Raw genomic sequence first — 57,671 nt, forward strand, 5'->3', positions numbered from 1 at the left:
TATTCAAACTTTATAGAACGAAGGGCCATCCGTCAATATCCTTGGAAAAGAGTTACATAAATTTAATAATCGGAACGAATCTAAAAAGCCTCCTGGCCCAATTCGGGGCCAGGAGGCTTCTTTATTAACTATTAATGCTTCGCATCAGCGTTCGCAGGCAATCAAATCTTTGTCGCGGTCGCTTTTCTTGTTTGCATCATATAAAGCTTGGGAAACAAATGGTTTGTACTTTGTTTTTCCGCCTTTGTTCTTCACTTTTGAAGAGCGGGCAATGCCTCCTGCATAGACCTTGTTGATCTCTGTGCAGTTTTTGTACGTCTTCGCTTTTGTTCCTGCAGCATCTGCTGGCATTGGCGCTGCGCTGAACGTGAAACTGAGCGCCACCATCAATGACATGACTGCAAAACTAAGTTTTTTCATGAATTCTGCCCCTTTTCTTCGACTAGTTCTCCTTGCATCCCTTGCCAACAATTTAAGTTTTGCACTTTGCAAATATCCATATATTGTTAGCTAATCCAGTATAGCAGGTATTTATTTCAGCGCATATAGGATGTAAAAATAATATCCTTCTTGGTGCCAGCTGCCCCGTAATCCCAGCCAGGTTGTAACTGGGGAGCTATTGGTTGCAACTCAGCATGGATTGGTTGTAACTCGCGCACACATGGTCGCAACTCATCTCCTATTGGCCGGAATGCACTCTTTTTCGGCAGCACTCGCTCCACTAAAAAAGAGGTTGCCCTCTGATCAGGGCAACCTCTTGAATTCTATTGCAGGTCGGCTTCAGAGCCTACCAGGTAGTCAATGAAGATGTCGAACATTTTGGCTGCTTCTTCACGCGATGCAAGTTTCTTTGGCATGAAGTTGTTGTTGTAGCCCGTTGCGATTTCCAATTCATATAGAACCGTAATCGCTTCTTTTTCTTCTTTTGTCAGTTTGCTGATGTCTTTATACGGTGCGTATTTGTCGACTGGGTATTCGTCGATGGACAATTCGATCAGACGGTGCACAAGCAATGCGAAATGCGCACGTGTAATCGGTTCATTCGGTTTGAATTCAGTCGGGCTGTATCCTTTGATCAATCCGGCTGCAAAAGCGGCATTGATTTCCGCTTGGCGTTCTTTCGGCAATCTGCCGATGTCTTTGAACGGCGCCTTCGTTGTCGGCTCCAGGTCATAGATGCGCGACAGGATCGTAACGGCCTGCCAGCGCGTCAAGTTCTGTTTCGGCGAGAACGTTGTCGCTGTTGTTCCGTTGATGATTTGATCGCGGTACAAATTGTAGATATGGCTGTATGACCAGTCGCTTTCAAATACATCCGTGAATGGCATTTCCGGAAGTTCCGGTTCTTCTTCTGTTGCTTGGAAATCGATTTGTGCGAGAACCGGATCGTGGTCCGACGCATGTCCATGGTATTCCATGAACATCGAGTTGATGTGAAGCATGTCGATATCCGTGCTGTCCGCCAAATTGTTCGTTACCAAAATGTGGTCCAGCACTTGCGAGTTGCCTTGGTAGTAATAAGAGAAACGGTCTTCAAGCGGCACATCTTCAACTTTGTTCGTCAAGTAGTCGCCTTTTAATGCTTTTAGTGCCGGTGTGAATTCGAAATCGTTCATGTCGCCTGTGACAACGACGTTCAAATCTGGATCTTGTTTCTGCCCTTCGGCAATAAAGCCGTTGATTGCTTTTGCAAGCTCAATGCGCTCCGGTACGGAACCAAGAACCGGCGGCTGGTTTTTGCCGAAGAGTGATTGGTCTCCGCCTTTCGAGTTCAAGTGGGCTGTAATGACAACCACTTTTTCGCCCTGGAACTCAAATTGTGCAGCTAACGGTTTGCGTGTGCCTGGCATTGGAATCGGCTGGATACGCCCAGGATTCAAGACAAGCTCCCCGTCTTTCCATGAATTCGTTTCAGTCGATGAACCTTTTGTTCCTTCAACAAGGGAAACGCGTTCCGGGTTGTAAAGGAAGCCGACGCGGATGTTTCCGCCCGGCTCGCCGCCGTCTTTATTGTATTCAGGGGCAATGTCCGTAAATTTGTATTCCGGTCCGCCTGCTGCTTTGATCGCTGCGATTAAGCGCTCGAAGCTTTGAGTTGCATCGCTGTTGCCGGATGCAACCGGGCCGTCGTTGTCCTGCACTTCAATCAAGGAAATGATATCCGGCGAGTTCAAGTTTTTCACAAACGATTCGCCGAGGCGCGCCGCTTTTTCGTTGCTCGTATGGTTTGGATCAGCTGAGAAGTTTTCAACATTGTAGCTCGCTACAGTCAACTTGTCTTCAGCGTTCTCAATCCATGTTGTTTCCGGTTTGACCTTACCGTCCACTAGAGGCGGAAGATCTTTTTCGTTCGTCCATAATTTGTAGTTCCCGAAGCCGAAGCCCATGACGCCGATGACGTCGCCATCAAATGAATCTCCCGCTTTCGCGATGAAACTTTCATTGTTAAAGTCAACAGTGATTCGTTCCGGGTTGTAGTCGTTCTCTGAAAGCAGGATTCCGCCTTGCTTATGGAACTTCGTATTTGGTGAATTTTCCGCCACTACGACAACTTCGCCGTAGCCCTGCGGCCCAAGGATTTTTGCGTTTGGCACTGCCAAGCGCATCAATTCAAGCGATTCCCAGAAATCGATGCCGTCTTCTTCCGGGTCAAACGAAGTCAATCCGTCGTTGTCGATGATTTCAGACGGCGGCTGCACATCCTCGCCGATGACAACCGGTTCAGGAAGCGGTGCCGTTCCAGTTGCCGCAGCTTCTGTTGCGCGAATGCGCGTAATCGGAAGGTCGACGTCTTTCATATCGGAATAGCCTTCCTGGAAATGCTCTTCCACAGTTCCGTTGACTTTCACTAAGTCACCGACAACTAAGCCGTTCGATGCTTTATTGACCATGATGGCTTCCGAAGTGGTCAAATCATTGTCTGGGTTCGTGTCCTGGATGACAAAGTTCGCCGAGTTGTAAAGGTGCGTCACCACTCCGACGATGTCATTCACTACGACGCCTTGGTAATCCGAATAATGGCCATCGCCTTGGATTTCACGGATTTTCAGGTCCGCTGTTTTCAGGACCGTGTAGTCGAATGAAAACACTTCCGATGTTTTATCGCCAATTGCGATTGCTTTGATCGTTGTGTCTTTTGCCAATTTGAATGGTGCTGTGTAAAGTGTGCTGTTGGCTGATGGAGCTGAGCCGTCGAGCGTGTAATAGATTTTCGCGTTGTCCCAGCCTGATTGAAGGACGATTTCCGTTCCATCAGAAATGATGCCCGGGAAGTGGTTTGTGTAAACGGCTGGTTTGTTGACGAGGTCAAAGCTTTCTGACCCTAAAGTTTTTACTTGGTATGAAGTATTGAATTTCGAAGCGATGCCCGATACGCGGATCAGGTCGCCTTCTTTGTATTGTTTGGTAAATTGGTCGAACAGATAGCCGTTGCGGTTGTCATTGCGGACAACGACAGTTTCACCGTTTTCGGCTTTTGCTGTAAACTCGAACGTACCGTAAGCGTTCACAGATGTCAGACCTGTAATGATAGCGTTTTCAATTAAGATGTGTTCGCCTTGTGTTTCTTCATTTACGCCAGCTGGTGTAACGGTTTGCGTTTCCGGCAATGCGTTGTTTTTCGAAACGACTTCGATGCTTGCAGGCTGCAATTGCAGTTCCCCTGAATACTCGGAAGTTTTTCCTGTGAGGCGCACTTTGTCGCCAGGCGCAACATTTGCGCTGCTTGTGTAAACGTACATTCCTGCAGTATTATCCTGGATGTAAAATGCGTTGCCGCCCCAGAAGCCTGTTCCCGTTGTGACGATGCCTTCAACTTGGATCAGTTCGCCGCCAGATGTGCGGGCTTTTGCGATGGAATCGACGATTGTTGCAGGTGGTGCTGGCGGTGGTGTAGTGCCTTCACCGATGATTGTATGTGCTGTTGGAGATTTTAAACCAGACACTGAAAAATATTTTTCCAGGTTCCCCGTAATGGTAACCTGAGCTTTAAAGTTTTCTGGGTGGTCCACTAAGTTCAATGCTGCGCGTACTGATGAACCCGTTGTCAATGCTACCGGCATGATTTTAGCCGGATCTGTTTCATCAGGAGAGTCCGCTAAAGCTAAGTTAGAAGCTACGGTAAACGGCCCTTCCTGTTTGTAACTTGGTCCGCTAATAACTGTTCCAACGATATATCCTTTCACTGTAGCTGTACCGCTGTTATTGGCGATCGCTTCCGCTACTGTAATCGGTTCTGCGGCATTTGCTGTTGCCATGGTTGGCAAGACAGCGGACAAAGCCAGAAGAAGGCTTAAGAAAATCTTGGTGAATACGTTTTTCGACACTCGTTTTCCACTCCTCAGGAGATTTACTATGGTACCGGAATAGTATACTCTATGATTGCCAAAATTTATATTTATTTTTTCGGAATAAGAGAAATAAATACAATTTTCATTCATCGCAGCTATACAGAAGCAGAAACATGATATTTCCAAACACCCCAAGCCCTAATTGGATGCTTTTCGCTTCCGCGAAAAGCGAAAACCTTCTCTTCTATAAAATTTTCCGGCTCTGGCCAGGGATTGGTGGGAATTCAAGGTGAATTAGTGGGAACTCGCCTCCAAGAGGTAGGAACTCACTTTAAAATGGTAATAACTCCCCCCCATTGGTGGGAACTCACCTTCACCCCACTTTTTCTGCACACAAAAAGGCATTTGCGCACAAATGCCTTCTTCTGCTTCTTATTGAATTTTCTTCAGCGCTTTTCCGATGAGGTAATAGGCTTCCGCACCGGTTATTGGCCGGTCTTCTTTCAGCCGTTTTGCAATGGTATTGTCAATGAATCCTTCTTTAACCGCCAGGTCCCACGGACTCTCCGTTTCGGCGGTGATCCCGTTGAATGCAAGAATCAGCTCAGCGGCTTTATCGCGGCTCAATTCCTGGTCTGCCGCTACCAGCCCTTGCATCGCATCTAAATTGATGCGCATTTTTTCAGCTTCGGGCGTTGAGATGCGGTTGGCGCCGTGCATCAGTATGTTTACAAATGCCTGTTCCACCATCGGCTTTTCCACTGGCAATTTATTTTCATATGCCCCTTTGACCAAGCCTAAGTTAAGCAGGGTGCGGACTTCCGGATAAAACCATTCCCCTTCGTAAGAGTAGCCGATGTCGAATGAATAAAGATTGGCGCCTTGCTCTTTCAGTGTACGCTGCAGTTTTTTGATGGCCGCTTTGTCTTTGCTCATTTCCCGCAAGCTCATGTCTTCGTTGATTGAAATGGCCGCTGCTGCACCTGCCGCTTCGCCGGCCGTCATGCCCGTGGGCAATACCCGCGCACTGCCGGCAGCGAGCGAGCTGTAGCCGGCGGCTTTGCTTGCGACGAGCAATCCGTCTACGTTTTGCGGCACAAGCGAGCGGAACGGGATGGCATATTGTACCGGATCGCTGTAGATGGCGCCGTAGTCTTCAATGGACGTGGCTTGTTCATCGACCGGGTAAGCACCGAATCCGATTGAATCCCAATGGTCTTTGTTTTCCCAGACATCGCTCAATGGCAATTGGTACTCCGCTTTTATGTGGCGGGTTTCTCTTATATAAAGTTCTTCCGGGTAACTTGCCACTTCCGCTTTTTCAAATCCCGGGAAGTTGTTGCGCAGAAACTCTACTATATAACGGGTTTCTTCTTTCCCCATTTCGATGGCTGCTTTTTTCGACGCCGGGTCCAGTCCGTCCACGCCGAAAATTTGCAGTGCATTGATGACAATTGTCCCGTCGCTCTGGCGGACAATGTTCAAACCGCGAAGGCGGGTGTCTTTTGCGTAGTGCGCTTTATAATCAAAATGCAGATCGCCGTATCCCCAGGCGACATTGCCGCTTACCTCGCCGCCGCCAAAAACGCCTTCTTTCGATGCTTTTTGGAGCCCTTCCCAGTCGACGCCTTTCAAGTGGATCATCAGCGTCACGGCCATTTTCCGGTCTTCAAGGTTCATGTCTCCGCCGCCAGTAAAATAAGGAGCCCCTGCTTTTACTGCCAAATCCCCGTCTTTTGTGCTGTCGATAAAGCGTTTCGCCGTAACCGTCCGGCTTTCTCCCGACGCTTCCGTCACCCCAATGGCCGAAAGACGTTTGCCTTCTTTCACCGTTTCAGTGATTTGCGTTTCCTTCATTAAGGTCAGGTTATCTTCTTCATCCACCAATTGGTGGAACGCTTTTTCCGCTGTTTCAATGTCAAAGCCTACTTGGCCGCCGACTATCTCATGCCATTCGGCAAAAATGCCGGCATTGGCCGGATTGCCGTTTTTGTCCGAGCTGACATCGAGAAAATTCAGCATGCCGTCTGTCATTAAACCGCCTAAGCTGTCATCCTCGGAGATCAATAGCGTCTTGCTGCCGTTCCGCGCAGCCGAAACAGCCGCCGCCACGCCCTCCGGTTCACCGCCGAAGACCACAACATCGAAGTCGGTTTCAGAAGCTTGTTCCTTAAAGCCCATCCATCCCGCAATCAACAAAATTGCGAGCAGAAGCAATGCAATAAATCCTATATGTGTCTTTTTCATTATGTCCTCCATTTTTCTTATTCCAACTATGCCTCCTGTAATGGTAGCAGACCCCTTGCCTTCTTTCAAACCTCTCCTCGTATACAATTCTTCAGTCACTTGACTTCTTCCGTTCTTTCACGAACAATAAAGATTGGACAAAAAAAGGATCTAAATTAGGTGGTTAATTTATGAAAAAAGAATCGGTTTATCAATTCTTCAAAAGTCATTTGTTTATTATTTCTCTTTTATTATTATTAAAAGTGGTACTGCTGCGCTTCTTATTATTCCAGGAAGTCAGCTTGTTGAAAGCAGTTGTCCTGGAGTTTAGCTATATTGTGCTCTTTGCTGCCATCATTGAATTGATTGCCGTGAAATGGAAGCCAGGGGCGTTTCTCCTGTTCAGCGTACTGTTTTCCACATTGTTTTTAGCGGTCATTATGTACCATTCCTTCTTCGGCCGCATTGTGACGTACTTTGCGCTGTTCCAGGTTGGCCAAGTCGGCACCATTTCAGAAAGCATTACGGCGTTGCTGAATCCGGTCTATATTCTGTTCTTCGCAGACATTCTCATTTTGCTCGTCTTGCTGGCGTTCCGGAAATACCCGCTCAGCACAAAGCCTTTGAATGCGAAATACTTCGTTGTGCCGATTTTATTGGCGTCGATTGTTGTGACGCTCGTCAACTTCACCTCCCATAAAGATGAACTGATTGCGAACAATGTTATTGCCGCAGAAGAAAAAGGGATCCTGAACTACGAAGCGCTCGAAATCGTTTTTGGCCCTGACAGCCAAGTGAACGCACAGACCAATGTATCAGTCGAAAACGCGGCAGAATTGCAAAAAGAAGTTCAGGAGTTGAAAGGCTTAGAGGACATTCCGGTTGAGGATCGCAAATTTTTCGGCGATGCCGAGGGACGCAATTTGATCGTCATCCAAGTTGAGTCGATGCAGAACTTCCCGCTCCGCCTGAATGTCGGCGGCAATGAAGTGACGCCGAACTTGAACAAACTGCTTGATGAAAGTTTTTATTTCCCGAACACAGCCCAGCAGACCGGGCCTGGAAATACATCGGATGCGGAATTCATCTTGAACACCTCGCTTTACCCGGTGGCGTTCAATCCGACTTCCCAAACCTATGGCAATAAACAATTCCCGAGCCTGCCGCGTTTGTTGAACGAGCGGAACTACACGACCATGACGTTCCACGCGGATGACATTTCGTTCTGGAACCGCGATGAACTGTATCCGGCACTTGGGTTCAATAATTTCTACTACGGCGAATTCTTCGGCAATGAAGACGTTATCGGCATCGGCCCGTCCGATGAAGTCATGTTCAACAAAGCCTTGCCGGTATTGAAAGAACAGCACGCCAAAGACAAGCCGTTCTTTGCCCATCTAATCGGGCTGACCAGCCACCATCCGTTTACGTTGCCGGCAGAAGAACGGCAATATGCGCTGCCGGATCAATTCAAAGATTCTTTGACCGGCGATTATTTAGTATCCATGCATTATATGGACCGCGTCATCAACGGTTTTATTGAGCAATTAAAAGCGGAAGGCATGTACGAAAACAGCGTCATTGCCATTTACGGCGACCATTTCGGCCTGCAGCAAAGCGCCATCAGCGAACGCGATGTCGATTTGGTTAGCGAACTGCTTGGCCGCGAGTACCAGACGCTCGACCGTTTGAATGTCCCGTTCATCGTCCATGCACCGGGGATCACGGATCAAGGGCAAACATTTGAGAAAATGAGCGGCCAGCTGGATATGATGCCGACGCTTGCCAATCTGCTTGGTTTGCCGCTCGACGAACAAGTGGTCTTCGGGCAGGATTTGTTGAACCACGATTCCAACCTGCTCGGTGCCCGCTATTACTTGCCAGTCGGTTCGTTCTGGAACGACGACATCCTGTTCATGCCGGAAAAAGGCTATGAAGACGGCACCGCTTTCGATCTGGAAACGGAAACGCCGCTGGATGATTTCAGCCAGTACAAAACGGATTACGACCGCATCCTGCAGCTGGAAAGCTTATCGGATGCTTATCTGGAAAGCTTGCCTGAGCGATAAAAAATGCCCTGCTTCCTTTATATTTTGGAAGCGGGGCATTTTTGTGCAGTTTTGGGTGAGTTGCGACCTTTTGGGGGTGAGTTGCTACGAATCCGGTATGAGTTACAACCTTTTCATGCTGAGTTACTACCAATTCCATCTGAGTTACACCTTTCTGCTTTAGTTAGGTTTTTCTTCTAAATTGTGAGCAAGTCTCTGTGAGTTAGCCCCCTTCCTGTTTGAGTTGCAAGCAATCCTATCTGAGTTACACCCTTTCCTGTTTGAGTTGCAACCAATTTCATCTGAGTTACACCCTTTCCTGCTTGAGTTGCAACCAATTCCATCTGAGTTACACCCTTTCCTGTTTGAGTTGCAACCAATCCTATCTGAGTTACACCCTTTCCTGCTTAAGTTACGACCTCTGCGCTCCATTTACATTCTTAATCAAAAAACCCGATACACTGGCGAACCGGTGTATCGGGTTTTGCTGTTTTATTTGCTTGGTGTTTGCTTGATCAGCAATGAGAACATTTTTGCTGTTTCTTCACGTGTTGTGAATTTAGCCGGCATGTAGTTGCCATTCCAACCGTCTGAGATTTTAAAATCATAAAGCATGCTTACTGCTTTTTGCGACTCTGCATTCAATTTGCTGATGTCCTTGAATGGAGCTACTTTATCCATTGTGTAATCTTTTTCGCTCGCATGGTCGTATAAACGGTTCATGATCAAAGCGAAGTGCTCGCGTGAAATTTTATCGTTCGGGTTAAATTTCGTGCTAGTAACCCCTTTGATCAATCCTGCTTTGACAGCAGCATTAATTTCCGCTTGGCGCTCTGCCGGAAGTTTTGAAATATCCGTGAACTTGGATGCAGGTGCATCCGCTACTGGCAAGCCCAGTGTACGAACCATAAGCGTTACGGCCTGCCAGCGCGGCAAGTCTTGTTTTGGTGAGAATGTGGTTCCTGTTGTACCATTCATGATCTTTTTCGCGTACAAGTCTTGAATGTATGGGTAAGCCCATCCTTTTTCATCAAGATCGGTAAACGGCATTTCCACTTCGCCTGGCTCTTCCGTTACAGGAGCAGGTACGATTCCATATGGGTTTCCTTCTTGCAATGATGCTACGTAATCGATGAACATTTCATAATCGATGTTGCCAGGCTCGCTTACGCGGCCATCTGCATACGCTTCACCAAATGAAGTGTAGCCGTCTCCGCCTTTTGCAGTGAACGTATTCGTCGCAACTTTGTAGTTTTTGTTCAAATCAAGTGCCGTACTTGTTCCATTTTCCACTACTGTCACTTCTGTAACACGTGACCCTGCTGGCTGTGTATTATCAAATTTGAAATCCAGTCCAGCTGTATGCAAGAAACCGCCGGATTCATTCGGATGATCTTTCACACTGTTTTCAAGAGCTGCTTTAATTTCTGTTCCTTTTAGATCCATAATTGCCAGTGCATTACCGAAAGGCATAACCGTCAAAACATCACCGACTGTGATCACGCCTTCTGTAATAGAAGCACGGATACCGCCGCCGTTTTGTACAGCGATGACTGTTGCAGGGTCAATCTTTTTCGCAGTTGAAAGCATGCCTTCTGTAATCAGGCTTCCGAGATTTGTTTCAGAAGCACGGACACCTGTTCCGTCGCCATTTGTTTTGCTGCGGCCGCCGTCAAGAAAAACTGTCGCTTCCGCTCCGATTGATTCGTTCTTAAGTGCGTCAACTTCCACAGAGTATTCTTTCAGCTTTTCAGCAACTGCTGCGTCCGGAGTAAGAGTCGATTTCGCCACTTCGTGAAGAGTTCCAGTGTGAGCCGTGATAACGCCTTCTTCATTGAACGTAACATCCAATTGACCGACGAATTTGCCGTATTCGTTTGCTTGAACGATGACAACCGGGTCCACATTTTCCACTACTTTAGGTGGAGACACTTTCGTATGTGTATGTCCGCCGACAATGACGTCAATTCCTTCCACTTCTTTTGCAAGCGTTAAATCGTTGTCGAATTTAATAGAGTCATCAAAACCGATATGTGTCAACGCCACAATTTTATCTACGCCAGCTTCTTCAAAAGCTGCTACCGCTTCTTCAGCTGCTTCCAGGTAATTGGTGAATTCAACATCGGCCGGACTGGAAATAGAAGCTGTTTCTTCAGTCGTCAAACCGAAAATCCCAATTTCTTCTCCGTTCACTTCTTTAATGATGCCGTTGTAAATTTCGCCGTCCCCGTAATCGGCTGTGTACTCTTTATTTTGCCATTCGCCAAGGAATTCATTTGCTGCAAAGTCCACGTTCGCTGAGACGAATGGGAAATCAGCTTCGGCAACAAATTCATCCAATGCCTGATGGTTGTCCACTGAACCAAGGTCAAATTCATGGTTCCCGAAAGTCATGGCATCGTATTTCATCATATTCATGAATGTCATATCTGCCTGTCCTTGGAAAGTATTAAAGTAAAGCGTTCCAGAAAAAACGTCACCCGCGTCAAGCAACAAATTATTTGGTTTCTTCCCGCGAATATCATTCACAATTGCTGCACGCGTCGCTACATTATCCAAATTCGCATGCGTGTCGTTCGTGTGCATAATCGTCAGTTCAAAATCCCCTTCAGCTGCTTGTACATCAGCCGGCGCTTGAACTCCAATCACACTTGCCGTCAATGCAGCAGCGATTGTGGCCTTAAACACTTTTCCTTTCATTCTGACACCATCCTTAATAGTTTTTTGAGCAATTGCTGTCTACCCAGCTGCCTGTATCGGATCAATGCCTATGTCTGTTTGAACACAGCAAGCAAGCGCAATCATTCGCTTTTAGTGTAGCACGCCCCCTTTTTTAGAACAATAAGATTTTTAAATGAATTGCCATTTAACTAAATCTTTATACCCTCTTTACAATTCCGTAAATAGCACTAGCATTTGCCGTGTTAAAATGATGGAGGTGTGTTTAATTTATCAGGCAATGAAGAAAGTATGGTGATTAAATGGCTTTAAAACGAAAATATTTGGATGAAGTTCAATACGCCCGGGCGCTCGCTTTGTTCGCGGTATTTGCGGTCCATGCAACTTCACACGGCGTAGCAAACACCGATACGGGCTCTTTTATGTTTGGTGTCTATAATTTTTTAAATATCGCTGGAAAGATCGGAACACCGGCATTCATTTTTCTTAGCAGTTTTATTTTGTTTTATACGTATTACCACCGCGACCTAACGGCCAAGTTGTTCCAGCAATTTTATAAGAAACGGCTGCTGTTTATTCTTGTTCCTTATGTCGTTTTTTCGGTGTTCTATTTCCTTATTTATCAGCGCCTATATGGAAGTTTTGACGACATCCCTGCGATGGCGGAAAATTTTCTTTATAAAGTTGCAACCGGCAATGCGCATTTCCATTTGTATTTTGTGTTTGTCAGCGTACAGTTTTACTTGATGTTCCCGGTTCTGCTGTACCTCTTCAAGAAATTCAAGTGGATCCGGAAGTATTCCTTTTTTATCGGCATTGCCATCCAATGGGCATGGGTGCTGTTGAATGCTGAATACGGCTTTGTCCCATCGAAATCGGTTGTGTCGCTTTCTTATATGATGTTTTATTTCTTCGGGGCGTTCCTCGGTGTGTATTATGAATCGGTTGCCGCTTGGATTCGGGACTGGCGAAAGAATTTTGCAGGAATCGTATTCATCTTTGCCGGATTTGCAGCCATGATTTATTTTTATGTCGATATTTATTACAACATCCGCACCGGCCAGCCGACATTCAGCAACCGCGTCGTGGAATTTGCGTGGAGCACACATGCTTTATTTGCATGCGCTGCTATTTTTATCACGGTCCACTTCCTCGCTTCGCTGAAACTGGTTTTCCTAAAAAAACTGCTGACGGAACTCGGCACCGTATCATTCGGCATGTACTTGATCCACCCGTTTTTCCTAATGGTGTTAAGGCCTGTACTGCCCAATAACGGCGAGCCGCTGGAATTCCATTCCTTGCAATTGGCCGTTTTGCTCATTATGTTTTTCGGCAGCTGGTTCACAGTCCGGTTCTTTTATGAATTCGTTCCGCATAGCTGGATTGTTTTCGGAAAAGGAAACCGGCTGCGCGATCTGCCAAAAATCAAAAAAGGAGTTGCCCCTAAACCACTTTAGGGCAACTCCTTTTTGCTTATCGGTTTCGCACTTTTGAATAAGAAATCATTTGCCTTGAACCGGCGGAAGGCTCAAGCAGCAAATCAATCACTTGTTTCGCTGTGTCCCCTGCCCGTTTTTGCAAAGGGGCCACCCGTTCTTCCAATTTTTTCAGTTCGTTCGGGTAATCCGCAAAGATTTTTTCTATAGCGGCCACTATATCTTCAGCCGTCCAGTTGTTCTCGCTGACATTGCCAATGACCGGCTGATTGACAATCGATGCAAATGAATCGATTTTCGGGTCGTACGATAAGGCGGCAAACGGCGTCATTCCGGTGCTTGCAAAAATCAAGGCATGCAGGCGCATCCCGAGCAGCACATCCGAGGCTTTGATCGCCGCCATTTTTTCTTCAATCGAACGATCATGCGGAAGCGTATGGACTTCTTCCTTCATCATATCCGTTACGCGTTTTGATGTTTTCCAATCGTGCTTGCCGTGCATCGGAACCATCACAATGTTATGGCCCTTTTCCGACAAAACATCCAAGGCTGCCGCCACATTTTTCAAGTACGACAAATCGTCTGTCCAGTCCCGTACCGAAACGGAAATGATGCGCCCGGTAAACTGCTTGTGGTCCATCCAGGCGCTTTCAAATCCGGCGGCATCAATGCCCATGACAGGATCCGGCACAATCTGGACCGGCTGCTTGATGCCGATGTCCTTCAGCAACTGCCGGGATGATTCATCCCGCACCGTCAAAAGCTCCGCTGCCTGCAGCGTATTTTTCATGATCATCCGGTTGATCCGGCTTGCCACCGGCCCCATGCCTTGTGCATACACAAAGACCGGCTTTTTCAGGAATTGGGCGATTTTCATGACGCCTGCATAATACGGAATGCTTTTGCGCCCTGTTTCGTCCTGCAGCAGGCTGCCGCCGCCGCTGATCAACCCGTCCGCCGCTTTGATCGCTTTCGCCACTTCTGCGACATTCCAGCGGTTTACCGCTTCTACGCCGTAAGTCCTGGCCGTTTTTTCCGGTTTATTGGACAGCACCACGATGCCGATCTCTGGATAATACTCTTTCAATGATTGGATAATGGCATAAAGAATAGCTTCATCCCCTACATTATCAAAGCCATAATATCCAGACAAAACTATTCTCAAAATTGCCACCTCGCCTTTATCTGATCAACTATCCGTGTGCCGATCCATTTGTACAATAAAATAAGTGCCCCGCCAATGATAAATCCAAAAATGATGCTATATACGCTTCTCAGCAATGAAATTGACAATGGAATATGAAGATGGGTAAACGTATTGACCATCGACAAAAAGCCGATGACTGCCGGAACCAAAAGGAAGTAGCTGGCTTTTACGTTTCGTTTTGCCACATAAAGCGCCACAACAAAAAGCGGGAAGCCGATCAAAAATTCTTTTGTCCGCGGCCGTACGTATAAGATTTGTTCAAGCGCTTGGCGCACCTGCAATTCGATTGCACTGACAGAACCGGTATTTCCCGTTCTGCTGATATAGTACAATCCTAACACAGCAATCAACGCGAAAATCAACATATGCCAATATTTCACGTTCATATTCAACAGGAACTTGAAGTTGCCCCAAATGGCATATAAGGCAATAAAGGCCATCGGCAAAATATAAACAAGTTTAACTCCTCTAAACGAGTCTATACCTAACAGGAACTGATTTCCATTGAGCAATACGACTATAAACCAAATACCTACTAAAGTAACAGCGACCGCCTTGGCATATTCAATCAGCAAATACCCTTTGGCGTCCGTCTTTTTGTTGAGCAGTACTGCTAAAACAGGGGCTGAGACGGCAACGGCAAGCGCAATTGCCTTCAAAATAATGCTTAGTCCAAATAGCATATAAATCAATGCAAGCAGCGCAGTTCCTGCCAGAGTTAGGAATGTCAGCTTGCGATTTTTAACAATGACATCCACTGCAAGCCCCAAAAAGGCGATGGCGCCGATTAAGCCGGCAGCCGTTTGCCAAAGAGGCACTTCATACGAGTCAAATGCAGCGGCTTTTCCACGAGAATTTGATGACAGTCCGGCATCGACATCTGCGCGGATCGTTTTCAAGCCGTCCATTTCTTCATCGTATTCTTCTCCTTTTGTATTCAGGAAAATCGAGCGGATGTTGCGTTCTTTGACCGCCCGGACAATTCGCTCCGAAAATACGGATAACTCTGCAGGATTGACCGGCACACTATGGAGCCGGACGACATCCAAGTCCATTGCATATGCGGCTTGACCGAATCCAACCTGTTCGGGGCCTTCGATTTGAATCAGTGTGTAGCCCGTTTCTTTCATCTCTTCTGAAAATTCTTTCAGTAAATCCGGTTCTCGATAGAAGGGTGAATATGCACCAAGAAATAGCACTTTTTCAATGCCTTCACGCTTTAACGCCAACAGATTATCGGCCATTCGGCGCATTTGGTCTTCTCCATAATCTGCGATGCGGGGAATAACAGTGAATCCGGCATCAATCGCCGCATCGGCCACTTCTTCATCGTAGCCCACCGGAGAAGACAGAATGGTGTCCTGGAAGCCCGGGATGAACACATAATCCACCCCGTTGACTTTGATGGCATGGGTTTCTTCAAACATCTCATCGGTTGTTTCTTTCAACGGAAAATCGGGTGACGAAGCCACAAACAGGCCTTCTTTATTATAAAACTCATCCAGCGGCTCCTGGCGGTTAAGAAGCAGGTGCTCCCGCATACGGGCAGAGTTTACGGCTGTAATAATTCCTTTGCGCTCCAATGTCCGCAAAGTATCCGGCTCTAACGAAATGGATTGGACACCCGCTTCTTTCAAATCGGCAAATATCTGGTCTCTCGTAAGGACCGAATCACTTCCCAGCCATTGGTGAACGAGCTTATACGGCACCACCGTTTCAACTGTATCACTAGATTTTTCTACTTGAACGCGCTGGACGATGGAAGGAATCGTTAAAATCAATGCGGCTAGGACGACGGCGATCAACACTTTTTGCACAAATTACACACCCTTAACTTTTTCATGGTTTGACCCTTTATTTTTCGAACTTCGGAAATCCGCTTCAGGCAGGCGCTTTTTGCAAGGTTTGCTGCCTTTTATCTCATTTGCCCAAGAACTATCAGATGATTTTTCTTAAACTAGCTTCTAATCTATTTCATTATTTTATTCAAGACCGGAATCCGGCTCATATTTTCTTTATCCAATACTTTCAATGCCAGCAGCAGGCCGAAATAGATGATGGCTCCTATTGCTATGGCAATGGCGGTGTAAAGCAAGGCCATGATGCGTGACATGCTTTCGAAATCCACCAGCAAACTTGGCAGCCAGATCACTGCTCCCATCACGAGGGAAGCGATGGCAATGGCCGTGATTTTTTTCGAAAAATACGCGAACGCTGTATATTTCCGGATGAAATATGTATTGATTCCAAACAAAATCAAGTAGACCAAAGCCGTGGAAATGGCGGCGCCGGTCAATCCGTACGTGTTCACGAGGACCAAATTGAGAATCAGTTTAACCATGACGCCGACGATGATGATCCATGCGCCGAGCCTTGCTTTGTTGATGCCTTGCAGCACACCTGTGCCTAGGACCGTCAACGAAGTAAAGAGTGAACTGAAGGAAATAATGGCGACCACCTGGCTCCCTTCCAGATCCGTGAACAGCCCCAGGTTGATTGGCAGCGTCAAAGCCATCAAGCCGACTGCCGCTGGAATCGAAATCAGGTATGTAAGGAAAAACGTGTTTTCAATCAGCTGTTTTGAACCGGTTAAGTCACGCTCGGACAATTTCTTGGAAATCGACGGAATGAGCGGCAATACGACGGAGCTTGCAAACACTGTGACGATTTGCACCAAGGCCAATCCTCTTCCGTAAATGCCGTACAAGTAATTGATTTCATCGCCTGAATTTCCGTAGTTTTTCAATCCGGTCGGAATGGTAATGGAATCCACCAGATTCAGCAGGGCCATCGTGATGGCGCCGATGCAAATCGGAATGGAGATTTTAAGGATGGTTTTTCCGGTTTTCCAGAACGAGCCGTCTTTGATCCGTTTCACTTTCCGGATCGGAGTCCGTTCATACAGCAAGCGCAAATAGACGAAGGATGCAAGCGCTCCGACAATGGAGCCGATCATGATGCCTCCGCCGATTGCTTCGTCGCTGTACAGGTTTTGCACCATGATGACCGCGACCAGCAGAATCAGGCCGACGCGGATAAACTGTTCGATTACTTGGGAAACCGCAGTCGGCGCCATGTTCTCGTAGCCTTGGAAAAAGCCTCTATAAACGGCCATATACGGTGCCACCAGCAATGTGCACGAGACGACGATCAGCGCCGGACGGGTTGCAGGCCCACCGAGCACATCGGCAATCGGATGGGAAAACGCGTAAATCAACAGGAAACTGGCGACGCCAAAGACGGCGGCAAGCACACCGGATACGGAAAAGATCGTTTTGATTTGCTGGTCGTCGCCTTTTGCACGTGCTTCCGCAATCAATTTGGAGATGGCAATCGGGATTCCGGCGACCGACAAAGTCAAAGCCACCATGTAAACCGGATACACAAGAGTGAAAATCCCAAGCACTTCATCTCCTGCAATGTTTTGCAGCGGAATGCGGAACAAGCTTCCGAGAATTTTAGATAATAATGCGGCAATCGATAAGATTAACGTGCTTTTGACTAAGGTATTTTTCATCCTTTGCTAAAAACCTTCCGCTGGACCACCACTAAAGCGAACTTCGGCAAGACGAGCATCCGCTTCCAGCGCGACGGCTGCTTCACTAAGCGGTAAAACCATTCCAGGTTCAGTTTCTGCCAGGCTTCAGGCGCCCGCTTGACGTTTCCGCTGAAGACATCAAAACTGCCGCCTATGCCGATGAAGACACCTTTATCAAATCCGTCGATGTGCCGGCCGATCCATTGTTCCTGCCGTGGAAAGCCAAGTGCTACAAAGACCAGGTCCGGCTGGGAGTCTTTGATGCTTTGCGGCAAAGCCGGATCCGACCAGTCAAAAAATCCGTTTTGGTGTCCAGCTATTTGTATGCCGGGATATTTTTCTTCCACAAGACGGACCGTTTCCCCCAACACCTTCTCTGATGCTCCAAGGAAAAAGATGCGCTGGCGCTTTTCATTGGCCAGTTCCAGCAAGTCCATCATCATATCGTAGCCGCTGACCCTTTCAGGCAGCGATTCGCCGATAATAGCGGCTGCTTTGACGATGCCGATGCCATCCGCTGTAATGTAATCAGCTTTTGTCAAAATCTGCTTATACTCGGAATCTTGCAGCGTATGCATGACAATTTCCGGGTTGGCTGTCACGACAAACGTCTTCTCCTGTTTTTCAATGCGGCCTTGCAATTTTTTGATAAAATCTTTGCGGGTCGTGTCGATAAACGGCACACCCAATATATGTACAAATTTGGTTGTCATGGTTAAAACTCCTCTATTAAGGGCAAAATATTCTATGACAGTATAACATAAACAAAGAAACCCGTGTTCAAGCAGAAAGCACTTGAACACGGGTTTCTCGTGTAAAAATTGTTAAGAATTTATTGAGCCTGTTTTAAGGATTGAGTTGAAAAGATCTTATTTAGCCAGCGGCAGCAGTTTGATATAGGCTCCGTGGACATATGCTTCTGCATATTTGCTGTCCTCGGATTGTACGCGATACCAAGTCGCACCTGCGGCAGTTGCAGTGCCGTTGATGACGACCGGGACATCTGCAGGTTTAATTGTATACAAAGCGGTAGTTGCTGTTGAAGTACCGCTTCTGAAATTCAATCCGTCCGTTGTGGTAATCCCTAAGTTTTTCTTGTTCAGGTCTTTGTTGCCAAGCTTCAAATCCGCCCGGTACATATGGCCGGCGATTTTTTCTCCCCAGAATGCATCCGATGCGTAGCGGACGTTCATGCCGCCGCCTTTATTGCCCAAATAAGCTCCATTATAAAAGCCGCCTGTAGTCGTCAGATAATTAGCGCTGACTTTTTGGGCTGCGTATTCAATGGATTCTCTGAATGTCGCATAAGCGAATGCTGCTTTGTAAGGATCTGCATCCACTGCGCCGTATCCGTAAAGGTTGAATTTATCCTGTGCAATCTTGCTTGTTCCCCAGCCGCTTTCATGGATGGCGTGGGCCATCAAGTAAAGCGCATTGACTTTGTATGTGCTTTCCATTTCCTTAAAAAATTTACCGGTTCCGACAAGCGGACTCGCTGTCCACATTTTGCCGTTTTGGGTTTTTCCTTTATACGGGAAAGCGTCATTCAGGTATTTGTCCAATTCTGCAGCGGTGTAGTTGGATGCTGTACGAAGCGGCAATTTGTTGAAATACTGATGCGCTTCTGTAACGAGCGCACCGGATGCATTAGTGAATGTTGCCCCGTCCCAGCTGTAATACTTCATCCCCGCTACAAATTCTTTCGGCGCTTTGCCGATTTCCCCGGCAGAGGCAAGGCTGCCATTTGAATGGTTGTAAATTTTATGGACCAGGTTGCCAGCCGTTGAAACTTCATAATACGACTGCCCTTTCTTCTGCTGTTCCGGAATCAGCCGGAGCACGCTATGGCTGATATAGCCGATTTTTCCGGCTAATTCCACTTTAACTGTTTTATCCGTAGCATCAAGAAACTTCAATTCGGTGCTCGCCGGTACGTAAGGGCGAAACGTTCCGGCAGAAGCTTTTAATGCTTCTGTCGGATAAATTTCAGTGAATGCGTTAGTAAACGCAATGCCTTGTTTCATCCAAAGAACTTTGTTGCTGCGTTCAACTGCCTGCGTGTTTGAATTGCCTTGAACGTATTTTTTCGCTTCTGAGAAAGCATCAAAATGTTTTACTACGGTTGTTTTATCTGCTGTGACTGTAACCGCCTGGAATTCTTTGGCTACAGGCACTTCAGGTACATCCGTGTGCTCTTTTGCTCTCAGCATAACAAGCGCCACCATCCATCTTTTTGAACTGTCTTTCGGTTTGAAGGTGCCGTCCGAATTCCCTTGTAAAATTCCTAAATGCGAAAGAATGCGGACATCCGTTACATGGTCTTTCAATATAGTAGATAAATCTTTAAATTCCAAGGCCGCAGTCGTTGCCACATCCACTTTCACACCTTTGGCCGTCAATGCGCGGGATACCATCGTCGCCATTTGTTCACGTGTGATGGAGGCATCCGGTTTGAATGTTTTGTCCGGATATCCTTGGACGATTCCCGCTTGTACCGCATCCATTACCGGCTGGTAAAACCACTGGCCAGCTTGGACATCTTTGAAATTTACAGCTGCAGCCGTTACTTCGGGGCTTGCCAATCCAGCACTTTTGAATTGGGCACTTTCTATATCTGTGCCAAGCCCAAAGGTTTTAATGACCATCTTCGCAAATTCTGCCCGCGTCACTTCGCGTTCCGGTTGAATCGATCCGCCTGGATAGCCGGATATTACGCCGAGCGCCATCAATTCCCTCATCTCTTTTTCGTATCGATGCCCGCTCAGGTCATCTGCCGCTTGCACCAGCGACGGGCTGAATAATGATAATGCCAGTACCGCCGTGATTGCCATCAATAATAGTTTCTTCATTCTTTATTGAATCCCCCTTATTGGAAATAAAATCCTTTATCTCAGAAAAACCAAACTCGTTCTTTTGACCTTCCCTGTAGTAAATACCTTATATGAAAAGCAGAACAATAAATATCATACTTTTTATCTAATTTATGCATATATTTAACATTAAGTCGCATTTAGTTCATTCTCAATATAATTCAGCTTATTACCAAATGGTATAGATACTTTCATTATTTTTACAATATTTTGTCATTTATAAAATAATTAGAAATAAATTATAATTTTAAAGGTATTTTTTACTACGAACAAAGGTGCTACCCCGAAATTCTTTTTTTAAACCTGCCTTTATTCTCATTTATCAAAAAAAGGGATATTTTAGAACTAAAGTCTGCTAAACTAACTACATGAAATACTAAAAACCTATTAGGGGGAAATACTCAAATTATGAAAAACCTATTAACAAAAGCTAGCCTCTTCTTCGTTGCGATGATTTTAGTGATTACTTCTCTGGGCTCACACAGCGCTTCTGCAGCTGGAGTTCCATTTAAAGATATAAAGACAACCGATAAAGAAATTATCTATTTGTGGCAGAAAGGCTTAATCAACGGAACATCCAGAACGACTTTCGGCCCTACTGAATCTGTAACGCGTGAACAAGCAGCAACAATGATCGGCCGCGCCATCAATTTGAAGGGCACTCCGAGAAAAACTTCCTTTAAAGATGTGGATTCAAAAAGCTACGCTTCCGGCTACATCCAGTCAGCTGTTGACAAAGGAATCATTACCGGCGATTCAAATGGCAATTTCCGTCCAAAGGATACAATGACCCGCGGTGAGATGGCTTACCTGATCAGCCGTGCTTTTAACCTGACAAAGTCCGGACATGTTTATTTCATGGATATTAAAACCGATGCTAGTTCGACCAGCCTTTACACAGCAGTCAACCGAATTGCAACAGCCGGCATCACGAACGGCACTGGCTCCGGAAATTACGAACCAAACAAAAACTTGAACAGAAGAGAGTTTGCAGCTTTTGTCGCACGCGGACTCAATACGGATTTCCGAGTGGTTTTCAAAAACGTCATGATTTCCGAAATGAATGTGACTGTAGACAACTTGAACGTCCGTAAAGGCCCTGACGTCAGCTATAGTTCAGTAGGCAAAATCAACAAAGGCGCTAAATTCCAGGTATATGGCTATAACGGCAGTTGGGCTTACGGCAAAAGCGGTACTTTGACCGGCTATGTCAGCACGGCTTACCTTTCAAAAACAGTTGTTCCTGTCGTAAACGCAAAAAGATTTGTCGTTCTTGATCCAGGCCACGGCGGTACCGACCCAGGTGCAGTTGCAAATGGCCTTCAAGAAAAAGCAATCAACCTTGATGTTGCAAAACGTGCCCAAGCCATTCTTAAAAATAAAGGCATTTCCGTATACATGACTCGTACGACAGACGTTTTCATTCCACTTGCAAGCCGGGTAGACTTGGCAGTCAAGAGCGGCGGAAACGCATTTGTCAGCATCCATACGAATGCGGCAACTCCAGCAGCAAGCGGTTCCGAAACCTTCTACTCTGCAGCGTTGGACCAACGGGCCCAAGACAGCAAACAATTGGCGACCTTTATCCAAAACCGTCTATATAAAGCAATGAACAACACAAACCGCGGCGTCAAAGAAGCGGGCTACTTGGTTATCGGCTCGAACCCTCTTCCTGCTGCATTAGTGGAATTAGGATTTATTACAAACAGCACAGACGCTTCCAAATTGGCTTCTGCCACTTACAAACAGCGTTCTGCTGAAGCAATTGCAGGCGGCATCGAAGATTATTACAAATGGAAAGAGAATAATTAATTATTAAAAAAACGGGCTTTTTAGCCCGCTTTTTTTTGTATTGCGCTATACTACAAGAAAACAGTTTGGACACGGAGGGAATCTATTGAAAAAAATGTATATTCTTGCAGCTTTCGCCATTGCTCTTGGCTCATTTAATCTTCACCAAACAGAAGTCTCCGCTTCTGAAAGTGAAACCGACAAAGTGATTATTTCATTTAAGGATGAAATTGATTTTGAAGTATTGGAAGAAATGGGCGCAGTAGTGCAGGAGGAATTGAATAGCATTCATGCAGTTGTTGCCACTGTGCCGGACCAGCCATCTGTACAGGCCGCCGCTGCAGATTCTTCTATTGAATATATCGAAGAAGACCAGACCGTAAAAGCTGCTGTCCAAGTGCAGACATGGGGCTACAAACACATCAAAGCCAATACGGCCACAAAACTCGGCTATACCGGCAAAGGCGTCAAGATTGCAGTCGTAGATTCCGGAATCAACAAGAACCATCCTGACTTGAAAATTGCCGGCGGCGTTTCTAAAATTGCTGATCTCAATACGTTCAGCGATAAATTCGGGCACGGCACACATGTTGCGGGCATCATCGGGGCGCAGAACAACTCAATCGGCACAGTCGGCGTAGCGCCTGATGCTTCCATTTACTCGGTGCGCGTCCTTTCCGATTTTGGCATGGGCGATGTCTCTGACGTTATTGCCGGCATCCAATGGGCCATTGATCAGAAGATGGATATTATTAATCTCAGTTTAACAACGGAAACAAACAGCCAAGCGCTTCAGGAAGTTGTTAAAAAAGCTTATGACAAAGGCATCGTCATTATTGCAGCTTCCGGAAACGACCGGGCAAATACAAAAATCAAAGATGTATTGTTCCCGGCCCGCCTATCTTCAGTAATTGCTGTAGGCTCCGTATCACCATTAAATAAACTGTCCTATTTTTCCAATTACGGCCCTAACCAAGAGCTCGTAGCGCCTGGAGAAAATATTAAAAGTACATTTGTCGACCTCAAAACCTCAACTCAGGACGATTATTTCGTTTCCGAGGGAACATCCATGGCAGCGCCGTTCGTTGCCGGCACTTTTGCTCAATACAAGGAAGCCTACCCGCATTTGTCGAACGGACAGCTGCGCGCAACCGTCAATAGAGCAGCGGTGGACCTTGGCGCTAAAGGGCGGGACAATCTGTACGGGCACGGCCTCGTTCAATCCTTGTCTTCCAAAGCGGCCTTGTTCCCGGATCTGAAACTCAATTATTGGTACACTCCAGCTATCCAGAAAGTGTTCGACTTGAAAATCACCAATGGATTCCCGGATGGCACGTTCCGTCCGAACAGCTCCATCACACGCGGAGAAGCAGTTACCATGCTTGGGCGGGCACTGAATTGGAATAAGAACAACACCAACCATAAATTTACTGACGTGCCGAAAACGTCATACGCCGCGGGCTATATCAACAGCGCTTATGAACTCGGCTATATCAGCGGCACTTCGGCAACCAAGTTTTCGCCGGATACGCCAATCAAGCGCGGAGATATGGCGGTCATTATGCAACGCATTTATAAACTAAAGAGCACACAGCAAGCCCCATTCACCGATGTATCTGCTTCCGCATATTATTATGACGCTGTTCAAGCAGTGTTCGAAAACAAGATTGTAACTGGATATGACGACAACACATTCCGTCCGGAAAACCCGATCACGCGTGCAGAAAATGCCCAGATCCTGAGCAACGCATTAAAATAAATTGCAAAAGACAGTCCCGAGTTGCATCACTGGACTGTCTTTTTTTATTGCTGATCCGATTATAATGACTGTTCTTTCAATGATAAAAAGAGCTTTCCTCAGAAAGCTCCTTTTTTAATGTTCTATTTACTTAGTGATTGCTCTGTGGATGAACGTAGCCATTTCAGCACGTGTAGCGTTGCTGTCTGGCTTGAATGTGCCATCGTTGTAGCCTGTAGCCAACTTATTTGAAGCAACTTTGATAACGGAAGCTTCAGCCCAGTGGCCTTTCATGTCTTTGAAAGACACTGAAGTTGAAGATGCTTTCATCGTGAACGCTCTTGTCAGCATTGCACTGATTTCAGCACGTGTAACTTTTGCTGTTGGTGCATATTTGCCATTGCCGCGTCCGTCGATGATGCCTGCTCTTTTCGCAGCATTAATGTAGCCTGCTGCCCAATAAGTTGAAGATACATCGCTGAAGGCACTGCCGCTGATTGGCTTAAGCCCGATTGCTTTGGAAATCATGGTAGCCGCTTCTGCGCGGTTTACCGCATTCTGCGGTTTAAAGACACTGACGTCATATCCGGTAATGATGCCTTTTGCACTCAAATCTTTGATGGCGCCGTATGCCCAAAACCCGGTTGATACATCATAGTATTGGCCAACTGGAAGCTGTTTTTTCGGTGCCGACACTGTAATCGGCGCTTCTTTTACACTGCTGTAACGCTTTGCTCCGATGTAACGCGGTGCCCAGTATGGATTGGTATTAATATTTTCCGTGGCAATCCCTTTGCTTGATGTCGCAGAGATAAACCCGCCATTTCCTACATAAATGCCTGCATGTGTGACTTTGGTTGAACCGGAGCTTGCGCCAAAGAACACCATATCCCCTTTTTTCAAGTTGCTTTTTGATACCCATGTACCCGTTTTATATTGATCCGCAGAAACACGCGGAATGGAAATTCCGAAATGATTGAATACATATTGAAGGTAACCCGAGCAGTCAAAACCTGAAGGTGTTGTTCCGCCCCATTTATATGGCACTCCTGTAAATGTCTTTGCGTATGCGACTAAGTCATCTGGTGTTACTGTTCCACTGGCTGCTTCGGTTTCATTTGACATGAACGGACTAGCTGTAAAAATCAATACAGCAATCATCATAACTATTAAACGTTTTTTCAATTGGACACCTCTGTTAGTTTGTGGATTCTAGATGTTGATCAGACATCGAATCATTTATTTTTCCAAGTAGTACTTAATACACTATTGAGTGTATCAGATAAATGTACTACCTTTCATTACATTTATATTACAAATGCATTTTTGTGCTCATTTTAATGTTTATCTCTAGGAAGTTAGGGAATAACAAGTACTTTTAATAATTTAAAGTAAAATATTTACTTATAAGAAGAGACTTGAAAAATAACAATAAAAACGATGCCGAATTGATTCCGGCACCGTCTTTATTGCTTTGCATATTCATGTTCATGTTTTTCCACTTTCTTCTTTCGTCTATGCCAAAGGGTCCAAACGCTTAAAAACAGCAGCGCTCCGAAAGCATCGAGCAGGACATCGTGCGTCGTAGGTGTACGGCCGCCGGTTAACGATTGATGGTATTCATCCATCAACGCAATCGCTACTGTAATCACAAAAGCAAGCCAAACACGCGGCTTTGGCAATAAGTTCAGCACCGCCAGCGCAATAAGGCCAAACATCCCGACATGGGCGCCTTTGCGAAGCAGAAACTCGACAAATTGGTAATAACCCCTTTCTTCAACGGATACGTAAGTGCCCCAATAAGGAATTTGCAAATGGCTAAGCGTCTCTTTGAACGGCTCGGAAGGCAAATACTTTTCCAATGCCGGAATCAAGGTCTGTTCTTCGTATGTCTGGCCGGAAGATACAAACAATACAATAAATAAGATAACAAAAACGATTAATTTTTTCATACATGGATTGTACCACGATTCTGCCTGTTCCAAGGCAGAAAAAAACACATCCGCCCTAGGGCAAATGTGTTTTTAGGTTAATCTCTGCTATGTTCGCCCCAGCATTCCGTATTTTTCAACCCCGGAATATTTTTGGCATAGAATTCCGGATTCTTGCCGGCTTTACGCTGATCAGTGTAATCCTTCAGCACTTTGAAAGCGATCTTGCCGAGCATCGCAATCACCACCAAGTTCAAGACTGCCATGATTCCCATGAACAAGTCGGCCATATTCCAAACCAGCGCCACTTGCGCCAAGGAACCGAACATGACCATTGCCAATACGCCGAAACGGTAAACCGTCAACCACGTCATATGGGCATTGATAAATTCAATGTTGGTTTCCCCGTAATAATAGTTCCCGATGATTGAACTGAACGCGAAGAACATAATGGCTGCGGCCAGGAAGTAAGGCGCCCAGTCTCCGACGTGAACGTTCAATGAAGCTTGTGTCAGCAAAATCCCTTCTTGTTCGCCTGTTTTGTAGACGCCAGCCAAAATAATGATAAAAGCAGTAGCTGAACAAATGATAATGGTGTCAAAGAAGACGCCCAAGCTTTGAACAAGCCCTTGCTTGGCAGGGTGCGATACGTTCGCAGCAGCTGCTGCGTTCGGAACCGATCCCATGCCTGCTTCGTTGGAGAACAAGCCGCGGCGCACACCTTGCATGATGGCTGCGCCGATTGCGCCTCCCGCTGCTTCTTCAAGGCCAAATGCACTTTTCACGATCAATGCGAATACGGCCGGAATTTCGCTGATGTTCATGATGACCACATAGAATGCGACCAATATGTATAAGACAGCCATAACTGGCACCAATACTTGGGTTACGTGTGCAATACGTTTAACCCCGCCGAAAATGATCAATGCCGTCAAAATAACCAGCCCGACGCCAACCGTCCATTCCGGAATACTGAAGACATCCCCAAATGACTGGGCGATTGTATTGGATTGTACCGAGTTAAATATAAATCCGAAAACCAATGTTAAAAGAATGGCGAAGGTAATTCCCAATTTGCGGTTGCCGAGCGCTTTTTCCATGTAATAAGCCGGCCCGCCGCGGAATTGGTCTCCGTCTTTCACTTTATACACTTGCGCCAATGTACTTTCGATAAACGCGGTGGACATTCCGATCAACGCGACCATCCACATCCAAAAAACCGCTCCCGGCCCGCCGATCGCAATGGCAAGCGCCACACCGGTGATATTCCCTGTACCTACGCGCGATGCTGTGGAAATCGTAAACGCCTGAAATGCCGAAACGCCGTCATCTCCGTCTTTTTTCTCCGTGATGACGCGGAACATTTCGCCGAACAGTCGAATCTGCACGAATCGCGTGCGCACAGTGAAATAAACGCCAAGCCCCAAGAGCAGCGCAATTAAAATATACGTCCATAATAGATTGTTTCCTTCGTCGACGATCCACGTCAACCCGTCCAAAATAGTGTCCATAAAGTTTCTCCTCGTAGCTGTAGTTTTGCTTACTTGCCACGTTTGCACGGCAATCTTGTGAGTCCAAGAAAATGTATTGCCCTGAAGCGTGAACGGATCATTCATATATTAATGCGTATGTGATTAATTACTTTTTGATCCATAAGTTTTAATCTTAGATGCACTTCAACTTTTGTACAATACCCTGAACATACTAGCGAAAAACTTATTAACTTTTCTGTAAAGTTTCAGCCAGGACACGCGCCCCGATATCGAGCGCATCTTTATTGAATGCCATCTCCGGATGGTGAAGCCCCGGTGCAAGGTCGGCTCCGATGCCAAGCATCGCCGCTTTCAGTTCCGGTTTTTTAATCGTGTAGAAATGGAAATCATCGGCTCCGGTCGTTTCGAGCGGCGCCGCAGTCCTTTCCTCTCCCAATAGGGACCGGATGGCGCTGTCGGCAATTTGCATTGCTTCGTCTGACACTTCAGCGGCTGGTGTGTAGTCATCCCACTCCCAGGTGATGTCCACTTCGTGCAGGGCAGCAATTGATTGGAGCCCTGCATCGATGCGCTGCCGCAGTTCCGCCATCAGGCTATTGGACTGAGACCGCACATCAAGGGCGAAAGCCGCGCTTCCCGGGATGATATTCAGCGATTCGCCGCCCGCCTGGATATTCGTCAATTTCGCTGAATACGATTCGAACGGCGAAAAGTAAATCGATTTTACAAATTGATGAATGGCCGCAATCACATCAATGGCGTTTTTTCCTTGATGCGGTCGCGCACCGTGCGCATCCACGCCGGTGATTTTGCCTTTCAGGAAAATCCCCGACCCGTGATGGATGGCAGGCGCAACTTCGCCAAACGGCAATTCCTCGATTGGCCGCAAATGCACACCGTATAAATGCGTCACTTCTTCCAGTGCACCACGTTCAATCATGGCAAGCGAACCGTTGCCTTTTTCTTCTGCCGGCTGGAAAATGAACCGGATCCGTTTTGCCAGTGGTTCGTCTTTCAAATAAAGCAGCGCTCCCAAAACCATGGCCATATTCGCATCATGGCCGCACGAATGGTTCGCTTGGACTTTCCCGCGCACTTCCTGCCACAAAGCATCGATGTCGGCGCGGACCGCGACCACTCGTTGCCCTTCGCCGATTTCCGCAATCAATCCGGTCACGTCATCGAATGTATGATAATTGACTTGGAGGTCTTCCATGATTTCCGCCAGCTTTTTCGTCGTTTCGACTTCTTGCCAACTGGCTTCCGGATGGGCATGGAAATGATCAAAGTATTCCAAGATTTTCGTTTTATTGTCCATCTGTCTGTTCCTCCCCTTCCACCATGCAAGAAGCTACTGTCAGTTTTTGAAGCTGGCTTTCGTCTACCCGGATGCCGAGTCCGGGTTCACCCGAAAGCTTGACGTATGGCAATTGGTAGTCCAGGTTGCCGATTTCTTCTGAGAACAGAAGCGGCCCTGTCAGTTCCGCGGATTGGATGTTGCGGCGCGCCATGACGGCATGGTAGCCGGCAGCAGAACCGACAGACGACTCCACCATCGAACCGATTTGCGCAACGATGCCGGCTGCTTCCGCCGCTTTTGCCATTTGGATTGCCGGGAAGATGCCGCCGCATTTCATCAATTTGATGTTGATGTAATCGGCTGCTTCCAGACGGATGATTTCGAGCACGTCTTCCATCGTTTGGACGCTTTCGTCCGCCATGATCGGTGTCGAGGTTTTTCGGCGGACATCGGCAAGCCCGCGGATATCGCCCATGCGAATCGGCTGTTCGATCCAAGTAAGATGGGCATCCGCTAATTGGTTGATCGTCTGTACCGCATGCCCGACTGTTTTCCACCCTTGATTGACATCGATGCGGATCGGCATAGACGGCCCGACCGCTTCCCGAACAGCATAAATGCGTGCAATATCGGTTGCCGAGTCGCTGCCGCCCACTTTCAGCTTCAAACTGCTGAATCCTTGGTCCATTGCCCGTTTTGCTTTTTCCGCCATGATTTCCGGCGCTTCGATGCTGAGCACTTTCGGATACTGCAAACCTTCGTGCGCCTGTCCGCCGATCAAGTTATAGACCGGCTGGCCTGCCGCTTTTCCCATCAAGTCGTAGCATGCAATGTCGATCGCGGCTTTTGCGGCTGGGTTGCGGGCGATGGCCGCATTCATGAGATGGTGAATCCCTTCGATATCGAACGGGCTTTGGCCAAGAATTTCGGGAACGAGGACGTTCTTTAAGATTTCATATGTCCCGCTGACCTGCTCTCCGGTAACATGTTCATCCGGAACCGCTTCGCCGTATCCGAAGATTCCGGTATCCGTTTCCAGCTTCAAAATGACCGCCGGCATATTCGGATACGTCGCGTAGGAAATGATAAACGGTTCTTTCAACGGAAATTCCACTCTGTAAATTTCAGCCTTTACAATCTTCATCTCGATCTCCTCCTACTATGTATAGCTTAAATTGTACATGAATGTACGGTGGTGTTGTAGGACAGGAAGGATTATTTTCGGCTTCTGAAGACCAGAAAGGTGAAGAAATGCAAAGGGTTTGTCTACGTTTTGGGCGCTTTTTATCATTGTTTTTTTGTTTCTAAAGGAGTTTTCCGGATTTCTATCAATGTTTTTCGAGTTCTTATGGATGTTTCGAAAGTTTCTATCGATGTTCTGGTACACACCACCTGCTCAAAAGCCAAGTTCAAGTAAACTGAATGGAAAAGACCTTCGCTTCACGCGAAGGTCTCCTCAAAGACTAAAGATTCATTTCGCTGTTGGCGAAATGCGGGGCAGGTTCTATCTGTGCATTTTCGATTTCTATCAGAGTTTTTAGGTTTTCTATCAAAGTTTTCACCGTTTCTAACGCTGTTCTTGTTTTTGCCTGTAGAATCGTTGTCTTCTTCCACCGACTTCTTCCAGGTTATTTCTCCGCAAAGCATGTTTTGCTGTGTCTATCGTCTGCACACCTAGAAATATTTTGCATTCATTTGTAGTGATGGTTGGTTTGATGAGCATAAACCATTCGTCGATAGCTTCTAAGTGCGCATCTTTGCTAAATAAATTGCATGGTGCACATTCCCATTTGCGTACAATACGGTTCATTTTTCTCAATCGGCATCGAGGGCAATATACACCTGGCTGGATGTCTCGTGGGTTGATTCTCAAGTTAGGGGCTAAGGGAAACGGCTGGTATTTTTGATCCATGGTTAGCAGTTGTGCACCGAGCGCATACAATTGTTCTTCAGTTAGAAGCTGATTGCCGATTTCCATGCGATGAAGCTGAAAAAACAATTCATCTGCAATCCATACCGTTGCGTCCGGCGGCACGTTTTCAATGACTTGCGAAGGATAGGCCATGATGACGGCCGTTTGAACTGGCAAGATGTATCCAATTTTCCCAAGGATCTTTTCCATTTTTATCTTTGCCGTTTCAGCTTGAACTACGGGGCTTTTGAAATAGCGCTGGTTTCCATTTTGATAAGTTTGATGCAGTACACTGGGGTTTGTTTGGAGCCTCAACTTTCCTCCCATATTTTTAATTTCCAATATCAATAGGCGGTCTTGAGTAATGATGATCGTATCGATCTGGCTGCGGTCTGGCAGCGACAAATCTTGGATCACAACAAAGGGATAGTTCGGTTCAAAGAATGAAAGAAGTTCGTCCACCCTCTCTTCTCCTCCTGCACCTGCTCTTTCGTAGTTCAACATTTCAAGGACAGTTCCAGTTTTTTCATGGCCAACCGGCAGCCTTTTTAATAAGGCTTCATAAGCGGCAATTTTCTCTGTGCGTTCTCGGTATTTAATGATTATTTTTCTCACCTCCTTGCTCTATTGTATCAAGCAGTGCATAGATATTCCATAAATATCCAAATCTCGTTTTTGAAGCGTTATTTCGTAGAGAAAATGAGATTTGAAGGTCATAGTTTTTCAATCGGGGAGATTCCTTTTCGAAGTTTTTAACAGGTTTTATCTATGCTTTTTTTATTTCTATCGAAGTTTTCCGTTTTTCTATCGGAGTTTTTCACGTTTCTTTCGAAGTTATGAAGCTTCTTATCGATGTTCTTATAAAAATCTGCTTGCCGCTACCCAAAACCTTGAACGGAAAAGACCTTTGCAAACTGCAAAGGTCTCCTTTTTAAAAAACGATGCATTTCGCTTGCCGCGAAATGCCGTAAAATTCTTACCAGCGTCTTCTGCTGTTTCTATCGTTGTTTATTTGATTGCTATCAAAGTTTTTCACGTCCCTACCGGAGTTTTCGAATTTTCAATCAGTGTTTCCCCGCTTTCTATCGAAGTTCTTCCAAACGCCTTCCACAAAAAAGACCTCCGCTCTCCGCGAAGGCCTTCTTTTATTCACTGATTGGGCTTTTCACCGCTATCGATAAGATCATTTCTTCCAGCAAAATGGGCATTTCTTCAAAGGTGTTTTTGATGTGCAGCCGTTCGGTGCGTTTATGGGCGTCTTTTCCGAATGGCCCGACATTGAATACGGGCGCTTTCAAATGCTTCATCGCCTGGAACGGAATGCTGTATTGGTCGCCGTAAACCGGCGTGTTTTTTTCGTATGTCATCCAGCCGCCGTTTTGGTCGGTGTAGTTCACATAGCTTAAATCAGAGATGCCGTTGAAGTAATGGATCTGCTGCAGTTTCAGGCCGAATTTCTCCTCCGCATTTGCCGACACTTGCTGCAGGCAGCGCTTGACGAGTTCGTCCTCCGATGAATTCACAGCCGGATAATATGGCGGTGCGTACAACAGAACCGTTGCCGGCGTCAGTTCCTGGCAATTGATCAACAGGATATCGACAATGCGCATTGATTTATCGCGGACGTCCCATTCCGGATGCATCATCGTGTCGTAAAGCGCCGCGTTGACGTAGTCGATGCCGAATTTATTGATGGCGTATTTCATCAGTTCCTCAAAGCGAAGAACCCGGATTTCTCCTAGCGGTTCGATTTTTTCTCGCTCACACATTGCCAAATAATCGCGCGTGCAATGTTCCATCGCTTCAATAGCCACTTTCTCGAATTGATCAAACACTTCTTCTGCGGTTTTCTCCATTAAAAAGACGTTGTACATCGCGCTGGTCCGGTACGGCGTCTGCGCCGAATACTCGAGCTTCATATCGCGCTGCATCAGCGTCACCGGAAGCGGCGTGGTTTCTCCGTAGACGGTTTCCCGGAAAGAGGTGTTCCATTCCATGCGGTGCGTCAAATACGTCGAGATGTAGCTGGATGTAATGCCTGACAGCGGCTCGCCGACATGCGTTTCTTTGCCGTAAAAGAGCGCTGATGGCATGATTTTCCCAATCGAACCGGTGTAGATGTAATGGGCCATATCACCCGGATATTGGGCAAAGACGGGTTCGCCGTTTAGGAACAGAATATACTCAAGGCCGAATTCCCGCTCGAGATCCAGCAGTTTCGAAACGCCGTAGCGCATGCCGGCGGAATTCACTTCTTCGTCCGCTACCGTCACCAACAGCAGATTGATCGGCCACTCTTCAGCTGCCGCTTTTTCAATCAATGCCATATGAAGCGCAAGGCCCGCCTTCATGTCCATCGTGCCACGGCCAAACAGGTATTCACCCGACTGCAGATCCGCTTGCGCTTCCGGGTCCAATTCATCCTGCACTTTCTTGAACGCTTCCGCCAATTCCAGCGGGCTGCAGGCCAGTGGCTCCAAATCGCCGTATTCGGAAGTGTGCACGGTATCGTAATGGCTGATCAGCACAATCGTTTCCGCTGCTTCCGGATGCTTATAAAGCGCCGTCAGGTTTTCGCGCCCCCAGTTTACTTCACTGAGCGACAAGCGCTCAGGATGCTCCTGGAAATACGGCAGCATCTCCATCTTTTCTTTTAATTTATAAGCGAATTGGACTTCGCCATCTGTCAGCGTCATGCTTTTCCAACTCACCAGCTCAATCAATAATTCCTGCAACTTTTCGGGAGTCCCCCAGTATGCCGTCATCTCTATGCCCTCCTCTTGATGCTGTTCCGCTTGCTTTATGTTACTTGCTTTTGCTTTCCAGCATTTTCAGCCAGTCGCCCATTCGCTTCATTGCCTCTTCAAGCGTCTCCATGGAATAGGCGTAGGAAATCCGCAGGAAGCCTTCTCCGGTTTTCGTAAATGCCGAACCCGGGACAGCTGCGACTCCCCCTTCTTTCAATAAAGCCGTCGCAAATTCAAACGACGTCATGCCGTATTTGGCAATGGAAGGAAATATATAGAAGGCGCCTTTCGGTTTGACAACTTCCAAGCCCATTTCAACCAGCTTGCCGTAAACAAAATCGCAGCGCTCGCGGTACGCGCGGTTCATCACTTCCGGTGCATCGCGGTTGTTTTTTAGCGCTTCGATCGCTGCGTACTGGCTCGGCACCGAGGCACATACCGTATTGTACATATGTACTTTCAGCACTTGCTGCACATACTGTTCCGGCCCCAATAAAAAGCCCATGCGCCATCCCGTCATCGAATGGGACTTGGACAAGCCGTGGACCAGAAACGTCCGGTCTTGGATCGACTCAAAGCAGGCGAAAGAGGTATGGGTGCCTGCAAATGTATTTTCGCTGTAGATTTCATCGGTCACGACAAAAATCTCGTGTTTGCTGAGCTCTTCCACGAGCGGTTCCATTTGGGCTTTCGTTAACGTGACGCCTGTCGGGTTGGACGGGAAATTAAACAGGATCGCTTTCGTTTTCTCGGTGACGAGCGCCCGGATGGCTTCCGCTGTCGGCACCAGCCCCGTTTCTGATGTATCGAGCAAGACCGGCTTGCCGCCGTTCAATTCCACAATCGGCTCATAGCCCGCAAAGCACGGTGCGGGAATGATCACTTCATCGCCTTCCAAAAGAATCGTCCGGAAAACCGCATCCAATGCTTCACTGGCGCCGTTTGTCGCAATAATCTCGGTTTGCGGATTGTATGTAAGTCCATAAGTATCCTGGAAAAACGCCGCTATTTCCTGGCGCAGCTCCAAGAGCCCTGCATTATGGGTGTATCCGGTCAAATTGGCTGAAATGGCAGCTTTGCCGGCTTCTTTGACCGGTTCCGGCGTCGGAAAATCCGGCTGGCCGATGGTTAAATTGATGGCATCCGGGTAATTCACCAACTGATTGAAAAACTGGCGGATCCCTGACACACGAAGCGCTTCTGCGCGCGGATTTAATGTAAGTGGCATGAACAAAAACTCCATTTCGTATTTTGGCTTTCCTCTATTATATTGCAAATTGCCGGAAAATAAAGAGAGACCGTTCCCATATAGAAAAAAGCGGCTCATAAGCTGAGCCGCTGGGCTTGTAGACAAAAGAATTTTTACGCATGAGAGGGGAATGCACAGACAACAGGAAAACCCGGATCCTCCATTTCAGCCGGACGCGTTCCGCGGGCTCGCACCGAACTAACTCGGAACTGACGTCCCGAGTGGATTTCGGCACTTCGTCGCTACGCTGCCCCGCTGGAGTCGCCGGCTTTCACTCCGGACCCCTAACATGATGGCTATTAAGAGGCGTCGCTTTTCCTCATAAAGATGTTTGTTTAAACTTAAAATTGGATTCAATTCATATTCACTAATGAATCAAAGAGAAGCTCCAACCGGTTCGGCCACGAAGACTCCTGTGGGACAGCGAAAGCTGAAGACCCCGCAGGCAAGACATTGGCCGAAGGCAGTGAGGCCAAGTCTTTGCGACGAAGCTAGCGAAGCGATGCAGGAGCAGCGGGTTTTCGAAGCGACGAGGAGGCTGAAGCTGAGCCCACGGAAAGCGAAGTGGCCGAACCGGTTGGGTTTATACATCTCTATTCATTAAAGTTACACTTCGTCTACAGTCTGATGTGGCTCATAAGCTGAGCCGCTTTCTCCGTTTTTTCAACAAGTCTTCTGCTGCACCGGATCCGAACAGGACGCCGACGATTATCAGCACCAAACCGAAAAGGTGATTGGTTGTGATTACTTCGCCCAAAATGACAGCCGCTCCTACAAGTGAGAAAAAAGTATTCAGGTTCATGAAAATAGCGGCTTTGGTTGGCCCCGCCTGCCCGATGGAATAATTGTAAAGCAAATGTCCGACAGCCGTCCCGAGTACAGCCGAAAAGAAAAACGCTACCCAGAAAGTTGAAGGAACATCTGCGAAAGCGGCAATTTCCCCCGGTTCTTGGATCAGTGAAATGATGAACAAGACGCCGGCGCCGATGATGAACATATACGCAGTCAATAGACGCGGGTCCATAGAGCCGGCAGCTTTCGAAATGACAATATAGCTAAGCACTTGGACCAAAATGGACAGGAAGACAAAAACATCCCCGATGTTCATGCCCGCCGTCTCGCCGCCGCCAACCAGGACAGTCGCAGATACACCGGCAAGACCGATCACCACGCCAATCCACTGCAGTTTAGACGGATAGCTGCGCAGAATCAACGAAACCAGCACAGCTGTCAGCATCGGGCCTGTCCCCAGAATCAATCCAGCATTCGTTCCTGAAGTAAGTGCAAGTCCGCTCGACAGGAAATAATGGTGGCCAACTACATTGAGCAGTGCCCCCAGCAAGATGAATTTCCATTCGTTTTTTCGCGGCAGCCGCAACAGTTTCATACCGGCGAGAATCACAAAAATCGTCGCTGCGGCTGTGAGAATGCGAAAAGCAGTTAAGGTGATCGGGTCCACAAATTCAACCAGGTATTTTACAGAAGGTAAATTAAACCCCCATATCAGCATGACAAATATTAAAATGGCATAGATTTTCCATTGATTCAATCCAGCTCAGCCTTCTTTCGAGTTCCGAATTATCCACTCATTTTACGCTGAATCAACGGCAAAGTAAACGGCTCTTCCTTATTTAATCGTTTTCACATTATAGTCATATGCTTTCCGGCCGATCAGCAGGCTAAACACGATAAAAGCGATGAAGGATAAAACAACCGGAAACGTGACGGTATGCACGCCGAACAATTCCCCGTTGGCATTGTTGTAAAAGTGCAGCGCCACGTAGCTTGTGATGCCGACAATCATTGAGGCGATGGCACCGTATTTATTGCCCCATTTCCAGTAAAGCCCAAGCACGACCGGCCAAATAAACGCCGCTTCCAAACCGCCAAAGGCGAACAGGTTCAGGAAAATCAACAGTTCCGGCGGATCAAGCGCCAGCAGGAACACAACGACGCCAAGGGCCCCCGTGATGCCGAACGAAATACGCTTGATGGCTTTTAAATCCGCATCCGGTTTGATGTAATTCAAATACACGTCTTTTACGATGGTAGAAGAAACAAGAATCAATAAGGAATCGACAGTCGACATGATAGCGGCCATCGGAGCGGCAAGGACAATCCCTGCGGCCCAGGCCGGCAGGGTTTCCAGCGCAATTAGCGGAATGACTTTGTCGCCGATTTCAATTCCCGGCAAGATCGGCCGGGCAAAAATGCCGATCATGTGCATGTTCAGCATGATAAAGCCGGTCACAACCGTGCCGATGATCAATGCCCGGTGCATCGATTTGGAATTTTTATAAGACATGGCCCGGACCGTAATCTGCGGCAAGCCGACGACTCCAACACCAACCAGAATCCAGAAAGACGACACATACGCCATGCTTAAATTGCCGTCCGTGCCAAAAGGCGTCACGAGATTCGGGTTTTCATTGATCAAGTCGTTCATGATGTTCGGAATGCCGCCGCCCGCAATGATGACCGCAATCAATAGGATCAATGTGCCGATAAACATGACCGCTCCCTGAACCGCATCGGTCACCGCAACCGCCCGGAAACCGCCAATGGTCACGTAGACAAGTACAGAAACGGCAAAAATGAACAAAGCCGTGTTATAAGACAAGCCGGTCAGCGATTCAACAAGGCGCGCCCCGCCAATCCACTGGGCTGCCATCGCTGAAAACAAAAAGATGATGATGCTGAGGGCAGACAGGATGACCACCCAATTGCTTTGGTAACGCGCTTTTAAAAAGTCGATCATCGTAATCGCATCATAGCGGCGCGCCATGATGGCGAATTTCTTTCCTAAAATCATCAAGACAAAATAGCCGGTAACCACTTGCGTCATGGCAAGCAGCACCCAGCCGAAGCCCATCGTATAAGCGGTGCCTGGTCCCCCAAGAAAACTCGAGGCGCTGCCGTAAGTGGCGACCATCGTCATCGCCAGCACAAAGCCGCCGAGCTCGCGGCTGCCAAGGAAATAATCATTGATAAAGCTGGATCCGGCCGTCAATTTGGTGCTCGACCAGTACCCTATTGCAAATATGATAGCCAGAAATACAATCATGGGAATGATTACTGCAATGTTCATCGTTCGTCTTCCTCCTCATCAAATGGCACTTCTACAAAGAAAAACTTCACAATGACAATGACAAGCACCACAATCAACAGAAAGCCGACGACGCAACTGTAGAAAAACCAATCCGGCAAACCGAAAATGTAGGTGTATTCTTCGACGGGGCGCGACCCCATTCCATATGCAAAGCCAAACCACCAAATAAAATTAAAAATCGCTAAGCCCAATCCAATCCGTGCTTCGCGGTTGGCGATTTTAAACCGCCAATCTGTTTCCTTCATCTCAAACACTCCGTTTCGTTATCAGTTTTCACGGCAATACTGCCTCTTATTTGCTGCTGCTATCTTTTCATCCTATTATCGTATCAATTGCACCGGTGCCTGTCACCCACACATTTTCATGACTGGTTTTTAGGCAATAGAAAAACCCCGGAAGCTGCTGCTTTCGGGGTTTATTGTTTAAGCATTTACTGCGCCAACAAGAACTCAACATATTTTCGCCAATTGGTGCTTTTGGCAAATTCGTAGTCGGGCCGTTCACTTGGAAACGGCATAAAGACTTTCGGCGCTGTTTTAAAGTTCCTTAATGTGTCGTCCTTCAGCACAAGTGCGCCTGCTGCAACGCCGTCAGCCAGGACTGCTTTGCCGTCCACATCAAAATTGATGGTGACCGGAACTGCAGCTCCAAGGCCCGCTTCATTCAGCACATAAGTTGAACCGCTCATGTCGTATCGGTCAAAAACCCACGGCTGCGGAATCGCTATGGCATCCGCTGCTTCGATAACGGTAATTTCTGCATTGGCAGTGCTGCCAAACGGCACGCCTTCCGTAATTGGCTCGTCCGTCAGAATCTGCATTTCGTAAAAAGCGATCGGATTGGCTTGTTCTTTCGGATCCAAGGCGCGGTATGCCTTCAGCCACCTGGAATCATCTGCTGGAACTTCAGATACACTCAAGACGGTTCCGGAAACCGCTTCGTTCAAGCCCGCTGCCTGAACGAGCACCCGGTCCTGGGCCGTTACGTCTTGCCATTCATCTTCCAGCGCGTACGTAACAAATATTTTTTCGGCCGAATAAATTTCCACGCTTAACGGGTTGGAATCCCGATTGACTTTAGAGACAATGCCTTCAACCGGGCTGACAAGAGCCGGATTGGACAGGCTTTGGATCAATTGGGCATCAATAACCGCTAATTGTGATTCAATTGACGCCAAACGCTGGTTAGCCTGCGCAATGCCGGTTGCATAAGAGCCGTCCTGCGGCACTTCGACACCGACTGACAAATCCACATTAAATTCTATCGTATCGCCGTCTTCATTTGTGATGGTAGAGCGGTCCGTAGCACTTTCGGATTCGGAGCCGCCTTGTGCGGAAAGCGCAGATTCCAATGCTCTTAATGAGTTTTGCACTTCGCTTTTTTCCGTTTCCAACGCCCGCTTCTCAGATTCCCAAAGCGAACGCTGCTCCTCTGACTCTGCTTCGTTCAGCAATGCCAGTTCTGAACCTGCCTGAACCGTGTCGCCTTCATTCACCACCCATTGTTCGATGGCTTCTCTGTCCTGCACGTAAATTTGCGTCGTCTCCCGAGGCGCCGCAATGGCCTCTTTCGGCAATTTTTCTGCATATGTATTCGGGTAGGCCCGTTCGTATTCGCTGACGTAGACATTTTTTGAAATGATGCTTTTCTCCCCAAACATCAGCAAAGCATTAGCGGCAATAAAAGCAGTGATCGCGATGGAAAGTCCGATGAAAAAGAATCTATTCAATGGAAGCTCCCCCTCTCGTGAAATCGTTCAGCATTTCTTCGAGCGGTACGTATGCGCTGAATGCCCCAATGGCCAGTGCCACTGCCGTATGCAGTAAAATCAGCAGCAAAAGGATCAGTTTAGGCGAGAATTCGGTAAAACTGCGGACAAAGCGGTATTGGATCGCGATGATCAATGCCGTAAAAATCGTCAATTGGTTAAAGAAAAACATGATAAACGTATAGTTGAAAATTGTATTGTCCAAAAACGTTGCGGCCAGTGGCCCAAACGAAAACAAGGAAACCGGCATCGTAAATCCGGCTACAGCAAACAGGAAAAATAGCAGCGCTTTTTCAATTAGCAGGATGGCCAATACATAAGACTGCATCACCAAAGCTGCCCGAAACGTCATCTTGGTGAATTTGCTGAATAAAAAAGCCACTCCGTACGTATGGAAAGCCATATAAAAGCCGGCCCACAGCAAGGTTCCAAGAAGCGAAGTCCAGCGAGCCAGTGTATAGGCATCCCAGGATGCTTCCGCCAAATAAGGCGTCAACGATTTGGTGTTCATCCCCCAAATTTCGCTCAATGCAAAAAGAAGCAGCCCCAAAGCAAAAATTCCAAAAAGCCGCTGATTGAATTTCCGTATCTCGTTTTCCTGCAAATTATGTATCAAATCTCCATGGCGAGCAAAATAATGCCAGAATTTAAAGTCAAATGTCATTCGATGTGATTCCTTTCGGCGCAAATGATGGTTCTGCTCTTTTACTTTACCAAAAATAACAGCGCTTTGAAACGTTTAAGTTACCACATTTTTCAATATTCAGGTCTTTAGACAGAAAGGCGCAGGGAATATCCATGAAAGCTTTATAGGCACTAAAAAACCTCTGCATTTCTGCAGAGGTTTTTCATACTTAAACGATTTTGTATTTCTTATGTGAAATTACGGTCATGTTGGATGCTGCACCAATTTCTTTTGCATCTTCAGGTGAAATTTCAACAATCACCGAGTTGTCCATAATTTTATAGATAGTTCCGTTGACTTCCACGCCATTGCGGGTGAAAGAGATCCATTCACCAATTCTGCGAGCTGCTACGAATTCGGATACTTCTTTTTCATGCGGTTGAAATGCCATATTTATCCTCGCCTCTCTTTAGTAGAAACAATATCTATTCATTATAGCACAAATCAGGCAATATTTCATCTGTTAAGCTGACAGCTTTCAAAGAAAAATAGCAGCTTAACTGCTTTTCTTGCTTATAGCTGCTTCCTCTTTCGTTCACTCGACGCCCGGCAAGATTGTCAGTGTCTTGGCATCAGCGTCAAGCCGCGCCGGGACTCCGAGCGGGACAGAGAAATGCGGTTCACAGTGGCCGATTTTAAATCCTTTGACGACCGGCACTTTCAAGTCTTTAAAATAATCATCGAGCACTTCGTCCAATGTGAGCGAGCGCTCCTTGTTCTTCGCTTCGGCATTTTTGAAATCGCCGATTACAATGCCGGCCGCTTCATCAAATTTCCGCGCCATCTTTAAGTGATTCAGCAGCTCGTCCACTTGATACGGTTCTTCGTCAATATCTTCAATCAATAAAATTTTGCCTTTTACATCCAGCTCGAATTTCGTGCCGATGCCGCTCCGGATCAGCGACAGATTTCCGCCGACCAGCTCGCCCTGAGCTACTCCGCCGGCCAGCGCCGTAAGCGGCGAAATTTCCTCGGAATAAAACAATTCGAACGGTCCGAACAATTGCCCAAACATCCGGGCGCTGCGCTCGTGGAACGTTTCTTTGCCGACGTCTGAAGCGAGCATCGGCCCGTGGAACGTTGTCAGCTCTGCATATTCTCCGATTGCTGTATGTAAAAAGGTGATATCCGAATAGCCCCAGAATACTTTCGGATTTTCTTTGATCATCTGGAAATCGATTCGGTCTGTATAGCGCGCAGCCCCATATCCCCCGCCAGCACAGATGATGCCTGCAACTTCAGGGTCTTCGAACATAGCATGCAGATCAGCCAGCCGTTCGTCGTCTGTACCTGCCAAATGGCCGTTCTTCGCTTCCACCGATTTGCCCATTTTTATGTTTAAGCCGAGGCTTTCCAAAAACGGCAATGCTTTTTTCAAGTTCTCCAAATTCGGCGGGCTTGAAGGTGAAATGATTCCTACTGTATCGCCTTTTTTCAATCGTTTTGGTAATGTCCGCATATCCATCCACTCCTATTTCCGTCAATGTCTTTAAAGCTGCAATCCGCGTCCCGGTTCTTCCCTGCGGATTGGAACACTTTCTTTATCCAAGCATACCGTTTATCGCGAAAAAGTAAAACTTCAGCGGAACAGCCGCCTGCCTTCCAGCGGCCTTATGCCGTGGATAAGATTGGTTCTCGAAACAAAACTATAAATTTAGAATTTTTAGTCATTTTGGTTCATGATAATCTTTTGATATCTCTCTATAATAAAAAACAAGTTATAAATCGGTTAACTTAACCTCTGTAACTTACCGGGCGAGATCTTCTTTTATCCCCATATAAAAACCTAGAGGAGTGGATCAAGATGAATTTTGATAAAGTGCTAGAACTAGAGTGGGAAGATCTTGCAATTGGCATGGCCGGTTCAACCATCTTAATGGTAGCCCTGAATTTCTTCACATTAATGTAAGAGGTGACTTATGCATATCGGCGTATATTAAAAGCCCTTTTCCGGCAAACTGGAGAAGGGCTTTTATTCATTTTTTGGGCATACAAAAACGCCTGCTCATAAATGATTCGGGCAGACGTTTTATCCTAGGGCTGGTTTCACGTTACAAACCTCCATTAAGTTGTTGTTTTTGTTGTCTCAGCAAGTCGTTGAACATCGCTTCATCATGCAAAGTCAAAGCATGATCGATCATCCGGTTGAAGTTTTCCTGTTCCAGGAATTGAATCGCTTCTTCCGCTTCCTGCTTTGCCTGATCGTTCACTTCAAGCAATCCTTCTCTTTCTTCCTGCAAAATTGCTTGCAAGTGCATATGGATATCAGACACTAACAGCAGCTGATACAAAGGCAGCCGAATAAACCGATTGCCTTTTTGGAAGACAAACACTTCAGATAGGTTTTCTACCTGGAATGTGTTTAAATTGACAACTATCTCTTTGCCTTCTACCGGAATAAAATGAAACAGTTCATCGTCTTTTAAAATCGAGAAATATTGATAGGCGAAAACAAATCGAACGAGATGATCTTCTTTCTTTGTATAAAAAGGCTTCATCAATTTAACGTGCAGCATGACACTCCCCCCCTTTGCAAAAAGATAGAATATTCTTACTATATTTAGTATAGCATAAATCTGTGGTTTCGGATACGAAAAAGCACAGCGATTATTCTTTGATGCTGAAGTCTTCCCGGACCAAGTAATTCGGTGAAACGACAAAATGCATCTGGTCTTGGCGGACCCGAATAAAAAAGGCATCCAGCAGGGACCGTAAAAACTGTTGAAATTCCTGGTCTTCCATTTCACCTTTTTGAAAGACGATACGGTTCGCGGCCAAATCGATGTGGACCGACTCAACAGGGCCGCCTGTTTGGACCATATTTCGAAGCCTAAAACCGCTTGCGGACGAAGTAACTTGCCATTGGATTTTTTGAAAGCCTTGGTCTGTATGCCGCAGAAAAATTTCCCATTGCCCAATCGAATCTTGACTCATTACATACCCCAAATCTGGAATTTCCAAAACATAATCATCCATCAACTTCTTTTCCCCCGTCCTCTAACCCTTATAGGTCTATTATAATGATATTGTACCATTTTTATTCCAATATAGTAGTATTAATTTTTATTGCAACTGAATCAGCCTGGTCACTCGCCTTGCTTTCTTTTTCCGTAAAGTGAAAGCAAGTCGTAGCCTCCATCCTTTTGCAATTCTGAAATAGGATGAAGGCGAAACCGATATTGCCGTTGACCGGCTGCTGAAATCCAGCAGGCTTTTCCTGTTCCGGATAAACATTTCTTTAATGGCGATTTATCCGAACAATCGCCATTCGCCTCTGCAGCAAAACACGCAAGAAAACGGCAACCTTCCATACAATCAGGCCTTTTATTTTTCACATCCGAAGATGCAGCATCCTGAATGGTTCCGTTATTTATTTGTTGCGCTGCCCCCCTTCCTGTAGAGGTTCTGGAAGCTGCAGGCAAGAAAAATGGCCAAAGAACTCGGCGGGCTGAGTTTGGATATCGGCTGAAAGATTACGATTAACTTTCTTTCAACGTCCGCGAGGCGTATAATAGAAGGAAAGTTTTTATTTTGGAGCGATGCATATGGCTACGGTTCAATCCCTGGCAAAACGATTCGATGATACAATTTACAATTATATGGCTGCTGTCGAAAAATCACTCATTCCATCGCGTGAGCAGGATGAGGAAATGGTTCGAAAAGCAGTCTTTTTAGTGCGCCATGACGGCGTTCAGATCCTATCGTTCAATGAAGAACGGCTTCTGCTTGAAGCAATCGTCAAGGATGCCCATACCGTTAAAGTACTCTTGAATTTCGATAAAATGACCGCTGCCTGCGCTTGTCCGCAAGACGAAATGTGCCGCCACAAGCTGGCGGTCATATTTGCCCTTTACCAAAAAATCGGCTCCTTATCCGAGTGGGTTGCAAAATGGCGTTCGCGCCCTTCTGACCCTGTTGCGGCATTAACAGGAAAACGCTCTCCGGAACAATGGACAGCTTTGATCCGCAATGCGTGGCGGGAGCCGATTCCGGATTACACGACCCGCAATTATTTTTATTTTGAACAAATGTACGAAGGGCGCTTGAAAAACGCTTTGTCGTTTGTCCCTCTCGAACGCGAATGGAAAGTATTTTACCGGACGTATGCCCATTTAATTTCCCTTATGGAAGTGTGGGAGACCTATATCGCCGGCACTGAAGAAGTGCACCATTCCTTTTTCAAGACCTGGTTTGACGATGAAATGCATGCACTCCGTGATTTGCTGGAACAATTGCGCGTCCAGCACCGCACCTTTGAAGCAGACGACTTCTTAAAACATTTGCGGGGACTGGTCCGTTCATTTATCCAAGTAAGAGACGGATCGTTTTCGCAGCGCTTTTCGGTTTACCGGTTGTTTTGGGCCAATCTGTTTACCACCAATAAATTGCGGCTTGACGAAATCGGCGCTTTTGACCGCCCTGACAGCCGCATTGAGGCTTTCTTCGCCATCTTATTGGAAGACGACGTTACCGTGAAAAAAATTGCGCCGGATGAAACGCCGGATTGGGTGCAGCTCGCTGTTTTGGCTGAAGAAAACGAGCACGTTCAAGCTTTAACGGCTATTCTGATGGCGGTTAAGCCCCATGTCAGAACCTTCTTGTTTGAAGGCTTATATACCCAATACCGCCATCAGTATGTGCGTGTGCTGAGCCGCCTTTTCTCACAAATCCACTTGAGTGAAGCGGACTGGGAAGACCTGTTCAAGCAGTTTGGCCATTACGGGCTTCCCGCCTATTCAACGTATTTAATCGAAAAGCAATTATATAAACAATGGGCTGAACTGCATCACCTCCACAACTCTCCGCTGTACTTTGCGGAAGAATGCGGCTTAAAGGCAATACAGGAAGCTGCTCCGGATTATGCCTTGCCGCTTTTCCACCGCTATGCGATGGATTATTTGGAAGAACGCAGCCGGCCCAGCTATAAACAAGCGGTCCGAATCTGGAAAAGAATGAAGGCAGCCTGCAAAAAAAGCGGTCAAATGGAGTTCTGGAAAGCGTATATGACGGAAATCCGTATTCAAAATAAACGACTGCGCGCACTCCAGGAAGAGATCGAGAAAGGAAATCTTTTATGAACCAGTTCCAAACAGAAGGAAGCCGCACGTATTTCCTTAAAATAAACCGGTCCGACGAGTTTCGCATCCAAGCGGTCAACGAAGCCGGAAACCGTATCCCTCCCGAAATTTGGAAATCTTATTTGTATTTTCTTGATAAAGAAAGTTTCTACGGCCTGACGGCACGGGTGGATGGCTTGGACCTGCTCCTGACACCGGCGGATTTTGTCCGTTTGTTTCAGCGGGAACCCCACCATTACGTATCGTTCCAAGGACAGCGCACCGAAGACGAGGCATGGCTGAATCTGGCTGGAAGAGTGTCGGACTCCTTGAACGATCCGGATTTATGGAACCATGTGTCAGTAGACGGCGATGACATCGTAATTGCCGCGTCTTTTGGCGATCCTGAAATCCAGGCGTTCCTTAGCGATACCATTCAGCAGCAGTTAAAGCAGAAAGGCTTAGCCCCTGCCCAATTGCCTTATATCCAGCATTTCGTCCAGCAAGCCGGCTGGGAAGGACTGCCGGCTGCTGATGATTATGTCTTGGCTGCCCAGCTGAGCGAACCGGATACCGATGCGTTCTGGTCGTTTAAAGTGGTGCTCCGCTCGAAGCGCGGGACCGTTTACTGGTCGCCTTCAAAACGGCGCATGGACGAACCGATCGATAAAGTGCTGCCGGAAAAATGGCGTCCCTATTCCGAGGAAATTGCCCAACAGCAGCAATTGCTGCTGAGCTTATGCCCCTCTGTTGAAAGCTATGACGAAAGCCGGCTGTACCATGCGGAATGGACAGATGCCCAAGTGCTGGAATTTCTGCGCAATGATGCGGAAATTCTCCAGGCGTTCGGCATTGAAGTATCCATTCCTTCCTGGCTGAAAGCTGTCCAGGAATCCAAAATCCGTGTGCGGGCCAATATCCACTCCCCCGTCAAGAAAGCGTCGGTCGTCGGCCTTGACCAGATTGTGCGTTTTGATTGGCAGTTTTCATTGAACGGCCACGAACTCAGCATGAAGGATTTCCAGGAGCTTGTTGCAGAAAACAAGGAATTTATCCGCATCGGCAACGAATGGGTCCGCGTGGATTCAAACTTGCTGATGCAATTGCGGAAAATGATTGAAGAAGCCGATGACGCAGACTGGACGATCAAAGACATGCTGTTCCAGAACGTACCGGAAATCATGCTGGATGATACGGTCGATGAAGAAGACCCGCTCGTTGAATTCCAGTTGAACCGCTCGCTGCGGACGCTTTTGGATAAGCTTCTAGATAAGCGCGATTTGCCGGAAACACCGATTCCGCCGGCTTTGCTTACCGAGCTCCGGCCTTATCAAAAAACGGGCTTCGACTATCTCGTGTTTATGCGGCAGGAAGGCTTCGGCCTCTGCCTGGCAGATGATATGGGCCTCGGGAAAACGGTGCAGCTGATCGCTTATCTGCTGCATGTCCACGGGAAAAACACGGAGCAGCCGTCCTTGATCATCTGCCCGACTTCCGTACTTGGGAACTGGCAGAAAGAATTGGAGCGCTTTGCACCGAACTTGAACGTGGTGGCGCACTACGGGACAAACCGTCCAAAAGCCGGTGACTTTGCGAAATTCCTGGCGGAAGAAAAGCCGGATGTTGTGTTATCAACTTACGGCATTGCTTCGTCCGACGCAGAAGAAATGCAGGACATCCACTGGACCAGCATCACACTCGATGAAGCACAAAACATCAAGAACATGTACACGAAGCAATCCCGCACCATCCGTAAATTCAAAGGCGACCACCACATTGCGTTGACTGGGACACCTATTGAAAACCGGCTGTCGGAATTATGGTCGATTTTTGATTTTATTAACAAAGGCTACCTGTACCGTATCAAGCAGTTCCAGGAAAACTTCATGATTCCGATTGAGCGGGATGATTCCGAAGAACACAAAGAAAAGCTGCGCAAGCGCATCCAGCCGTTCTTGCTCCGCCGGACAAAGAAAGATCCGGATCTCCAGCTGAATTTGCCGGAAAAACAGGAGCAGCTGGAATATTGTCCATTGACGCCGGAACAGGCGGCCCTTTACGAGGGGCTGGTGCAAGATACGGTGCAGAAAATGGAGACGCTCACAGGCTTCGAGAAAAAAGGGCTGGTGCTGAAAATGCTGAGCAAATTAAAGCAGTTATGCAACCATCCTGCACTGTATTTGAAAGAACCTTACAGTTCGGCTGAAGAAATACTGCCGAGATCTCAGAAGCTGGAGCGCATAGTGACTCTCGCCGGGGAAATTGCAGAGCGCGGGGAACAGTGTTTGATATTTACGCAGTATATTGGCATGGGCCACTTGCTGCAGCAGGCTATAAATGAACTGTATGGCCACGAAGTGCCATTTTTGACGGGGAGCATGCCAAAAAATCAGCGAGACTCGCTGGTGGCTGCTTTCCAGGAAGGCAAATTCCCGATTTTCATCCTGTCATTGAAAGCTGGCGGCACCGGCCTGAATTTGACCGCCGCTACCCATGTCTTGCATGCGGACCGCTGGTGGAATCCCGCTGTTGAAAACCAGGCGACGGACCGGGCTTATCGCATTGGGCAGACCCAATTTGTCCATGTCCATAAGTTTGTAACGATTGGCACCATTGAAGAAAAAATCGATTCCCTGCTGACTCAAAAGCAATCGATGTCTGAAGAATTTATCCAATCAAGCCAATGGATGACCGAGCTCTCCGACAACGAATTGAAAGAGCTGTTTTCATTCAATTAATAATAATCCGGCCAGGCCCCCACCTGGCCGGATTCCCTTTTTAGACGGAAAAGCCATCACCCTGCTTGACGGAACGGAAGATCTCTTTCAATTCACTTAGTTCCCGCTCCGCCTCTGCCAGTCGCCGATGCAGCTGAGCGGTCATTTTGATCAATTGCTCCATATGGACTTCCAATTGCAATTGCGCGTCTTTTGGCATGACTAAGTGCCTCCTTTATTTGATGTTTAAACGTTTACTCCATCCGTCCCAGGCGGCTGAAAGTCAAAGTCTGCTTCAGACTCCGGCTCCGGCTGCTTGTGGGCGGATTCTTCTTTTCCTTTTCGTTTATCGAGAAAACGGATTTGATCGCCTACGACTTCCGTGACGTAAACGCGTGTTCCGTCTTCTTTGTCGTAATGCCGGGAGTGCAGCCTTCCCGTGACCGCTACCAGCGAGCCTTTTGTGCAATACTTGGACACATTATGGGCCGGCCTGCCCCACGTTGAACACAGCACAAAGTCTGTTTCTACATCTCCTTTCTGATTTTTGTAGTTCCGGGATACCGCAACGATGAATGAAGTATGTATGCGGCCTTCATTCATTACACGCATGGCTGGATCTTTCGTTAATCGTCCTACAATTCCGACCTGGTTCATCTACTCACCTCCTTTGGAATACCAACAGCATACTAAGTAAAGTGAATATTGCGCAAAATGCCAAAAATTATTTTTGCCCCTTTTCGGCTCTTGAAATTTAATTTTTGATGGGCCGGCAATTTTTTTTATGCTGTTTATTTATCATATTCAATGGATTTTCCGCCTTTTTCCGGCTCTTGCTGAATATGGATTTTCGTATAATTGCTGATTATTTTTTGCAGATAAGCCCAAAAATAATGGCTGTGATATACTGAAAAAAAGTGATGTTTGGAGGGACTTTCGTGAAGACATTTAAAATGCTGTCATTTGGAGTTGTAGACGATCAAGAAGTGATTAATTATCCGATGAAAGACGGCATCATCATCAACCAGGAAAATAGCCACCGTTCCTGGGTGCTTGAGATGCTGATGGATCTCGACTATCAGGAAACTTTCCTAAAAATGATGAACCATGGGGACATCTATGATGTGAAAGTGGTCATTTCCTATCCGGAGAACGAACCTGCTCCTTTTGAAGTGGCCATCTACGGCGTCAAAGTAATTGGCGACCAGATTTCCGTGTTGATGAAAGGAACTTTAAAACGGGCTCGCCGCGAATATGCGGAAACTTTATTGTCCGAACTGCTGGAAGATGGACTAGAAGGCGATCAGCTGCTGGAACGCTTTGAAAAGGATATGCGGACAAGGCCGGCGCTACGGAAAGATGAAGCAAAATCATCATAAAAAGAGTCCGGCTGGAGTGAAATTACTCCAGCCGGACTCTTTTTACGTACAATTTTTATTTCTGTTCTCCAGCAACAGGGCCTAAAGCAAAAAGAATATCGCATTCGCAGACAAGTTCGCCGTCTACCGTTGCAATGGCATGCCCTTTGCCCATCGAGCCGCGCAGTCTCGTCAATTCCACTTCGAGCCGCAGCTGGTCGCCCGGAACCACTTGGCGTTTGAAACGGCAATTGTCGATGCCGGTGAAAAATGCCAGACGGCCTTTGTTGGCTTCCATCTGCAAAACGGCTGCCGCTCCAACCTGCGCCAGTGCTTCAACAATCAAGACACCCGGCATAACCGGGTAGCCCGGAAAATGGCCATTGAAAAAGTCTTCATTTGCTGTTACATTTTTTAATCCTACCGCTTTTTTGCCTGCTTCCATCTCCAAAATCCGGTCAACCATCAAAAATGGATAACGGTGTGGCAAAATTGCTTGAATTTGTTCAACTGTCAACATCGTATCAGCCCCTCGTTAAAAATAAAGATTTGAGCTATTTCTTTCCGCTCATAATATCCAAAATGTGCTGCCAGGTTTCCCATTTCAGCGCATCAGCCGGTTCGCCGTCTCCAATGACGCCATATCCAACCATTACTCCTAAAACCATTGCCAAGGCAATAAGCGCAAACACAATAAGAATCCGAAGCCAAATGGGAAACAGGCGAATCTGTACCCAGCCGTCTTTTTTCGGTTCCGCTTTCTTAACAGACTCTTTTTTTGCCTGCTGCCGAACACTCAATTTCTTTTTTGTATCAACCATTCGTTCAGTCAACCTTTCCGTTTATCCCGCTTTAACGGTCCTCATGTCTCCCACTTCTTTAAGCGGAAGAGCAACTGACCGCTGGAGCACGATTAGTTCAACCTGCACTTAGTGGGGATGAAAAACTCTCATTGGGCCAAGTTTCTCTTTATGCACGATGCCCCTTGAAGCGTGCACCCTCCTAGAAAATTTAATCACTGTATTGAGTGTACCTATATCAGCATTAAATGTCATTATACTAAATAATTTTCTTCATGCCTCTTGCCTGCTGTATTGCCGGTTTAATCTGTTGTGATTTTTTTCGATGTGCCGAATGACAAGTGGAAGCTCTTGAAAAATCCCCTCTTATAAGCAGAAAGGCGGTCCATATTGTCCAAAAGAATGCCGGTGCCGACCGCAACCGTATTCAACGGGTCCTCTGCAATGGCCACAGGAACTTCCAATTGGTCAGCCAGAAGCTGATCCATGCCATGAAGCATTGCACCACCGCCTGCCAGGACAATGCCGCGGTCAATAATATCTGCCGACAGTTCAGGCGGCGTACTTTCCAAAACGTTTTTAGCAGCCTGTACAATCATTTGGACCGGTTCTTTCAATGCCTTTTCAACTTCATTTGAATGGATGGAGATGACGCGCGGAAACCCTGTTGCCATGTCCCGCCCACGCACTTCCATTACTTCGTTGCGGCTATCGGCTAAAACAGAGCCAACCTGGATTTTAATGTTCTCCGCTGTGATTTCGCCGATTAACAATTTATAGTGATGCTTGACGTATTGCATGATTTCCCGGTCAAAGACATCTCCTGCAACTTTGATGGATTGGCTTGCCACGATGTCTCCTAGTGACAAAACCGCAATATCTGACGTTCCGCCGCCGATATCAATGACCATATTGCCGATTGGCTGGTAAATATCCATACCAGCTCCGATTGCCGCGACTTTTGGCTCTACTTCCAAAAAGACTTTTTTTGCCCCTGATTTTTCAGCTGCTTCACGGATGGCTTCCTGATCCACGCTTGTGATGTTTGACGGGTAGCAAATCAATATACGCGGCTTTGTCATAAAGCCTTTTACTTTAAGACGCTCTAAAAAATATTTAAGCATAATTTCCGTAACATCAAAATCGGCTATGACCCCGTTCTTCAGCGGCCTAACGACTTCGATATGGTCTGGAGTCCGGCCCATCATCTTCCGGGCATCCTCTCCCACCGCTACAACAGCATTGGCTTTGCGATCAATTGCTACTACAGAAGGTTCGTTCAAAACGATTCCTTGCCCTTTTATATGGATAAGGACATTTGCTGTCCCGAGATCTATCCCAATATCTTTTGAAAACATCTATTTGCTTCCCTCCACTTTGTATCCACTATCTATTAGATCTTGAAAAAAAGCTTTCTTAATTGAATATTTTAACATAGCAACTACAGAAAAAGAATTTTCCACCTGGAAAGTTTGAAACTCTTCCCCACAAATCCCCTGCTTCTTCCTCTTATGGTGAATCCTTAGCTAATCCGGGTAACTCAAAAAGTCTGCCAGCCTTAGGCTGACAGACTTGGAATAAACAGTATTAGACCAATTGTTCTTGTTTAGCTTCCGTTTCGGTGTTGCTCACTCGCTCGATATCTGCACCTAAAGCGGCTAATTTCTTATGGAAATTAACATACCCGCGATCCAAATGATACAACTTGTTGACACGTGTTACGCCTTCAGCCACTAAACCAGCCAAAATCAACGCTGCAGCTGCTCTAAGGTCGGTTGCTGCCACTTCTGCGCCCTGAAGCTTAGAAGGGCCTTCCATGATCACTGAGCGTCCTTCAATTTTAACGGACGCATTCATGCGGCGGAATTCTTCAACATGCATAAAACGATTTTCAAACACGGTTTCTGTCAAAATCCCATTCCCTTTTGCCATCAGCATCAACGTCATCATCTGAGACTGCATATCGGTCGGGAATCCTGGATGCGGCATTGTCTTAATATCGATTGAGCGAAGCGGACGTGTCGCACGGATGCGAAGGCCTTCTTCTGTCTCTTGGATATCGACGCCCATTTCACCCATTTTGGAAATCAAAGCTGACATATGTTCAGGAACTGCGTTTTCAATAATGACATCGCCTTCTGTTATAGCTGCCGCTACCATAAATGTCCCGGCTTCTACACGGTCTGGGATGATGTAATGTTCTGCACCATTCAATTCTTTGACGCCTTCAATGCGCAAAGTATCTGTCCCAGCGCCAATGACACGGCCGCCCATTTCGTTGATGTAATTTGCCAAGTCAACGATTTCCGGTTCTTTTGCTGCGTTCTCGATAACTGTTACGCCATCAGCAAGCGCTGCTGCTGTCATAATGTTTTCCGTTGCTCCGACGCTTGGGAAATCCAAATAGATTTTTGCGCCGCGCAGACGGCCATTAACAGCCGCTTCTACAAAACCATTGCCGAATGTGATTTGAGCACCCATTGCTTCAAAACCTTTTAAATGCAATTCAATCGGACGCGAGCCAATCGCACATCCGCCTGGCAAAGCAACACGAGCGAATCCATTACGTGCAAGCAACGGCCCCATTACCAAAATCGATGCGCGCATTTTTCTGACGTATTCAAACTGCGCTTCGCTTGATAATGTCTGTGATGAATCAATCACCATTTCATTTTTTTCCGGGAAGTATTCAACCGTAGCATTTAAACTTTTAAGTACTTCTTGAATCGTATACACATCCGCCAAGTTCGGTACTTCTTTGATAATGCTTTTTCCGTTTGATGCTAGAAGTGATCCGGCAAGAACGGGTAATACCGCATTCTTAGCCCCTTCTACACGAACTTTCCCTTTTAATTTTTGGCCGCCTCTTACAATAATCTGATCCACTGATATGCCCTCCATCTATTAAGTATTCATCTATATGTAAATGCAAAATTTAAAGTCCAATGTCATAAATTAGAAACAAAACCTTTTCTATAATACCTGTTTTATATTAATATAACAAGTATTTATGGCATCATTTCTCACTTTAATTCTTTGTACTGCCATATCTTTCGAAAGAACTTCACATTTTATGTCCGTAGGTCCTATATTTTAAGTACAATAGACCCGCCTCGCTCTATGTATTATTATATATTACATTTGGATTACAAGCTTGTTTTTCCCTTTTTATTCGTGCGTAAACATGAATTTACCAATTTATTTCCCGGGAAATAAGAAAAAGGAATGTGCTTTATTTTCATATAATAGGTTCAAAGACTCGCTTGTTGCGAAAGCCATTTCCACAACTTACCTGCTTTTTACCATGCCTCAGCAGAACCAAAACAAAAAAATTTGCTCTTTTGCCATATCGGCGAATATCGCCTTCATGGCAAAGAAGCAAATCAAAATAAATAAGGCAATTGTCTGGACCACGAAGAAATATTCAAGAAGAAAGTGGATACCGCTGTTCCAACGGCGATGCTTAGGAAAATGTATAATATTTGGGCTTGCAGCACATGTTGTTTGCGAATCCATTTTTCGAACATCACGGCACGCAATGCATAAAATGCAACTCCGGTGAAGAAAATATGGCTGATTATTGAGATTAACGCTGTTTGTCCGATCATTGCTTCCATGCAAGTTCCTCCTTATTAATAAAGTAAAAAGAGCGGACAAAAGTCAACTGCCCTTCTGCCCGCTCTTTAAGTTATATAGCTAATGTCCAGCTCCAGCGCCCAGATTCGACGGGCGCTTGCGCTTTTCTTTGTCCAGACTCCAACGGCCAACTCCTCGGCCTTAAGCTGCCCTTCCTGTGCGGCAAAACCGCCGCTTCGGAAGTTCAACAAAAACCTAATGCTCCTGCATCGCTGCGCTAGCTTCGTCGCAAAGATATGGACCAAATCAATTTGGTCCATATCTTGCCTGCCGGAGCTGAACAGCCGTTTTCGCTTTTCTTATTACACGTTACCCTCATAAACGTTGATACGATTCTTTGCACGTCTTAACGCTAATTCTGCTCGCTGATAGTCTACGTCATCTTTGTTCGCCTGAAGCATCGCTTCTGCACGTCTGGCAGATTCTTGTGCGCGCGACAAATCGATGTCTGTCGCAAGCTCTGCTGATTGGGCAAGAATTGTTACTTTATCAGGACGAACTTCCAAGAATCCGCCACTTACAGCAGCCAATTCCGTCGAGTTTTCTTTCTTCAACCGGACTGCGCCGATTCCAAGAGGAGCCACTGTCGGAATATGGCCAGGCAAGATTCCCATCTCGCCTGTCGCTGTAACTGCTATTACCATAGAAACTTCTGAATCGTATACCGGGCCGTCGGGAGTGACAATATTGACTGTAATGGTCTTCATTTTTTTCCCTCCTGGTCCCTTGTTTTAGACTTCTACGCCCATGCCTTTAGCTTTTTCAATTACATCTTCGATACGTCCTACCAGACGGAATGCATCTTCCGGCAAGTGGTCGTATTTGCCAGCAAGAATCTCTTTGAATCCTTTGATTGTTTCCGCTACTGGAACATACGAACCTTTTTGGCCCGTGAACTGTTCAGCTACGTGGAAGTTTTGTGATAGGAAGTTTTGGACGCGGCGCGCACGGTTAACCGTTAGCTTGTCCTCGTCGCTCAACTCATCCATACCAAGGATTGCAATGATATCTTGAAGTTCGCGGTAACGCTGAAGCGTTTCCTGAACTTGGCGGGATATTGCATAGTGCTCTTCTCCAACGATTTCAGGCGACAATGCGCGTGAAGTCGAAGCAAGAGGATCCACCGCAGGGTAGATACCCATTTCAGAAAGTTTACGCTCAAGGTTCGTAGTTGCATCCAAGTGAGCGAAAGTTGTAGCCGGAGCCGGATCCGTATAGTCATCGGCTGGTACATAGATCGCTTGGATCGAAGTTACTGAACCTGTGCTTGTTGTTGTGATACGTTCCTGCAATTGTCCCATCTCAGTAGCAAGTGTCGGCTGGTAACCAACGGCAGATGGCATACGGCCAAGCAACGCGGATACTTCTGAACCGGCTTGCGTGAAGCGGAAGATATTGTCGATGAACAATAGCACGTCTGCGCCTTGCTCATCACGGAAGTATTCAGCCATTGTCAAACCAGTCAAAGCTACACGCATACGTGCGCCAGGCGGCTCGTTCATTTGGCCGAAGACCATTGAAGTTTTCTTGATAACGCCGGAATCGCTCATCTCGTGGAATAAGTCATTTCCTTCACGTGTACGTTCACCAACACCTGCGAATACGGATAAACCACCGTGTTCTTGAGCGATGTTGTTGATCAATTCCTGGATCAGAACTGTTTTACCTACACCGGCACCACCGAAGAGACCGATTTTACCGCCTTTGATGTAAGGGGCAAGCAAGTCAACAACTTTGATACCTGTTTCAAGAATTTCAACTTCTGTGGAAAGGTGTTCAAAAGTTGGAGCTGCACGGTGAATCGGGTTGCGCTTTTCAGTCAACGGGATTTCTTCACCTAAGTCGATTACTTCTCCAAGTACGTTAAATACACGGCCTAATGTAACGTCTCCAACTGGAACAGTGATAGCGCTGCCTAAGTCGGTTACTTCTGAACCGCGTTGCAAACCGTCAGTGGATTCCATTGCAATTGTACGAACGGAATCGTCACCAAGGTGTAGAGCCACTTCAAGTGTCAATTTCACTTGTTGCTGGCCTGGACGATTAATGAATACAGTTAGGGCGTTGTAGATTTCTGGAAGCTGGCCATTGGCAAACTTAACGTCTACAACCGGACCCATAACTTGAAGTACGTGTCCTGTGTTCATGCTGTTCCCTCCTGTCTTACTGTTTTTCTAATATCTTGTTTCGCTTTTATTGTCTAGCTTCAGCGCCTAGCTCCTCGGGATCTGAAATTGTCTTGCTTAAAACTTCATGCTCCTGCAGCACTACGTGCTTCGTCGCAAAGCTATGGTCCAAATTTCATTTGGCCATAGCTTGCCTGCCGGAGCTGTTCAGGCGCTTACGCTTTTATTGTCTAGCTTCAGCACCCAGCCCCTCGGGGTCTTAAAGTCAGACCGCTGCGGCGGCAACAGCCTCCTCGCGGTCCGCCTTAAGCCTGTCGGGGCTTAACGGGTGCTTACGCTTTTCTATTCGAGTGCGGCTGCTCCGCCGACGATTTCAGTGATTTCCTGAGTAATCGCAGCTTGGCGAGCCCGGTTATATGAAAGTGTCAATCCATCGATCAACTCGCTCGCATTGTCGGTTGCGCTTTTCATTGCGGTCATGGACGCAGCGTGTTCACTTGCCTTGCCGTCAAGAACAGCACCAAAAATCAAGCTTTCTGCATATTGCGGAAGAAGCACTTCTAAAATGGCTTCAGCTGATGGGTCAAACTCATAAGAAGCAGTTGCTCCAGTCGCTTGGATATCCGTTAATGGCAAAACTTTCTTTTCAGTAACTTCTTGCTGAATAGCTGAGACAAAGTGATTGTAGTACATATAAACTTCGTCATACGTACCGTCTGAGAACATACCAACAGCTTTGCGCGTGATTTCTTTAATGTCAGCAAATGTCGGGTGATCCGGCAGTGCGATTGCACTTTCAAGAATCGTCATTCCCTGCTTGGCAAAGAAATCCCGTCCTTTACGGCCAACGCTGAGGATGACAAACTCGTCATTGGATGTATGGCGCTGGCGGATTCTCGCCATTACTGTACGAAGAATATTACTGTTGTATCCGCCGACTAAACCGCGATCCGATGTGATCACGAGGTAAGCTGTTTTTGCTACAGGGCGTGTCGTCATCATTGGGTGGGTTTCAGTTGAACCTTGTGCAATAGAAGCGACGACGTCCTGAATTTTATCCATGTAGGGAACGAATGCTTTCGCATTCACTTCCGCACGGTTCAGCTTAGATGCAGAAACCATCTGCATGGCCCGCGTGATCTGGCTTGTTTTCTTGGTTGACGTAATTCGGTTTTTTATGTCGCGTAAAGATGCCACTGGTATTTCACCACCTTATTATTTTTTCTTCTATTTCGAACGAAGTTCTTACTCTGATTTAGCGAATGTGCGTTTGAATTCGTTGATTGCTGCTCCAAATGCTTCGTCAGAAGGCAAACCTTGTGTTTTGCGAATAGTATCCAAAATTTCAGTGTGGTTGGAATCCAGCCAGCTTGTCAATTCCGCTTCGAAACGCTGAATGTCTTGAATCGCAATGTCATCAAGGAATCCGCGAGTCAACGCATAGAAAATAACAACTTGTTTTTCAACTTTAATCGGGTTGTTCAGGTCTTGTTTCAATACTTCAACCGTACGTTTCCCGCGCTCAAGTTTAGCTGCAGTTGCTGCATCCAAGTCTGAACCGAACTGAGAGAATGACTCAAGTTCACGGAAAGCAGCCAAGTCAAGACGCAATGTACCTGCAACTTTTTTCATTGCTTTGATCTGTGCTGAACCACCTACACGTGATACAGAAAGACCTGCGTTGATTGCCGGACGTACACCGGAGAAGAATAGATCTGACTGAAGGAAAATTTGTCCGTCAGTGATCGAAATAACGTTAGTTGGAATGTAAGCAGAAATGTCGCCCGCTTGCGTTTCAACGAATGGAAGAGCTGTAATTGAACCGGCGCCTAGCGTTTCGTTCAATTTCGCAGCACGTTCCAATAACCGTGAGTGCAAGTAGAAAACATCCCCTGGATAAGCTTCACGGCCTGGAGGACGACGAAGCAATAGTGAAAGTTCGCGGTAAGCAGATGCTTGTT

Annotated in this window: 44 protein-coding genes (1 of these 44 only partly in view); 7 read left to right on the forward strand and 37 right to left on the reverse strand. The window is 46.7% G+C overall.

The window, feature by feature from the left end; translation table 11 throughout:
* Nucleotides 1-144 precede the first annotated feature (144 nt).
* The 3 genes from BLQ32_RS11785 to BLQ32_RS11795 form a co-directional block, all read right to left on the reverse strand.
* A complete protein-coding gene (locus BLQ32_RS11785; protein WP_425312166.1) occupies nucleotides 145-396 on the reverse strand; it encodes an excalibur calcium-binding domain-containing protein in 252 nt (83 codons plus the stop codon).
* 368 nt (nucleotides 397-764) lie between these two features.
* Entirely contained in the window at nucleotides 765-4,325 is a 3,561-nt protein-coding gene (locus BLQ32_RS11790; protein WP_074510481.1) for a DUF6359 domain-containing protein, read from the reverse strand.
* 396 nt (nucleotides 4,326-4,721) lie between these two features.
* Nucleotides 4,722-6,536, reverse strand: coding sequence for an FAD-dependent oxidoreductase (locus tag BLQ32_RS11795; RefSeq protein WP_074510482.1), 1,815 nt, complete (start codon nucleotides 6,534-6,536; stop codon nucleotides 4,722-4,724).
* Between the two features lie 170 nt (nucleotides 6,537-6,706).
* Between BLQ32_RS11795 and BLQ32_RS11800 the strand changes: the two genes are divergently transcribed.
* Nucleotides 6,707-8,584, forward strand: a complete 1,878-nt coding sequence (locus BLQ32_RS11800) for an LTA synthase family protein (protein ID WP_074510483.1) — start codon at nucleotides 6,707-6,709, stop codon at nucleotides 8,582-8,584.
* A gap of 471 nt (nucleotides 8,585-9,055) precedes the next feature.
* Here the strand turns inward: BLQ32_RS11800 and BLQ32_RS11805 are convergent, their stop codons facing one another.
* On the reverse strand, nucleotides 9,056-11,263 hold the full coding sequence (locus BLQ32_RS11805; protein WP_074510484.1) for a 5'-nucleotidase C-terminal domain-containing protein: 2,208 nt from the start codon (nucleotides 11,261-11,263) through the stop codon (nucleotides 9,056-9,058).
* Nucleotides 11,264-11,544: 281 nt separating this feature from the next.
* Here BLQ32_RS11805 and BLQ32_RS11810 point away from each other — a divergent pair, with 281 nt between their 5' ends.
* Entirely contained in the window at nucleotides 11,545-12,699 is a 1,155-nt protein-coding gene (locus tag BLQ32_RS11810) for an acyltransferase (RefSeq protein WP_074510485.1), read from the forward strand.
* Between the two features lie 16 nt (nucleotides 12,700-12,715).
* Here the strand turns inward: BLQ32_RS11810 and csaB are convergent, their stop codons facing one another.
* From csaB to BLQ32_RS11835, 5 genes are all read right to left on the reverse strand, one after another.
* The gene (gene csaB / locus BLQ32_RS11815; RefSeq protein ID WP_342342125.1) at nucleotides 12,716-13,852 is read right to left on the reverse strand and encodes a polysaccharide pyruvyl transferase CsaB; all 1,137 of its coding nucleotides are present in this window, start codon (nucleotides 13,850-13,852) and stop codon (nucleotides 12,716-12,718) included.
* Complete coding sequence (locus tag BLQ32_RS11820; protein ID WP_074510487.1) at nucleotides 13,840-15,702, reverse strand: DUF5693 family protein; 1,863 nt, start codon at nucleotides 15,700-15,702, stop codon at nucleotides 13,840-13,842. Before BLQ32_RS11820 ends, csaB begins: the two co-directional genes overlap by 13 nt.
* Before the next feature lie 152 nt (nucleotides 15,703-15,854).
* Complete coding sequence (locus BLQ32_RS11825) at nucleotides 15,855-17,402, reverse strand: putative polysaccharide biosynthesis protein (protein WP_074510488.1); 1,548 nt, start codon at nucleotides 17,400-17,402, stop codon at nucleotides 15,855-15,857.
* Nucleotides 17,399-18,136: a WecB/TagA/CpsF family glycosyltransferase gene (locus tag BLQ32_RS11830; protein ID WP_036809913.1), complete on the reverse strand. Its 738-nt coding sequence runs from the start codon at nucleotides 18,134-18,136 to the stop codon at nucleotides 17,399-17,401. The genes BLQ32_RS11825 and BLQ32_RS11830 overlap by 4 nt, the downstream gene beginning before the upstream one ends.
* 156 nt (nucleotides 18,137-18,292) lie before the next feature.
* On the reverse strand, nucleotides 18,293-20,272 hold the full coding sequence (locus BLQ32_RS11835) for an S-layer homology domain-containing protein (protein ID WP_074510489.1): 1,980 nt from the start codon (nucleotides 20,270-20,272) through the stop codon (nucleotides 18,293-18,295).
* A 429-nt stretch (nucleotides 20,273-20,701) separates the two neighbouring features.
* Between BLQ32_RS11835 and BLQ32_RS11840 the strand changes: the two genes are divergently transcribed.
* Entirely contained in the window at nucleotides 20,702-22,105 is a 1,404-nt protein-coding gene (locus BLQ32_RS11840) for an N-acetylmuramoyl-L-alanine amidase (protein WP_074510490.1), read from the forward strand.
* A 94-nt stretch (nucleotides 22,106-22,199) separates the two neighbouring features.
* Nucleotides 22,200-23,843 (forward strand): S8 family peptidase, encoded by a 1,644-nt coding sequence (locus tag BLQ32_RS11845; RefSeq protein ID WP_139150543.1) that lies wholly within the window; start codon nucleotides 22,200-22,202, stop codon nucleotides 23,841-23,843.
* Between the two features lie 126 nt (nucleotides 23,844-23,969).
* Here BLQ32_RS11845 and BLQ32_RS11850 read toward each other — a convergent pair whose 3' ends face one another.
* The 17 genes from BLQ32_RS11850 to BLQ32_RS11935 form a co-directional block, all read right to left on the reverse strand.
* Nucleotides 23,970-25,007: a C40 family peptidase gene (locus BLQ32_RS11850; protein ID WP_244890355.1), complete on the reverse strand. Its 1,038-nt coding sequence runs from the start codon at nucleotides 25,005-25,007 to the stop codon at nucleotides 23,970-23,972.
* 281 nt (nucleotides 25,008-25,288) lie between these two features.
* Complete coding sequence (locus tag BLQ32_RS11855; protein ID WP_074510492.1) at nucleotides 25,289-25,774, reverse strand: VanZ family protein; 486 nt, start codon at nucleotides 25,772-25,774, stop codon at nucleotides 25,289-25,291.
* Nucleotides 25,775-25,851: 77 nt separating this feature from the next.
* On the reverse strand, nucleotides 25,852-27,264 hold the full coding sequence (locus BLQ32_RS11860) for an alanine/glycine:cation symporter family protein (RefSeq protein WP_175557111.1): 1,413 nt from the start codon (nucleotides 27,262-27,264) through the stop codon (nucleotides 25,852-25,854).
* Nucleotides 27,265-27,472: 208 nt separating this feature from the next.
* Entirely contained in the window at nucleotides 27,473-28,564 is a 1,092-nt protein-coding gene (locus tag BLQ32_RS11865) for an amidohydrolase (protein WP_074510493.1), read from the reverse strand.
* A complete protein-coding gene (locus BLQ32_RS11870) occupies nucleotides 28,554-29,690 on the reverse strand; it encodes a mandelate racemase/muconate lactonizing enzyme family protein (protein WP_074510494.1) in 1,137 nt (378 codons plus the stop codon). Before BLQ32_RS11870 ends, BLQ32_RS11865 begins: the two co-directional genes overlap by 11 nt.
* 423 nt (nucleotides 29,691-30,113) lie before the next feature.
* Nucleotides 30,114-31,073, reverse strand: coding sequence for a nuclease-related domain-containing protein (locus BLQ32_RS11875; protein ID WP_083335323.1), 960 nt, complete (start codon nucleotides 31,071-31,073; stop codon nucleotides 30,114-30,116).
* A gap of 530 nt (nucleotides 31,074-31,603) precedes the next feature.
* Nucleotides 31,604-33,223 (reverse strand): M20/M25/M40 family metallo-hydrolase, encoded by a 1,620-nt coding sequence (locus BLQ32_RS11880; protein WP_074510495.1) that lies wholly within the window; start codon nucleotides 33,221-33,223, stop codon nucleotides 31,604-31,606.
* Between the two features lie 40 nt (nucleotides 33,224-33,263).
* Nucleotides 33,264-34,433, reverse strand: coding sequence for an aminotransferase class I/II-fold pyridoxal phosphate-dependent enzyme (locus BLQ32_RS11885; protein ID WP_074510496.1), 1,170 nt, complete (start codon nucleotides 34,431-34,433; stop codon nucleotides 33,264-33,266).
* A gap of 655 nt (nucleotides 34,434-35,088) precedes the next feature.
* Nucleotides 35,089-36,003 (reverse strand): DMT family transporter, encoded by a 915-nt coding sequence (locus BLQ32_RS11895; RefSeq protein ID WP_036809858.1) that lies wholly within the window; start codon nucleotides 36,001-36,003, stop codon nucleotides 35,089-35,091.
* Between the two features lie 78 nt (nucleotides 36,004-36,081).
* Nucleotides 36,082-37,542 carry a sodium/pantothenate symporter gene (gene panF, locus BLQ32_RS11900; RefSeq protein WP_074510498.1) on the reverse strand — a complete coding sequence of 487 codons (1,461 nt, stop codon included), beginning with the start codon at nucleotides 37,540-37,542 and terminating at the stop codon, nucleotides 36,082-36,084.
* Entirely contained in the window at nucleotides 37,539-37,808 is a 270-nt protein-coding gene (locus BLQ32_RS11905; RefSeq protein ID WP_074510499.1) for a YhdT family protein, read from the reverse strand. Before BLQ32_RS11905 ends, panF begins: the two co-directional genes overlap by 4 nt.
* A gap of 185 nt (nucleotides 37,809-37,993) precedes the next feature.
* The gene (locus BLQ32_RS11910) at nucleotides 37,994-39,292 is read right to left on the reverse strand and encodes an efflux RND transporter periplasmic adaptor subunit (protein WP_074510500.1); all 1,299 of its coding nucleotides are present in this window, start codon (nucleotides 39,290-39,292) and stop codon (nucleotides 37,994-37,996) included.
* A complete protein-coding gene (locus tag BLQ32_RS11915; protein WP_074510501.1) occupies nucleotides 39,285-39,995 on the reverse strand; it encodes a hypothetical protein in 711 nt (236 codons plus the stop codon). The genes BLQ32_RS11910 and BLQ32_RS11915 overlap by 8 nt, the downstream gene beginning before the upstream one ends.
* A 190-nt stretch (nucleotides 39,996-40,185) precedes the next feature.
* Nucleotides 40,186-40,407, reverse strand: a complete 222-nt coding sequence (locus tag BLQ32_RS11920) for a DUF2187 family protein (protein WP_036809843.1) — start codon at nucleotides 40,405-40,407, stop codon at nucleotides 40,186-40,188.
* Between the two features lie 144 nt (nucleotides 40,408-40,551).
* Complete coding sequence (locus tag BLQ32_RS11925) at nucleotides 40,552-41,475, reverse strand: S66 peptidase family protein (protein WP_074510502.1); 924 nt, start codon at nucleotides 41,473-41,475, stop codon at nucleotides 40,552-40,554.
* 592 nt (nucleotides 41,476-42,067) lie between these two features.
* The gene (locus BLQ32_RS11930; protein WP_036809838.1) at nucleotides 42,068-42,532 is read right to left on the reverse strand and encodes a hypothetical protein; all 465 of its coding nucleotides are present in this window, start codon (nucleotides 42,530-42,532) and stop codon (nucleotides 42,068-42,070) included.
* A 91-nt stretch (nucleotides 42,533-42,623) separates the two neighbouring features.
* Nucleotides 42,624-42,995 (reverse strand): hypothetical protein, encoded by a 372-nt coding sequence (locus tag BLQ32_RS11935; RefSeq protein ID WP_139150541.1) that lies wholly within the window; start codon nucleotides 42,993-42,995, stop codon nucleotides 42,624-42,626.
* A 566-nt stretch (nucleotides 42,996-43,561) separates the two neighbouring features.
* Here BLQ32_RS11935 and BLQ32_RS11945 point away from each other — a divergent pair.
* The gene (locus BLQ32_RS11945) at nucleotides 43,562-45,094 is read left to right on the forward strand and encodes a hypothetical protein (protein ID WP_074510505.1); all 1,533 of its coding nucleotides are present in this window, start codon (nucleotides 43,562-43,564) and stop codon (nucleotides 45,092-45,094) included.
* A complete protein-coding gene (locus tag BLQ32_RS11950; protein ID WP_074510506.1) occupies nucleotides 45,091-47,811 on the forward strand; it encodes a DEAD/DEAH box helicase in 2,721 nt (906 codons plus the stop codon). Before BLQ32_RS11945 ends, BLQ32_RS11950 begins: the two co-directional genes overlap by 4 nt.
* A gap of 40 nt (nucleotides 47,812-47,851) precedes the next feature.
* On the opposite strand, the gene BLQ32_RS19860 is transcribed toward BLQ32_RS11950, so the two are convergent.
* Nucleotides 47,852-48,010 carry a hypothetical protein gene (locus BLQ32_RS19860; protein WP_175557112.1) on the reverse strand — a complete coding sequence of 53 codons (159 nt, stop codon included), beginning with the start codon at nucleotides 48,008-48,010 and terminating at the stop codon, nucleotides 47,852-47,854.
* A 26-nt stretch (nucleotides 48,011-48,036) separates the two neighbouring features.
* The gene (locus BLQ32_RS11955; protein WP_036809826.1) at nucleotides 48,037-48,447 is read right to left on the reverse strand and encodes a single-stranded DNA-binding protein; all 411 of its coding nucleotides are present in this window, start codon (nucleotides 48,445-48,447) and stop codon (nucleotides 48,037-48,039) included.
* A 281-nt stretch (nucleotides 48,448-48,728) separates the two neighbouring features.
* On the opposite strand from BLQ32_RS11955, the gene BLQ32_RS11960 reads away from it, so the two are divergent.
* Nucleotides 48,729-49,169, forward strand: a complete 441-nt coding sequence (locus BLQ32_RS11960) for a YwpF family protein (protein ID WP_074510507.1) — start codon at nucleotides 48,729-48,731, stop codon at nucleotides 49,167-49,169.
* Between the two features lie 55 nt (nucleotides 49,170-49,224).
* Here the strand turns inward: BLQ32_RS11960 and fabZ are convergent, their stop codons facing one another.
* The 9 genes from fabZ to atpA all read right to left on the reverse strand — a co-directional run.
* A complete protein-coding gene (fabZ, locus tag BLQ32_RS11965; protein WP_036809821.1) occupies nucleotides 49,225-49,668 on the reverse strand; it encodes a 3-hydroxyacyl-ACP dehydratase FabZ in 444 nt (147 codons plus the stop codon).
* A 34-nt stretch (nucleotides 49,669-49,702) separates the two neighbouring features.
* A complete protein-coding gene (locus BLQ32_RS11970; RefSeq protein WP_074510508.1) occupies nucleotides 49,703-49,969 on the reverse strand; it encodes a DNA-directed RNA polymerase subunit beta in 267 nt (88 codons plus the stop codon).
* A 281-nt stretch (nucleotides 49,970-50,250) separates the two neighbouring features.
* Entirely contained in the window at nucleotides 50,251-51,306 is a 1,056-nt protein-coding gene (mreB, locus tag BLQ32_RS11975; RefSeq protein ID WP_074510509.1) for a rod shape-determining protein, read from the reverse strand.
* Between the two features lie 229 nt (nucleotides 51,307-51,535).
* Nucleotides 51,536-52,834, reverse strand: a complete 1,299-nt coding sequence (gene murA / locus BLQ32_RS11980; protein ID WP_036809817.1) for a UDP-N-acetylglucosamine 1-carboxyvinyltransferase — start codon at nucleotides 52,832-52,834, stop codon at nucleotides 51,536-51,538.
* A gap of 497 nt (nucleotides 52,835-53,331) precedes the next feature.
* Nucleotides 53,332-53,565: a DUF1146 family protein gene (locus tag BLQ32_RS11985; protein ID WP_074510510.1), complete on the reverse strand. Its 234-nt coding sequence runs from the start codon at nucleotides 53,563-53,565 to the stop codon at nucleotides 53,332-53,334.
* 321 nt (nucleotides 53,566-53,886) lie between these two features.
* Nucleotides 53,887-54,291 carry a F0F1 ATP synthase subunit epsilon gene (locus BLQ32_RS11995; RefSeq protein WP_036809814.1) on the reverse strand — a complete coding sequence of 135 codons (405 nt, stop codon included), beginning with the start codon at nucleotides 54,289-54,291 and terminating at the stop codon, nucleotides 53,887-53,889.
* Nucleotides 54,292-54,315: 24 nt separating this feature from the next.
* A complete protein-coding gene (atpD, locus tag BLQ32_RS12000; protein WP_074510512.1) occupies nucleotides 54,316-55,731 on the reverse strand; it encodes a F0F1 ATP synthase subunit beta in 1,416 nt (471 codons plus the stop codon).
* 321 nt (nucleotides 55,732-56,052) lie between these two features.
* Nucleotides 56,053-56,907 (reverse strand): ATP synthase F1 subunit gamma, encoded by an 855-nt coding sequence (gene atpG / locus BLQ32_RS12005; RefSeq protein ID WP_036809811.1) that lies wholly within the window; start codon nucleotides 56,905-56,907, stop codon nucleotides 56,053-56,055.
* 48 nt (nucleotides 56,908-56,955) lie between these two features.
* Nucleotides 56,956-57,671, reverse strand: the final stretch of a protein-coding gene (gene atpA, locus BLQ32_RS12010) for a F0F1 ATP synthase subunit alpha (protein WP_036809809.1). Its footprint extends 793 nt past the window's final position; only the last 716 of its 1,509 coding nucleotides appear in the window; its start codon lies off the right edge, out of view; its stop codon occupies nucleotides 56,956-56,958.

It is taken from the genome of Planococcus glaciei, assembly GCF_900099655.1.
Lineage (GTDB): Bacteria > Bacillota > Bacilli > Bacillales_A > Planococcaceae > Planococcus > Planococcus glaciei.

What these genes read in the sequence shown, in the direction of transcription:
- BLQ32_RS11785 (WP_425312166.1), bottom strand. Translation starts at nt 396, where the DNA reads ATGTCATTGATGGTGGCGCTCAGTTTCACGTTCAGCGCAGCGCCAATG.
- BLQ32_RS11795 (WP_074510482.1), bottom strand. Translation starts at nt 6,536, where the DNA reads ATGAAAAAGACACATATAGGATTTATTGCATTGCTTCTGCTCGCAATT.
- BLQ32_RS11800 (WP_074510483.1), top strand. Translation starts at nt 6,707, where the DNA reads ATGAAAAAAGAATCGGTTTATCAATTCTTCAAAAGTCATTTGTTTATT.
- BLQ32_RS11805 (WP_074510484.1), bottom strand. Translation starts at nt 11,263, where the DNA reads ATGAAAGGAAAAGTGTTTAAGGCCACAATCGCTGCTGCATTGACGGCA.
- BLQ32_RS11810 (WP_074510485.1), top strand. Translation starts at nt 11,545, where the DNA reads ATGGCTTTAAAACGAAAATATTTGGATGAAGTTCAATACGCCCGGGCG.
- BLQ32_RS11825 (WP_074510488.1), bottom strand. Translation starts at nt 17,402, where the DNA reads ATGAAAAATACCTTAGTCAAAAGCACGTTAATCTTATCGATTGCCGCA.
- BLQ32_RS11830 (WP_036809913.1), bottom strand. Translation starts at nt 18,136, where the DNA reads ATGACAACCAAATTTGTACATATATTGGGTGTGCCGTTTATCGACACG.
- BLQ32_RS11835 (WP_074510489.1), bottom strand. Translation starts at nt 20,272, where the DNA reads ATGAAGAAACTATTATTGATGGCAATCACGGCGGTACTGGCATTATCA.
- BLQ32_RS11840 (WP_074510490.1), top strand. Translation starts at nt 20,702, where the DNA reads ATGAAAAACCTATTAACAAAAGCTAGCCTCTTCTTCGTTGCGATGATT.
- BLQ32_RS11845 (WP_139150543.1), top strand. Translation starts at nt 22,200, where the DNA reads ATGTATATTCTTGCAGCTTTCGCCATTGCTCTTGGCTCATTTAATCTT.
- BLQ32_RS11855 (WP_074510492.1), bottom strand. Translation starts at nt 25,774, where the DNA reads ATGAAAAAATTAATCGTTTTTGTTATCTTATTTATTGTATTGTTTGTA.
- BLQ32_RS11860 (WP_175557111.1), bottom strand. Translation starts at nt 27,264, where the DNA reads ATGGACACTATTTTGGACGGGTTGACGTGGATCGTCGACGAAGGAAAC.
- BLQ32_RS11865 (WP_074510493.1), bottom strand. Translation starts at nt 28,564, where the DNA reads ATGGACAATAAAACGAAAATCTTGGAATACTTTGATCATTTCCATGCC.
- BLQ32_RS11870 (WP_074510494.1), bottom strand. Translation starts at nt 29,690, where the DNA reads ATGAAGATTGTAAAGGCTGAAATTTACAGAGTGGAATTTCCGTTGAAA.
- BLQ32_RS11880 (WP_074510495.1), bottom strand. Translation starts at nt 33,223, where the DNA reads ATGACGGCATACTGGGGGACTCCCGAAAAGTTGCAGGAATTATTGATT.
- BLQ32_RS11885 (WP_074510496.1), bottom strand. Translation starts at nt 34,433, where the DNA reads ATGCCACTTACATTAAATCCGCGCGCAGAAGCGCTTCGTGTGTCAGGG.
- panF (WP_074510498.1), bottom strand. Translation starts at nt 37,542, where the DNA reads ATGAACATTGCAGTAATCATTCCCATGATTGTATTTCTGGCTATCATA.
- BLQ32_RS11905 (WP_074510499.1), bottom strand. Translation starts at nt 37,808, where the DNA reads ATGAAGGAAACAGATTGGCGGTTTAAAATCGCCAACCGCGAAGCACGG.
- BLQ32_RS11915 (WP_074510501.1), bottom strand. Translation starts at nt 39,995, where the DNA reads ATGACATTTGACTTTAAATTCTGGCATTATTTTGCTCGCCATGGAGAT.
- BLQ32_RS11920 (WP_036809843.1), bottom strand. Translation starts at nt 40,407, where the DNA reads ATGGCATTTCAACCGCATGAAAAAGAAGTATCCGAATTCGTAGCAGCT.
- BLQ32_RS11925 (WP_074510502.1), bottom strand. Translation starts at nt 41,475, where the DNA reads ATGCGGACATTACCAAAACGATTGAAAAAAGGCGATACAGTAGGAATC.
- BLQ32_RS11930 (WP_036809838.1), bottom strand. Translation starts at nt 42,532, where the DNA reads ATGCTGCACGTTAAATTGATGAAGCCTTTTTATACAAAGAAAGAAGAT.
- BLQ32_RS11945 (WP_074510505.1), top strand. Translation starts at nt 43,562, where the DNA reads ATGGCTACGGTTCAATCCCTGGCAAAACGATTCGATGATACAATTTAC.
- BLQ32_RS11950 (WP_074510506.1), top strand. Translation starts at nt 45,091, where the DNA reads ATGAACCAGTTCCAAACAGAAGGAAGCCGCACGTATTTCCTTAAAATA.
- BLQ32_RS19860 (WP_175557112.1), bottom strand. Translation starts at nt 48,010, where the DNA reads ATGCCAAAAGACGCGCAATTGCAATTGGAAGTCCATATGGAGCAATTG.
- BLQ32_RS11955 (WP_036809826.1), bottom strand. Translation starts at nt 48,447, where the DNA reads ATGAACCAGGTCGGAATTGTAGGACGATTAACGAAAGATCCAGCCATG.
- fabZ (WP_036809821.1), bottom strand. Translation starts at nt 49,668, where the DNA reads ATGTTGACAGTTGAACAAATTCAAGCAATTTTGCCACACCGTTATCCA.
- BLQ32_RS11970 (WP_074510508.1), bottom strand. Translation starts at nt 49,969, where the DNA reads ATGGTTGATACAAAAAAGAAATTGAGTGTTCGGCAGCAGGCAAAAAAA.
- mreB (WP_074510509.1), bottom strand. Translation starts at nt 51,306, where the DNA reads ATGTTTTCAAAAGATATTGGGATAGATCTCGGGACAGCAAATGTCCTT.
- BLQ32_RS11985 (WP_074510510.1), bottom strand. Translation starts at nt 53,565, where the DNA reads ATGGAAGCAATGATCGGACAAACAGCGTTAATCTCAATAATCAGCCAT.
- BLQ32_RS11995 (WP_036809814.1), bottom strand. Translation starts at nt 54,291, where the DNA reads ATGAAGACCATTACAGTCAATATTGTCACTCCCGACGGCCCGGTATAC.
- atpD (WP_074510512.1), bottom strand. Translation starts at nt 55,731, where the DNA reads ATGAACACAGGACACGTACTTCAAGTTATGGGTCCGGTTGTAGACGTT.